This is a genomic window from Nitrospira sp. Ecomares 2.1 (assembly GCF_965152585.1).
Map to the genome: position 1 here is coordinate 3,745,571 of NZ_OZ224219.1, position 57,671 is coordinate 3,803,241.

At 50.1% G+C, this 57,671-nt stretch carries 53 protein-coding genes (2 of these 53 running past the window's edge); 43 read left to right on the plus strand and 10 right to left on the minus strand.

Annotated features, from left to right (window positions below):
- Positions 1–2,282, minus strand: the 5' portion of a protein-coding gene (locus ACWHYD_RS16590; protein WP_447963135.1) for a DUF748 domain-containing protein. 661 nt of this gene lie to the left of the window's left edge; the window shows 2,282 of its 2,943 coding nt (coding positions 1–2,282); the start codon lies at positions 2,280–2,282; the stop codon falls past the left edge of the window.
- A 387-nt stretch (positions 2,283–2,669) separates the two neighbouring features.
- On the opposite strand from ACWHYD_RS16590, the gene ffh reads away from it, so the two are divergent.
- The 11 genes from ffh (at position 2,670) to ACWHYD_RS16645 (ending at position 11,549) form a co-directional block, all read left to right on the plus strand.
- Positions 2,670–4,058 carry a signal recognition particle protein gene (gene ffh / locus ACWHYD_RS16595; RefSeq protein ID WP_447963136.1) on the plus strand — a complete coding sequence of 463 codons (1,389 nt, stop codon included), beginning with the start codon at positions 2,670–2,672 and terminating at the stop codon, positions 4,056–4,058.
- Between the two features lie 60 nt (positions 4,059–4,118).
- Positions 4,119–4,397, plus strand: a complete 279-nt coding sequence (rpsP, locus tag ACWHYD_RS16600; RefSeq protein ID WP_447963137.1) for a 30S ribosomal protein S16 — start codon at positions 4,119–4,121, stop codon at positions 4,395–4,397.
- A gap of 90 nt (positions 4,398–4,487) precedes the next feature.
- Complete coding sequence (rimM, locus tag ACWHYD_RS16605) at positions 4,488–5,030, plus strand: ribosome maturation factor RimM (RefSeq protein WP_447963138.1); 543 nt, start codon at positions 4,488–4,490, stop codon at positions 5,028–5,030.
- A complete protein-coding gene (gene trmD, locus ACWHYD_RS16610; protein WP_447963139.1) occupies positions 5,020–5,784 on the plus strand; it encodes a tRNA (guanosine(37)-N1)-methyltransferase TrmD in 765 nt (254 codons plus the stop codon). The genes rimM and trmD overlap by 11 nt, the downstream gene beginning before the upstream one ends.
- Positions 5,785–5,799: 15 nt before the next feature.
- Positions 5,800–6,258: a 50S ribosomal protein L19 gene (gene rplS / locus ACWHYD_RS16615; RefSeq protein ID WP_447963140.1), complete on the plus strand. Its 459-nt coding sequence runs from the start codon at positions 5,800–5,802 to the stop codon at positions 6,256–6,258.
- 25 nt (positions 6,259–6,283) lie between these two features.
- The gene (locus ACWHYD_RS16620) at positions 6,284–6,937 is read left to right on the plus strand and encodes a ribonuclease HII (RefSeq protein WP_447963141.1); all 654 of its coding nucleotides are present in this window, start codon (positions 6,284–6,286) and stop codon (positions 6,935–6,937) included.
- The gene (locus tag ACWHYD_RS16625) at positions 6,934–7,320 is read left to right on the plus strand and encodes a YraN family protein (RefSeq protein ID WP_447963142.1); all 387 of its coding nucleotides are present in this window, start codon (positions 6,934–6,936) and stop codon (positions 7,318–7,320) included. Before ACWHYD_RS16620 ends, ACWHYD_RS16625 begins: the two co-directional genes overlap by 4 nt.
- Positions 7,321–7,453: 133 nt before the next feature.
- Positions 7,454–8,122 carry a cell division ATP-binding protein FtsE gene (gene ftsE / locus ACWHYD_RS16630; protein WP_447963143.1) on the plus strand — a complete coding sequence of 223 codons (669 nt, stop codon included), beginning with the start codon at positions 7,454–7,456 and terminating at the stop codon, positions 8,120–8,122.
- Positions 8,119–9,018, plus strand: a complete 900-nt coding sequence (locus ACWHYD_RS16635; RefSeq protein WP_447963144.1) for a cell division protein FtsX — start codon at positions 8,119–8,121, stop codon at positions 9,016–9,018. Before ftsE ends, ACWHYD_RS16635 begins: the two co-directional genes overlap by 4 nt.
- Positions 9,015–10,208, plus strand: coding sequence for a murein hydrolase activator EnvC family protein (locus tag ACWHYD_RS16640; protein WP_447963145.1), 1,194 nt, complete (start codon positions 9,015–9,017; stop codon positions 10,206–10,208). The genes ACWHYD_RS16635 and ACWHYD_RS16640 overlap by 4 nt, the downstream gene beginning before the upstream one ends.
- Positions 10,209–10,235: 27 nt before the next feature.
- Positions 10,236–11,549 carry a S41 family peptidase gene (locus ACWHYD_RS16645; RefSeq protein ID WP_447963146.1) on the plus strand — a complete coding sequence of 438 codons (1,314 nt, stop codon included), beginning with the start codon at positions 10,236–10,238 and terminating at the stop codon, positions 11,547–11,549.
- A 27-nt stretch (positions 11,550–11,576) separates the two neighbouring features.
- On the opposite strand, the gene ACWHYD_RS16650 is transcribed toward ACWHYD_RS16645, so the two are convergent.
- Positions 11,577–11,813 carry an Lrp/AsnC family transcriptional regulator gene (locus ACWHYD_RS16650; protein WP_312643985.1) on the minus strand — a complete coding sequence of 79 codons (237 nt, stop codon included), beginning with the start codon at positions 11,811–11,813 and terminating at the stop codon, positions 11,577–11,579.
- A gap of 122 nt (positions 11,814–11,935) precedes the next feature.
- On the minus strand, positions 11,936–12,412 hold the full coding sequence (locus ACWHYD_RS16655) for a histidinol-phosphatase (protein WP_447963147.1): 477 nt from the start codon (positions 12,410–12,412) through the stop codon (positions 11,936–11,938).
- Positions 12,413–12,655: 243 nt separating this feature from the next.
- On the opposite strand from ACWHYD_RS16655, the gene thiS reads away from it, so the two are divergent.
- From thiS to ACWHYD_RS16705, 10 genes are all read left to right on the plus strand, one after another.
- Positions 12,656–12,865, plus strand: a complete 210-nt coding sequence (thiS, locus tag ACWHYD_RS16660) for a sulfur carrier protein ThiS (protein ID WP_447963148.1) — start codon at positions 12,656–12,658, stop codon at positions 12,863–12,865.
- Between the two features lie 19 nt (positions 12,866–12,884).
- Complete coding sequence (locus ACWHYD_RS16665; protein ID WP_447963149.1) at positions 12,885–13,658, plus strand: thiazole synthase; 774 nt, start codon at positions 12,885–12,887, stop codon at positions 13,656–13,658.
- A gap of 12 nt (positions 13,659–13,670) precedes the next feature.
- Positions 13,671–14,297, plus strand: coding sequence for a thiamine phosphate synthase (gene thiE / locus ACWHYD_RS16670; RefSeq protein ID WP_447963150.1), 627 nt, complete (start codon positions 13,671–13,673; stop codon positions 14,295–14,297).
- A gap of 192 nt (positions 14,298–14,489) precedes the next feature.
- Complete coding sequence (gene arc, locus ACWHYD_RS16675) at positions 14,490–16,172, plus strand: proteasome ATPase (RefSeq protein ID WP_447963151.1); 1,683 nt, start codon at positions 14,490–14,492, stop codon at positions 16,170–16,172.
- A gap of 30 nt (positions 16,173–16,202) precedes the next feature.
- Positions 16,203–17,681, plus strand: coding sequence for a depupylase/deamidase Dop (gene dop, locus ACWHYD_RS16680; RefSeq protein WP_447963152.1), 1,479 nt, complete (start codon positions 16,203–16,205; stop codon positions 17,679–17,681).
- A 41-nt stretch (positions 17,682–17,722) separates the two neighbouring features.
- Positions 17,723–18,565: a proteasome subunit beta gene (prcB, locus tag ACWHYD_RS16685; protein WP_447963153.1), complete on the plus strand. Its 843-nt coding sequence runs from the start codon at positions 17,723–17,725 to the stop codon at positions 18,563–18,565.
- Between the two features lie 3 nt (positions 18,566–18,568).
- A complete protein-coding gene (gene prcA, locus ACWHYD_RS16690; RefSeq protein WP_447963154.1) occupies positions 18,569–19,252 on the plus strand; it encodes a proteasome subunit alpha in 684 nt (227 codons plus the stop codon).
- Between the two features lie 283 nt (positions 19,253–19,535).
- Entirely contained in the window at positions 19,536–20,912 is a 1,377-nt protein-coding gene (gene pafA, locus ACWHYD_RS16695; RefSeq protein WP_447963155.1) for a Pup--protein ligase, read from the plus strand.
- A complete protein-coding gene (locus ACWHYD_RS16700; RefSeq protein WP_447963156.1) occupies positions 20,912–21,823 on the plus strand; it encodes a M23 family metallopeptidase in 912 nt (303 codons plus the stop codon). The genes pafA and ACWHYD_RS16700 overlap by 1 nt, the downstream gene beginning before the upstream one ends.
- A 114-nt stretch (positions 21,824–21,937) precedes the next feature.
- Entirely contained in the window at positions 21,938–22,495 is a 558-nt protein-coding gene (locus ACWHYD_RS16705; RefSeq protein WP_447963157.1) for an LOG family protein, read from the plus strand.
- Positions 22,496–22,506: 11 nt separating this feature from the next.
- On the opposite strand, the gene ACWHYD_RS16710 is transcribed toward ACWHYD_RS16705, so the two are convergent.
- Positions 22,507–23,316 (minus strand): hypothetical protein, encoded by an 810-nt coding sequence (locus tag ACWHYD_RS16710; RefSeq protein WP_447963158.1) that lies wholly within the window; start codon positions 23,314–23,316, stop codon positions 22,507–22,509.
- 1,145 nt (positions 23,317–24,461) lie between these two features.
- Between ACWHYD_RS16710 and ACWHYD_RS16715 the strand changes: the two genes are divergently transcribed.
- From ACWHYD_RS16715 to ACWHYD_RS16740, 6 genes are all read left to right on the plus strand, one after another.
- On the plus strand, positions 24,462–25,058 hold the full coding sequence (locus tag ACWHYD_RS16715) for a Tll0287-like domain-containing protein (RefSeq protein WP_447963159.1): 597 nt from the start codon (positions 24,462–24,464) through the stop codon (positions 25,056–25,058).
- Between the two features lie 779 nt (positions 25,059–25,837).
- Complete coding sequence (locus ACWHYD_RS16720) at positions 25,838–26,593, plus strand: hypothetical protein (protein ID WP_447963160.1); 756 nt, start codon at positions 25,838–25,840, stop codon at positions 26,591–26,593.
- Positions 26,590–27,600 carry a ribonuclease Z gene (locus ACWHYD_RS16725; protein ID WP_447963161.1) on the plus strand — a complete coding sequence of 337 codons (1,011 nt, stop codon included), beginning with the start codon at positions 26,590–26,592 and terminating at the stop codon, positions 27,598–27,600. The genes ACWHYD_RS16720 and ACWHYD_RS16725 overlap by 4 nt, the downstream gene beginning before the upstream one ends.
- A gap of 24 nt (positions 27,601–27,624) precedes the next feature.
- Positions 27,625–27,963 carry a DUF3147 domain-containing protein gene (locus ACWHYD_RS16730; RefSeq protein ID WP_447963162.1) on the plus strand — a complete coding sequence of 113 codons (339 nt, stop codon included), beginning with the start codon at positions 27,625–27,627 and terminating at the stop codon, positions 27,961–27,963.
- A gap of 79 nt (positions 27,964–28,042) precedes the next feature.
- Positions 28,043–28,462 carry a DUF6941 family protein gene (locus ACWHYD_RS16735; protein ID WP_447963163.1) on the plus strand — a complete coding sequence of 140 codons (420 nt, stop codon included), beginning with the start codon at positions 28,043–28,045 and terminating at the stop codon, positions 28,460–28,462.
- Between the two features lie 360 nt (positions 28,463–28,822).
- Complete coding sequence (locus tag ACWHYD_RS16740) at positions 28,823–29,758, plus strand: TraB/GumN family protein (RefSeq protein ID WP_447963164.1); 936 nt, start codon at positions 28,823–28,825, stop codon at positions 29,756–29,758.
- 20 nt (positions 29,759–29,778) lie between these two features.
- On the opposite strand, the gene ACWHYD_RS16745 is transcribed toward ACWHYD_RS16740, so the two are convergent.
- Positions 29,779–30,588: an SDR family oxidoreductase gene (locus ACWHYD_RS16745; protein ID WP_447963165.1), complete on the minus strand. Its 810-nt coding sequence runs from the start codon at positions 30,586–30,588 to the stop codon at positions 29,779–29,781.
- Positions 30,589–31,258: 670 nt separating this feature from the next.
- Between ACWHYD_RS16745 and ACWHYD_RS16750 the strand changes: the two genes are divergently transcribed.
- The 4 genes from ACWHYD_RS16750 (at position 31,259) to uvrA (ending at position 36,080) form a co-directional block, all read left to right on the plus strand.
- Complete coding sequence (locus ACWHYD_RS16750) at positions 31,259–31,747, plus strand: nucleoside deaminase (RefSeq protein WP_447963166.1); 489 nt, start codon at positions 31,259–31,261, stop codon at positions 31,745–31,747.
- Between the two features lie 46 nt (positions 31,748–31,793).
- Complete coding sequence (locus ACWHYD_RS16755; protein WP_447963167.1) at positions 31,794–32,624, plus strand: ROK family protein; 831 nt, start codon at positions 31,794–31,796, stop codon at positions 32,622–32,624.
- Positions 32,625–32,717: 93 nt separating this feature from the next.
- Complete coding sequence (crcB, locus tag ACWHYD_RS16760; RefSeq protein WP_447963168.1) at positions 32,718–33,107, plus strand: fluoride efflux transporter CrcB; 390 nt, start codon at positions 32,718–32,720, stop codon at positions 33,105–33,107.
- 147 nt (positions 33,108–33,254) lie between these two features.
- The gene (gene uvrA, locus ACWHYD_RS16765; protein ID WP_447963169.1) at positions 33,255–36,080 is read left to right on the plus strand and encodes an excinuclease ABC subunit UvrA; all 2,826 of its coding nucleotides are present in this window, start codon (positions 33,255–33,257) and stop codon (positions 36,078–36,080) included.
- 162 nt (positions 36,081–36,242) lie between these two features.
- Here uvrA and ACWHYD_RS16770 read toward each other — a convergent pair whose 3' ends face one another.
- Entirely contained in the window at positions 36,243–36,542 is a 300-nt protein-coding gene (locus tag ACWHYD_RS16770; RefSeq protein ID WP_447963170.1) for a type II toxin-antitoxin system RelE/ParE family toxin, read from the minus strand.
- Positions 36,539–36,757, minus strand: a complete 219-nt coding sequence (locus ACWHYD_RS16775) for an addiction module protein (protein ID WP_447963171.1) — start codon at positions 36,755–36,757, stop codon at positions 36,539–36,541. The genes ACWHYD_RS16770 and ACWHYD_RS16775 overlap by 4 nt, the downstream gene beginning before the upstream one ends.
- 392 nt (positions 36,758–37,149) lie before the next feature.
- Between ACWHYD_RS16775 and ACWHYD_RS16780 the strand changes: the two genes are divergently transcribed.
- On the plus strand, positions 37,150–37,650 hold the full coding sequence (locus ACWHYD_RS16780; protein WP_447963172.1) for a hypothetical protein: 501 nt from the start codon (positions 37,150–37,152) through the stop codon (positions 37,648–37,650).
- 48 nt (positions 37,651–37,698) lie between these two features.
- Complete coding sequence (locus ACWHYD_RS16785) at positions 37,699–38,478, plus strand: L,D-transpeptidase (protein WP_447963173.1); 780 nt, start codon at positions 37,699–37,701, stop codon at positions 38,476–38,478.
- A 155-nt stretch (positions 38,479–38,633) separates the two neighbouring features.
- Here the strand turns inward: ACWHYD_RS16785 and ACWHYD_RS16790 are convergent, their stop codons facing one another.
- A complete protein-coding gene (locus tag ACWHYD_RS16790; protein ID WP_447963174.1) occupies positions 38,634–39,188 on the minus strand; it encodes a Slp family lipoprotein in 555 nt (184 codons plus the stop codon).
- A 507-nt stretch (positions 39,189–39,695) separates the two neighbouring features.
- Between ACWHYD_RS16790 and ACWHYD_RS16795 the strand changes: the two genes are divergently transcribed.
- Complete coding sequence (locus ACWHYD_RS16795; protein WP_447963175.1) at positions 39,696–40,118, plus strand: DUF6335 family protein; 423 nt, start codon at positions 39,696–39,698, stop codon at positions 40,116–40,118.
- Positions 40,119–40,326: 208 nt separating this feature from the next.
- Here ACWHYD_RS16795 and ACWHYD_RS16800 read toward each other — a convergent pair whose 3' ends face one another.
- Both ACWHYD_RS16800 and ACWHYD_RS16805 read right to left on the minus strand, forming a co-directional pair.
- On the minus strand, positions 40,327–40,689 hold the full coding sequence (locus ACWHYD_RS16800; RefSeq protein ID WP_447963176.1) for a Spy/CpxP family protein refolding chaperone: 363 nt from the start codon (positions 40,687–40,689) through the stop codon (positions 40,327–40,329).
- Positions 40,690–41,172: 483 nt separating this feature from the next.
- Positions 41,173–41,511 carry a tRNA-binding protein gene (locus ACWHYD_RS16805; protein ID WP_447963177.1) on the minus strand — a complete coding sequence of 113 codons (339 nt, stop codon included), beginning with the start codon at positions 41,509–41,511 and terminating at the stop codon, positions 41,173–41,175.
- A 325-nt stretch (positions 41,512–41,836) separates the two neighbouring features.
- Between ACWHYD_RS16805 and ACWHYD_RS16810 the strand changes: the two genes are divergently transcribed.
- The 9 genes from ACWHYD_RS16810 to ACWHYD_RS16850 form a co-directional block, all read left to right on the plus strand.
- The gene (locus ACWHYD_RS16810; protein ID WP_447963178.1) at positions 41,837–42,199 is read left to right on the plus strand and encodes a hypothetical protein; all 363 of its coding nucleotides are present in this window, start codon (positions 41,837–41,839) and stop codon (positions 42,197–42,199) included.
- A 520-nt stretch (positions 42,200–42,719) separates the two neighbouring features.
- Entirely contained in the window at positions 42,720–45,179 is a 2,460-nt protein-coding gene (locus ACWHYD_RS16815) for an ATP-binding protein (RefSeq protein ID WP_447963179.1), read from the plus strand.
- Between the two features lie 188 nt (positions 45,180–45,367).
- Positions 45,368–45,805 carry a DUF2780 domain-containing protein gene (locus ACWHYD_RS16820; RefSeq protein ID WP_447963180.1) on the plus strand — a complete coding sequence of 146 codons (438 nt, stop codon included), beginning with the start codon at positions 45,368–45,370 and terminating at the stop codon, positions 45,803–45,805.
- 44 nt (positions 45,806–45,849) lie between these two features.
- Positions 45,850–46,539, plus strand: coding sequence for a DUF2959 domain-containing protein (locus ACWHYD_RS16825; RefSeq protein WP_447965890.1), 690 nt, complete (start codon positions 45,850–45,852; stop codon positions 46,537–46,539).
- Between the two features lie 104 nt (positions 46,540–46,643).
- A complete protein-coding gene (locus ACWHYD_RS16830) occupies positions 46,644–46,895 on the plus strand; it encodes a GlsB/YeaQ/YmgE family stress response membrane protein (protein ID WP_447965891.1) in 252 nt (83 codons plus the stop codon).
- A 289-nt stretch (positions 46,896–47,184) separates the two neighbouring features.
- Complete coding sequence (locus ACWHYD_RS16835) at positions 47,185–47,394, plus strand: hypothetical protein (protein WP_447963181.1); 210 nt, start codon at positions 47,185–47,187, stop codon at positions 47,392–47,394.
- Between the two features lie 137 nt (positions 47,395–47,531).
- Positions 47,532–51,104: a hypothetical protein gene (locus ACWHYD_RS16840; protein WP_447963182.1), complete on the plus strand. Its 3,573-nt coding sequence runs from the start codon at positions 47,532–47,534 to the stop codon at positions 51,102–51,104.
- Between the two features lie 354 nt (positions 51,105–51,458).
- A complete protein-coding gene (locus ACWHYD_RS16845; RefSeq protein WP_447963183.1) occupies positions 51,459–52,070 on the plus strand; it encodes a DUF1318 domain-containing protein in 612 nt (203 codons plus the stop codon).
- Positions 52,043–57,671, plus strand: partial view of a CHAT domain-containing protein gene (locus ACWHYD_RS16850; protein WP_447963184.1) — the 5' portion only. 2,279 nt of this gene lie beyond the right edge of the window; the window shows 5,629 of its 7,908 coding nt (coding positions 1–5,629); it begins with the start codon at positions 52,043–52,045; its stop codon lies off the right edge, out of view. The genes ACWHYD_RS16845 and ACWHYD_RS16850 overlap by 28 nt, the downstream gene beginning before the upstream one ends.

Consider the following 57,671-nt stretch of genomic DNA (forward strand, 5'->3'; position numbering starts at 1 on the left):
ATGACTCCTCCGTAGCTGAAATCCGGCTCATTCAAATTACCGCGAACCGGCAAATCAATATCGATCTGTCCTTTGCGGTCTTTGAGCAAGGCTAAGGCAAGAGGAATCGGCAACGACATGGCATCCGGATTCTCGACCTTTTTACCCATCGTCAGCTGGTCAATCAACACTTTATTGGCACCAACCAGAGTCTTTTCAGAAACTTTATATCCGAGATCCAACGATAGCTTCCCCTTCGTGATGGGATACCCGACAAAATGGGCTGAATAGGGAGAGACAGTAGGAAGATCAAGATTGTTGAACGTGAGGGTCACATCCGTATAGGCCTCTTCACTCAAAGGATTAATTTGCCCGGCAATCTTGAATGGGGAATGTTTATCAATCGTCCCTTGTAAGGCGACATCGGCTTTGGCTAATTGATCCGAAGATAGCTCTTTAATGGTGCCGGTCAGCCCCTCAATGTTCGTAACGACATTGGGGGAAATCGATCGATCCGAAATACGAGCCATGAGGTTGGTGAGGGTGACGGCCTTAATTTTGACCGGAGTCGGTGGCTCCCCGGTGGTTTCTGCTTTTGGTGGCTTATCGTCTGCCGTCGTCTCTTCTTGAGACACGGGTCCTGGCGGGGAAAACAACCGCTTGAGGTTCATCCCTCCGTCCTCATCAATCAAGAGGACGAGTTCAGGGTTAGTCAACTCGATTTCCTGGAGTTTGACCGAAGTCGGTTCGATTTGAAGGTTTAACTCTTTGAGTTCCAATGCCTCCCACGTGAGAAAAGGTTTGGTCTGCATGGGATCGTCAAGAGCCAATTTTGACACTCCCATCCCTCCCTCAAACGTCACCATCGGTTGAGTCTTGTGCCCCGCCTGATAGTGCGTCTTTCCCCGCAACATGAGCGCGCCATCACCGACCTCAAATTGAACAAACGGGGCGACATAGGGTTGAAACGGCTTGAGGGCGAATTCGGTCAGCGACAAATCCAGCGCAACTTCCAAGGGGTCGATCTGGAGAGTTCCTTGCAAGTTGGCCTTTCCGGTTTCATTAAGCTGAAACGAAAGATCAATAGGAAGAGGCCGATCCATGGCCATAGATACATCCGAGGTGTGAAAATGCAACATGTCCAATAGCAGTGTGACAGGGTCTTCGGGCTGGCGATCCTCGAAATCAATCGTGAAGTTATCCAAGGCAAGATCCTCAACAACCATCTTCCAGGAATTGGCCGGGGAGGTTTCCGGTTCAGGAGCGGTCTGACTTTCAGAACCCACGGGTGAAAACAGCGTGTGATAATTCACCACCCCATCCTTCCCGACCCATCCAGTGAAACGGGCATCCCGAGACTGTATCGAAGTGATGCGCAGGTCCTGTTTGGCCAAGTCAACCGAGACGCCGTTGACCTCAAAGAGCGGAATCGTGAGTACGGGAGTAATGGTCCCTTTCTCCTGAATCTGTAAATCCTGAATCCTCAAACTTCCCCCATCGACCAGCACATTGACCCCCTGGTCTGTCGTAGACAATCGATAATGCCCTTTCACGGTCACTTGTCCTTGAGGAATCTGAAATCGAACCAGATCCTGTATGTAGGTCCAGAGCCTGGGAAGTTGATAATCTTCAAAAACCAAGCGGCCTTCGGACTGAAATGGTTCTAGAGTGATCGTCCCTTCCCAGGTAATTTTCTCCCCTGCACTGCGTTCGGCTGAGAGTGAATAAGAATTAGTCTGACCTTGTTGCGTACTAAAATCATCCAATGTGACATTGATTGGCACCAAGTGCGCCACAAATGGGGTGGGACGTGAATGATCCCGAAATTCCACCATTCCCTGTTGAATGGAGATATGCTCAATCCTGACCGGAGGCAAGGATTCCGGTTCTTGTGACGGGTTATCGTCAAGCTGGGCCTCTGAAGAGGAGCCTAATTCGGCCAAATTCAAGGACCCGTCGGGACGAACCCATGCCAATCCATAAGGAAGCTTCAAGCGAATTTCCGCAAAAATGTAGGCTCGCTTCCCTAGGGAAGCGGCCGGTTCGAAATCAATGAACAGTTCATTAAACCCCAGCAAAAATGATCCATCCTGTTCCTGAATATCAAACCCTTCCACCTGCAGCTTAAATAGAAAGGGATTAAAGCTGGCATCCTTGATCGAGACTGGCCGACCCAGTTGCTCCGATAACCTGGGAGGAACCTTCGTGGTAATCGCCCAGGGAATCACCAGAAAACCTACCAGAGTATAGAGAAGGAACAGTCCAGGAAGGATAAGCAGAAGAATCTTGCCAGTTTTTCTCATGATTTCGCTTATTTTCTCATGGAAGAAAACAGAAAGGAGAAGATTGAATCAATTAAACCCAAGTAAAATTTGACACGAGCCATTCTAGATGACTTCAATTGGCTGGACGTATCGATTCATGATAACGACCTGCCTCTTTGAGAGCTAGTATGATCCATAGAGTCTCGGGATTCCTTCGGCATTCCCTACCCACGGAGCCGACCTTGATAGGGCCTGTTTGCCCATCGGGGGAGTTCCCACAAAAGCCATAAATCCAAAAAATAACCCTTCGAAACCAACTAGATTTTGCCCCTCCAAGAGGTTGCGCTCAACTTGACATGTCTGTCGTATGTTCACTATTGTCTTGGGTTTGCTTAAAATGGTGTATTTTCCATTGGACTCTTTTCCATGTTTACCACGCTGACAGAGAAAATCGAAAAAGTTTTCAAGCAGTTACGCGGCCAGGCCGTTCTGACTGAAGAGAATATTACCGACGCCTTGAAAGAGGTCCGCCTGGCGCTGCTGGAAGCCGACGTCAATTTCAAAATTGTTAAGGACTTTATTGAGAATGTTCGGGGCAAGGCCGTCGGGCAGGAAGTCCTGAAAAGTCTCACACCCGCCCATCAAGTGGTGAAAGTTGTCTGGGAGGAACTGCGAGACCTTCTGGGTCATGAACAAAGTGCCCTTCATCTCTCTTCACAACCCCCTACCGTCATTATGATGGTCGGATTGCAAGGATCTGGGAAAACCACCACGACCGGGAAACTCGCCAATTATTTTAAAACCGAAGGCAAGCGGGTCTTATTAGTGGCCGCCGATCCCCGTCGCCCTGCCGCAGGAGATCAGCTGGCCTCGCTGGGCACTGACCTGGACATTCAAGTCCATCGGGGAACAAACGAAGGTCAACCTGGCGCCCAGGCGCTACAAACCTGCCTGGATGGCGTCGCTCGTGGACGGGAACATGGGTATGATGTGGTGCTCTTGGATACCGGCGGTCGATTGCAGATCGATCAAGAGTTGATGCAGGAATTGGTCGATATCCAAACAGGAGTCAGCCCACAGGAAGTCTTGTTCATCGCCGACTCCATGACCGGCCAGGAAGCGGTTTCTGTAGCAGAACGCTTTAATCAAACTCTCGGTCTCACTGGGGTCATCTTAACGAAAGTCGAAGGGGATGCCCGGGGTGGAGCGGTGCTCTCAATCCGCGCGGCGACAGGCAAACCCATTAAATTTCTCGGGATCGGCGAAAAGCTGGATGCGCTAGAGCCCTTTTATCCCGACCGGATGGCCTCCCGTATTCTCGGGATGGGTGATGTGCTGACCTTGATTGAGAAAGCCCAGGAGAGCTTTTCGCAAGAACAAGCGGTCGCATTGCAAAAAAAGGTATCGAGTAATACTCTTACGTTGGAAGATTTTCGTGATCAGATCAAACAGGTGAATAAACTCGGGTCGTTTGATCAAATTCTAGACATGCTACCAGGCGGGCAAAAAATTAAAACGATGATGGGTTCCGGCGGAGCCGGGAATGCACAGGTACCCGAAAAAGAAATGAAACGGGTCGTGGCCATTATTGATTCGATGACCCCCCGCGAAAGACGGGATCATACGATTTTAAATGGAAATCGAAAAAAACGTGTGGCTAAAGGCAGTGGAACATCCGTTCCAGAGGTTAATCGGCTCATTAAGCAATTTTTGGATGCCCGACGCATGATGAAGTCCCTGGTCGGAGGGCAAATGGGGATGGGAAAAGGAAAAAAGCGCGGGAAGCTGATCCGCCGGGCTATCCATGCCCGGTAAAAATTTGAAGTCTCCCTGAGTTTTTTCATTCATTCATATTCACGATAGAGGAGATTGCCAGTGGCAGTACATTTGAGACTTACACGCGTGGGCCGGCATAAACGGCCATTTTATCGAGTAGTGGCAGCCGATGCCCGCATGCCGCGGGACGGTCGATTCCTTGAGGTCATTGGGACCTATGACCCCCTGAAGGAAAGCGACAAGGCCTCGTTTAAAGAAGATCGTGTATTAAATTGGCTTCAAAATGGGGCTCAGCCCACTGATTCCGTCAGGGGGTTATTACGACAAACCGGTATCTTGAAGGCCTTTCGGGAATCCAAACAAGCCCCAGCACAATAGTCTCGGCATGTCAGGGTAATGGGAGAGAAGGTGCCCTGTTGCATCCGGCAAAGGGTCTTTTAGAGATGCGACAGGACTATTGGCTAAACTATGGATGATCCTGAGCCATCACAGTCTTCCATGGTGACCATTGGCCGAATTCTCAAACCGTTCGGAGTCCGGGGGGAAGTGCGTATCGAATCGCTCTCGGATGTTCCTGGGCGGTTTGAAGGATTGGAGACGGTGACACTGGACCTTCCAGATGGGAGGACTCTGGAAACCCTGGTGACCTCGGTTCGGCAAATCAACCAGGGGGTGATTTTGGGACTTTCAGCGTTTTCGACACCGGAAACCGCAGCCTTGTACCGAGGGGCCTGGATCAAAATTCCAGAAAATCAGAATCTTCCCAGGGACGCTGATACGTTTTATCAGTTTGAATTAATTGGTCTCAGGGTTGAGGATGCAGAAGGACAACCCTTAGGAACATTAGAAGAAGTGGTGGAATACCCCCAACATCATGTGTTTGTGATTCGAAATGAGGATCGTGAAATTCTGGTCCCGGCCAGTCGGCGAACCATTGCCATGGTAGACGTACCCCATGGGGTTTTGCGATTAACTTCACGTGAATGGTGGGACGACACCTATGCGTTGTGATGTGGTGACATTGTTTCCGGAGTTGATTCACTCTGTGGGCTCACAGAGCATCATGAAGCGCGCCCAGGAAAAAGGATTGCTCACGCTCAACGTCCACAATCTTCGAGACTATACCGACAATCCTCATCGGACAGCCGATGATACTCCCTATGGCGGCGGCGGCGGGATGGTCATGAAGGCCGAACCAATTTTTCAAGCCATTGACCGGATAACACAGGACCTGGATGGAATACGCATCATTCTTCCTTCGCCACAGGGCATCCGGTTTTCACATGGCCTCGCGCATAATCTCAGCCAGGAGACTCGCCCGTTGCTATTTATATGCGGGCATTATGAAGGAATCGACGAGAGGGTCCGGACACATTTGCAGGTTGAAGAAATTTCTCTCGGAGATTATGTGCTGACAGGTGGTGAATTGGCTGCCCTCGTGATGATCGATGCGGCCATGCGTCTCATCCCTGGCGTACTAGGTGATCCACATTCCGCTCAAAAAGAGTCCTTTGTGGAATCCTTACTGGATTTTCCCCATTACACCAAACCGGTTGAAATTCGAGGGATGTCGGTTCCCGACATTTTAATGTCCGGCAACCATGAAGCGATTCGCCGTTGGCGGAGGAAAGAATCGTTACGCCAGACGCTGCTCAAACGACCGGACTTATTAGACAATCATATCTGGAGTAGTGAAGATCGTCAGTTATTGGAAGAAATTGAACACAACTATACCTCGACGTCCAGTCGTACGACGAGACCTTGAAGGAGGGAGACTCTCATGAATTTATTGGAGCGTTTAGAGCAATCGTTAGCACAGGGAACCGTGCCGTTTTTTGAAATAGGTGACACGGTCAGAGTCAAGGTTCGCGTTGTTGAAGAACGACAATACGGGAAAAAGAAGGAAGAGGCCAAGGAACGCATTCAGGTGTTTGAAGGGCTCGTGATCGCTCGCAAAGGCCGAAAAGTATGTGAGAATTTTACCGTTCGTAAGATTTCCTTTGGGGTCGGAGTCGAGCGAATTTTCCCCCTTCACTCCCCTAATCTGGCCGGCATCGAAGTCATAAGAAAAGGTCAAGTGCGACGGGCAAAGCTGTATTACCTTCGAGACAAAAAAGGCAAGGCCGCCAAAGTTTCAGAACGGGAATTTTCGCGTACACCAAAAACCGTGAAAAATGCTGCGGTGGCAGTGGATGTACCTGAGTCCGGTGAATCAGCACCCACGGAAGTATCGGAATAGCACAGGAGAGGGGGCTCACCTTTCATTGCCAACCGCCTCTCCCTCATTCATGGATGCGGGCCCGACAGACTTTTTTGAACAAGCGGCCAGAGCCCGCGGATTCCGGCGTATTGCAGGACTGGACGAGGCTGGCCGGGGTCCTCTGGCCGGGCCGGTGGTCGCCGCGACAGTGATCCTTCCCCGTTGCTGGTCACCGGTCCTTCTCGACGATTCCAAGCTCCTGTCTGAACGTCAGCGTCAGGTATTATATGAGGCCATTACCACCAGGGCCATCGCCTGGGCCATTGGCCTGGCATCAGAGCAGGAGATTGATGAACTGAACATCCTGGGCGCCACACGATTGGCCGGATTCCGGGCTCTTACCCAATTGGCCATTACACCTGATTATCTCCTCCTTGACGCCCTCCACCTCCCTACCGTTTCTCTCCCTCAACGACCGGTCATCAAGGGCGACCAGCTTTCCAGATCGATTGCCGCCGCATCCATCCTGGCCAAAGTATCCAGAGATCGCATGATGATCACCTACCACGAACGCTTCCCTCAGTATCAATTTCACCTCCACAAAGGGTATCCCACACAGGAACATCTCAGACGATTACATCAATTCGGCCCTTGTCCTGGACATCGACGAAGCTTCCAGCCTGTCCAAGCCTGCCTGAATGCCCGCTCGCTCGCATGACCACGCCTTCTCAGGAGTTTGGACGATCGGCGGAGGAATTAGCAGAGGATTGTCTTCGAAAAAAAGGGTACCGGATTCTTGAGCGAAATCTGCGAGTAGGTGGGGGAGAATTGGATCTCATTGCACAACACCATGACACACTCGTATTTATTGAGGTGAAGGCACGACGCACCGATCAATTCGGGGGCGCCCCCTATGCCATTGATGCTCGCAAAAAACGCCAAATCATTAAATTGGCGTCCTATTACCTTTCCCAACATGGCCTCAGCAACCAAATTTGCCGGTTTGATGTTATCCTGATTACAGGAACCAGACAGGGTTCTCCGAAATTAACTCACCTGGAACAGGCTTTTGAGGTTTCCAGCTCCGACTGGCAATGGTAAATTAAAGGGATTGGCCTCCGCACGAAGTCCAATTCCTGAAGGTGAACAGCTCTTCATTGTTACTTTCACAAAGAACCAGGGTCCGGTTGTATCCAGATAATAAGCCATTTATAGGCCAGGCCAATGAGATAGCATGATTCAATTATTCCACGTCACAAAATACTACGATGGCTGCCTTGCACTCTCAGATATTTCCCTGCGAATCGAAAAAGGCGAATGTGTGTTACTCACAGGGCCAAGCGGAGCCGGGAAAACCACCTTACTCAAGCTTATTTTTGGAGCAGAACACCCTGATGAGGGACAAATCCTCGTCCAAAATCGCAACATCGCCAGGCTCGGAGGATCCGATATCCCCTATCATCGACGAACCATGGGGTATGTTCTTCAGGATTTCAAATTACTCCCACAGCGGACGGTCTCCGAAAATGTGGCGCTCCCCCTCATTATCCGTGGCTTGTCATCATTCGAATCGCGAAGAAAGGTCCTGGAAGCCCTTCGTGCGGTTGGCATGGATCATAAACTCAACTCCATCGCCTCCGTGCTCTCCGCCGGAGAGCAGCAACGTGTGTGTATCGCCCGCGCGATCGTAAACAGTCCCATCATTCTTTTGGCAGACGAACCAACGGGAAATTTAGATCCCCAACTCACCACCGAAATTGCAGCATTATTTAAAGCCATCAATACCCGGGGGACCACCGTCATGATGGCCACGCACAATCGACAAGTTGTCGAACAATTAAATGGGAGAATTCTCCGACTGGATTGCGGACACCTCGTATCCGATCAGGGAGTCTATACGTGAAACGGCTCTGGTATTTTATCCGTGAAGCCTATACCAGCCTCCGCACGCATCGGACCAGTACGCTGATTGGTGTTCTGACCACGGCGTTTACCCTGACCAGCTTTGGCATCTTTCTCCTTCTCTATCATAACGTGCATAATCTATTGGGACAGGTTCAACACACCATTCAAATCATCGTCTATCCCAAGAATGATATTGAATCCGGCAAGCTACACGATTTACAACAGGGACTCAAAACGGATCCTGCCGTTGACTCCCTCACCTATATTTCCAAGCAAGACGCGTTGACCGAATTCAAAGAACAATTTCCCGAGGAAGTCTATCTACTGGAAGGCCTTGGCGAGAGCCCGTTTCCCGCATCATTGATATTGACCATGGCCGCAAAGTCCCCTACCACAGATATGATTGGCAACCTGGTCAATCGGCTGCAACATCATCCCGATATTGATCGCGTTCGATATAATCGTGATTGGATCGAGCGCCTAACCCTCATCATCGCCTATATGGAGTTCGGCGCGTTATTGGTTGGGAGTATCCTGGGCTTAGCGTCCGTCACCATCATTGCAATTACCGTGCAATTGGCATTCCATACCAGACAGCAAGAAATTGAAATTTTACGGTTAATCGGGGCAACCAGTCTCTTTATTAGCATTCCGTATCTCATCGAAGGAGCTATATTAGGGGCCGCGGGAGGCGGTATGGCCCTTGGTTTTTTACGTGGAGGGTTCGAACTTTTCACGCAAAACACCCAAGGCTTGAATGTCTTTGGGGGATTTTCTTCTGCATTGGAGTTTTTCCCTCTTCCCCTTTCACTGATTTTGATAGCAGGAGGCATCTTATTGGGGTGCCTGGGAACACTTACCACCATCTATGGATCCTTGCGGTTTCGTTTATGAGGCGGGTTAAACTATTTCTCCACACAGGACTCACAAGCGGCCTACTCCTTCTGTTCGTCCAAGCTGGTTGGGGTGCTGACCCCTCAACCATCAAAAATGAAATCAGTCAGGAACGCCTCCGGCTGGAGAAGCTCAATCAGGAAATTACCGAAACCAAAAAAGAAACAAAACGGATCGAGAAGAAACATGGATCGGTCTTAAAAACCATTGATAAATTGGATCGCCAACTCCATGAACAAAAGAAAGAACATAATCGCATCAATGACCAAATTAAAGCGACAGACGAGGAGTTGGCGAACCTGAGCACGAAGATTACGGAAGTGGAGCAAGACGTTCGCACTCGACAATCCTCCATTGCCGCCAGACTCAGGTTATTATATGTGGAAGGACGCACCGGATATTTAAAAATGCTCTTCGCAGCTGAATCCTTTACCGAGGCCTCGAACCGGATGAATTATCTTTCCTGGGTGGCCCAACGGGAGCATCAACTTGTCCGACAATTTCAAGAAGACCTCTCTAATCTCCAACAGCTCAAGGAGAAACAGACCGCAGCCAGGGAGGATCTCCTTCGCTTTCAGGGAGAAACTCAACAGACCATCAAAAAAGTTTCAGGTCTCAAACGTGAAAAACGCTCCGTCTTGGTTAATCTCTCCAAAGAAAAGGACGCACATCAACGGATGGTTGAAGACCTTCAGCGCTCAGCTGAACAGGTGGATAGTCTCCTCAAAGAATTGGACCAACGGTTTCAACTGGCTCAATCCCAGATGCGCAAACCTTCTGGAGCTCCCCCGTCTCTTGGGTCTTTCATTTGGCCGGTTGAAGGTAAAGTGGTTTCAACTTTCGGTCGGCAAAAACATCCCACATTTGATACATTTGTGACGAAAAAAGGCATAGAAATCAGCGTGCAGGAAGGGAGTCCGATTCGCGCAGTGTCATCCGGAAACGTCGTCTATGCCGACTGGCTCAAGGGATATGGTCTGGTTATCATTGTCGACCATACCAATGGCTTTTATTCTCTCTACGCCCATGCCTCAAAACTTTTAGTGGCTGAAGGCCACTCCGTTAAAAACGGGCAGGTCATTGGTGAAACAGGCGAAACAGGCGTCACCCAGGAAGACACCCTGTATTTTGAATTACGTAAAGGCACCACCCCTATCGATCCCCTGAAATGGCTGGTAAAACAGCCTTAATTGAACAACTGGAAGAAGGAACGTCTCATGTCACATGAACGATTGTCGACGGTAGTGATCTCTGGTTTAACCTTAACCGCCATCCTTTTGGTGGGGATTGTCATCGGAAAAGGAGGAGACCGGGCGGGATATGCCAGCGAACCCTACGAGGAATTACAGGTCTTCGCTGAAGTGCTTTCGCAAGTCAAAAAGCATTATGTGGAAGAAACTCAAACCAAAGACCTTGTCCAGGGTGCCCTCCGAGGCATGCTGGCTGGACTGGACCCACATTCATCTTTTATGACTCCGGATATGTTCAAAGAGATGCAGGTTGAAACGAAAGGAGAGTTTGGAGGACTTGGCATCCAAATCGGTGTAAAAAACAATCGCCTGACCGTGATCTCCCCCATTGAAGATACGCCGGCCTTTGAAGCCGGCATCCAACCCGGCGACACCATCATCAAAGTTGATGACAAGCCAACAAAAGATCTCACACTCATGGAAGCCGTTCAACATATGCGAGGCGCACGAGGCACATCAGTGGAATTAACCATTGAACGTGAGGGACTGGAAAAACCACTGATCTTTAACCTCAAACGCGACATCATTAAAATTCAAAGCATTCGCTCCAAGCTGTTGGAAGGCAACCTTGGATATGTCCGATTGAGCCAATTTCAAGAAGCCACCGTCGAGGATCTCTCCACGGAATTGGAAAAACTCGTTGCCAAAAACATTCAGGGCTTGATTCTCGATCTCCGAAATAATCCCGGTGGGCTATTGACCGCTGCGGTGGGGGTCTCCGAACAATTCCTGGAATCCGGCCGCCTCGTCGTCTCAATACAAGGACGCAATGGCAAGAAGGATGAATACCGTGCAAGGGCAAGTAGTAAGAATTATCAATATCCCATGATTGTGTTGGTCAACCACGGTTCCGCCAGCGCATCAGAAATTGTGGCGGCAGCCATGCAGGATTGGGGAAAAGCCGTCGTGATTGGCACCACAACTTTTGGGAAGGGTTCCGTGCAAACCATTCTCCCGCTCTCCGATGGATCCGGCCTTCGGCTTACCACGGCAAAATACTTTACGCCAAATGGCAAGTCGATTCATTCTATCGGGGTACAACCCGACATTGTGATTGATCCGAAACCCGCTCAGGTGGCGAAACAAGAGTCCTCCGAAGGGAAAAAAGACGAGAGCACCGCGGATTCCCCTGCACCCTCTCCGACCAAACCTCAAGCCCCCTCGGCCCCACAGGACCAGGACCAGGCTCAGCCCATTCCTCCAGATGACCTTCAGTTACTGAAGGCTGTTGAGATGCTGAAATCATGGAAAGTTTTCAAACAGTTAAAACCGGCCGCATAATGCGGCCGTCAAAAGATGTTGAAGAAATTAGAAGTCGAGGACAATTGCCGTATTTGTTTTAATGACACCATCAATACCTCGAAGACGAACCATGATGAGGTCGTTCAACTCCTCCAACGTTTCGGCTTCCACATGGGCAATTAAATCAAACGGACCGGTCACCGGATAGACGGATTTCACACCTTGAATGCGTGTAAGTGTTTTATACGCACTCTTGGTGTGGTTCCCTGTCGTGTCAATCAAAACAAATGCAGAAATTGCCATTACCTAACCATCCTTCTGAGGTGAAAGTTTGATATGCTTCCATATCCATTTCATGTTCCTTGGCAAGCCGAATTGCGTGCGTGGGGAACCATGGGAGAAGCTTCCCCTTCTTACTTCCCGGGTCAGGACTCCTGACAGAGAGCTCGTTTCTTTCGAATCGCCGTCAAGATTTCCTCACCACGAGTCCCTAGACCTGGCAGGGTTTGCAGTAAATGCGATTGAGCCAAGGCTTCCAGATCTTCCCAGCTTGTGATGCCCAATCGAAAAACCAGATCATGGACAATCGGTTCAGAAAATCCCGGAAGATTGACCCAATCCAGGGCTGAATCAGGAAGAGGAGTTTTTAATTCTTCATACGCACGTATACGCCCCGTGGAGAGAAACTCCTGGATTTTTATTGATAATTCCTTGCCAATACCAGGAATGGTTTGAAGTTCGCCACGATTCGCCACCTCCGTCACATCCTCTTGGAGGCTCTTCAGCGAATCAGCAGCCCGGCGATAGGCTTTGACCTTGTAGGGATTTTCACCTCTCGACGCCAACAGACCTGCCATCGACAAGAACAAAGCCATGAGGTCCTGGTTGATGTTTTTCTCCATAGACGATCGACTCAGTCAAACCACGCTATCTCTTCATTAATCTATCCAATGAATATCGGTCTCATTTTATGTCAGATGTGATCGATAAAACCAGTTCACATAGATAAGCCTTCATTGGCTCACACGAACCACTTCCTACCTTCTTCACTCTCGTTCATTTCATTGACAAGAATTTCTCAAGTCCCGTAGGATGAATCCCTGCATGGCCGGAATACACTGGACATTGCGTTCTTACCTATACGCATGAACATAGTCGTGAATGGAGAACAACGCGAGGCCGAGGAACCGTTGACGGTCGCACAACTTCTCTCAACGCTTGACCTCCGTTCCGAACAAGTCGCAGTAGAAATCAACCTAAAAATATTAGACCGTGGAGATTTTCTCACCTGGAATCTTCACGATGGAGACAAGGTTGAAATTTTAAGCTTTATTGGAGGCGGCTGCCCCACATGAGGCGATTGAAGGGGAAGAGATGAATCAGGATCCGTTAATCATTGCTGGTCGAACATTCCGCTCTCGGCTCTGGGTCGGAACCGGAAAATATCAAAACTTTGAGGAAACCCGAAAAGCCATTGAAGCTTCCGGAGCTGATGTAGTGACGGTTGCGGTTCGCCGCGTCAACATCACCGATCATAAATCAGAAAATTTACTAGATTACCTTGATCCGAAAAAATATACCATTTTACCCAACACGGCAGGGTGTTATACCGTTGAGGATGCCGTTCGTTATTCACGACTGGCCCGTGCTGCAGGCGTTTCAGATTTGGTGAAATTAGAGGTGATTGGAGATGAACGTACGCTATTTCCTGATACGGCCGGACTCATTGAAGCCGCAAAAATTTTGATCGCCGAAGGCTTTGTGGTATTACCGTATACCAATGACGACCCCATTGTCGCCAAAAAGTTAGCCGATATTGGATGTCCTGCCGTGATGCCACTCGCCGCACCGATCGGTTCAGGTCTCGGTATTCGCAATCCGTATAATCTCAAAATCATCATGGAAACAGTCAATGTACCGGTCATCGTTGACGCTGGAGTTGGAACCGCTTCTGACGCAGCCCTGGCCATGGAATACGGAGCCGATGCCGTATTAATGAACACGGCTATTGCCGGAGCCAAAGATCCGTTGATGATGGCCACGGCCATGCGGTACGCCGTCGAAGCCGGGCGATTAGCTTACAGGGCTGGAAGAATTCCCAGGAAGTTATACGCGACGGCCAGCAGCCCTATCGAGGGAATGCTGTAACCCAAATTAGGAATGTCCTCACGCATTCTTCCCAAACTTTATCTCCTGACCGATCGGCATCAAACTCTCAATCGTCCCCTCTCCTCCGTGCTAACCGAAGCGGTAGACGCCGGGGTCCGGATGGTGCAAGTCCGCGAAAAAGATCTGAAGACTCGAGATCTGACTTCCCTTTGTCAGCAGCTCTTCCCTCTTATCAAACACCAACATGGAACCATCTTATTGAATGATCGTATCGACCTGGTCCTTGCCTTGGGAGCCGACGGCGTACATCTTCGGACAAATAGTCTTCCGGTTTCCGTTGCTCGTGGCCTGTTAGGAACCGGACACCTCATCGGCGTCTCGACGCATTCCGTTGAAGAAGCCCGAGTGGCGGAAGCGGAAGGGGCCGACTTCATCGTACTTGGTCCCATTTTTGATACGCCTTCAAAGCGAGCATATGGACCACCTTTAGGAATCCAGATTCTTCAGAAAACGAGCCGAACTATCCACGTGCCCATCTATGCCATTGGAGGTATCACCCCGATCAGAGTTCCTGACGTCTTATCATCCGGGGCTTACGGAGTCGCCGTCATTTCTTCCATTCTTCAATCGCCCTCAATTCCAGACATCACAGGGGAACTGCTTGCACGATTATCCTGAATTGTCAAATTATTTCAGGCAGTCATAATGCCCGTATTCGGTTGACCCTAAAAATTTTTGGGTGGTAAGATCTTCACAGTGAAGGATGGTGCGGACATCCTCTTTCCCCGGCATTCAAACAAGGCAGGGGTTCTTCTCAGCAATATGTGTCTTCCGGTTTCTTTGAAACCTCGAACCAGATAGGATCCGACAATGGGAATCCGAAAATCAGACGATCATATCCGTGAAATTGAAAAGTTACGAACCGAGATTGAGTCCATGGAACTCGAAATGCGGCAACTGCATGAATCTCGTCAAAAGCTGCACCTTTCTCAGCAGAAAAACGAGCAGTTAGTTTCTACGTTACAGGAAGCCAAAGCACAAATCGAAGCGCTTCGAAAAGAAGTCGACAAACTCACGGCGCCTCCATCAACTTTTGCCATCTTCTACAACACGAACGCAGACGGGACCGTGACTGTCTCACTTGGCGGTAGAAAGCTACGGGTCAACCTTCATCCATCTATCCCGGCAGAATCCCTTAAAAAAGGCCAAGAAGTTATTTTGAACGAAGGCCTGAACGTGATTGAATCGCGAGGGTATGATCCGCAGGGCGAAATCGCCCATCTCAAGCACCTCCTGGACGATGGACGCGCAGTGGTTAGCCTTCGCCTGGACGACGAGCGAGTGGTTGAAATCTCGGATTCACTGAAACACCAAACTTTGAGTGTCGGCGACCACCTCCTCTTTGAACCACGATCCGGATACCTCATCGAAAAACTTCCCAAAGGTGAAATGGAGGAACTCGTCATCGAGGAGGTTCCGGATATTCAGTATGACCAGATCGGTGGGTTAACCAAAGAACTGGAGCAGGTGAAGGACGCCGTGGAATTGCCCTTCCTGTATCCAGAGCTCTTTGCTGAACACCGCTTATCACCTCCAAAAGGTCTTTTGCTATATGGACCTCCTGGATGCGGGAAAACCTTGATTGCCAAAGCTGTCGCAAACTCCATCGCAAAAAAACTCGGTCACCTGAAAGGCAAGGACGTTCGCAGTTACTTCCTCCACATCAAGGGACCCGAGTTATTGAACAAATATGTCGGTGAATCCGAACGTCAAATTCGAGAAGTGTTTGCGAAAGCAAAGGAGAAGGCGTCACACGGCAATCCGGTCATTGTCTTCTTTGATGAAATGGATGCGTTATTCCGAACAAGAGGGACAGGTATTTCCTCGGATATGGAATCAACTATCGTTCCCCAATTCTTATCCGAAATTGATGGAGTAGAAAGCCTTCGAGACGTCATCGTCATCGGTGCCAGTAACCGGCAAGATCTCATTGATCCGGCGGTTTTGAGACCGGGGCGTCTGGATATCAAAATTAAGATTCCCAGACCTGACAAGCAGAGTGCAAAAGATATTCTCGGGAAATATCTGACCTCAGACTTGCCCCTTGCGGAAGCTGAATTGACCCAACATGGCTCAGATCGATCGACGTTTATCAATCATCTTATTGAAACCACCGTGGAGGCCATGTATGCCTTGACGGAAGAAAATCAATTTCTGGAAGTCACCTATGCCAATGGGGAAAAGGAAACGGTGTACTTCAAAGATTTTTCCAGTGGCGCGTTGATCGAAAGTGTGGTCTCCCGTGCCAAAAAACTGGCCATCAAACGGGCAATTTCCGGCGAAGCCAAAGGCCTGAAACCCGAGGACTTTCTGCGGGGCATTCGGGAAGAATTCAAAGAACAGGAAGATTTACCAAATACCACTCACCCCGATGACTGGGCAAAAATAGCAGGCAAAAAAGGCGAAAAAATCGTTCATGTGCGCACCTTAACCACCGACGAGGATTCAGAGCCTCGAGAAATTGAAACCATCAGCGTTGGGCATTATTTTTAACCATTTTTAGCTGCTCTCCATGAGGCCTCCTTGCTGCGAATTCTTGGAACGGAAACTGAATTCGGAATTATTTCTCGCTCCACAGGCCACCCTGATCCCGTAGCGAATTCCCTTCGGTTAATCAGTCACTGTCCCCATCTCCCAACTCCCGCCGCTCTCTGGGATTACGAGAACGAAAATCCCTTCCTGGATGCTCGAGGCTTTCCGGTCGAAGGCGAACCCGAAAGACCAAGCGCGACCTATAATCGTCAACTCAATAAAGTCTTGCCGAATGCCGGTCGTCTCTATGTCGATGGCGCTCATCCGGAATATTCCACCCCCGAATGCAGCAATCCCCGTGAGGTGGTGGCCTATGAACGTGCCGGGGACCACATTGTGGCTGAATGTCTGGCCCGCCTGAACCACAGTAGCGGGGAAGAAAACTTTCTGGTCTACCGCAACAACTCAGACGGGAAAGGCAACAGTTTCGGATACCACGAAAATTATATTTTATCCCGCCGGATCCCGTTCGAGCAGATAGCCAGCGTGCTACTCCCCTTCTTTGTTTCCCGCCCCATCTTTTGTGGAGCAGGAAAAGTCGGAGCAGAAAATGGTTCAGATCCTGTTTCCTATCAAATTTCACAACGGGCAGATTTTTTTGAATGCCTGCTTGATCTCAACACGATGGTTCACCGTCCTATTATAAATACACGTGATGAACCCCATGCCCATCAAGGCGACTACCGACGTCTTCACGTCATCGTGGGTGATGCCAATATGTCCGAGGTATCCACCTTCTTAAAAATCGGCACCACTGCCATTATCATGGAAATGCTGGAACAAGAAGGAGCCCTTCCTCATATTGAATTGACCGATCCCGTCAAGGCCATCAAGGCGGTATCACGAGATCTGACCGTGAAAACGTCGCTTCCTTTACACAATGGGCAACACACCACCGCCATCGCTATTCAGCGGGCCTTTCTGCAATCAGCCCATGACTTTTATCGAACCAGAGAGGTCTCCCCTATCACCAAAGAGGTGCTTGTACGCTGGGAATCCACCCTGGCTACCTTGGAGCGTGATCCCTTTGAGCTTCGGCGCGAAGTCGATTGGGTCGCCAAACACGCATTAATTCAATCCTACATGGATCGCAAACAATGCTCCTGGAAAGATCCCAGAGTGGCCATGATGGATTTACAGTATCACGACGTGCGACCAACCAAAGGGCTGTACTACACCTTGGAGCGAACAGGCCAAATAGAACGTCTGACTCTTGATCAGGAAGTCGAACGGGCTCGCCAGACTGCACCGGCTTTCACTCGGGCTTATTTTCGAGGTCAATGCTTAAAACACCTGCCAAAACAGGTGTACGGCATGAGTTGGACGTCCGTCCTCCTTCATTCGGGAAATTCCACTATTAAGCGTATTCCATTGATGGATCCTTATCGAGGCACTCAACAGCTCACGCAAGAATTGTTTAGGGACATTACCTCGGTGGATCAGTTAATATCCCGACTCGGAAAGTCCTAAATGAACAGAGAACCCATTCGGCAAGGTACCATTGAGGTCACATGAATTTTAAAGACATCCCCTTTCCAAACTTTTCAGCCGATCCGTGTTCCAGTTTTTACCAATATCTCACCTCACAACGACCCGAATTGCTCCCCATGGAGCGATGGAAAACCTCACTCTCCCAACAAGGCCAAACAGACCCATCCTTGATGTCCTCCAATCAGTTTCCCTGGCCCCACGGCACCACGGTTCTCGCCTTCACCTATGATAACGGCGTCCTCATCGCCGGAGACCGTCGCGCAACGGAAGGATATCAAATCGCCGCGAATCGCATGGAAAAGGTCTTTCAAACCGATGGCTATTCCGCCATGGCTATTGCAGGGGCTGCAGGGCCCTGCGTGGAAATGGCCAAGCTGTTCCGAATCGAGCTGGAACATTACGAGAAACTTGACGGACAGCCCTTAACCTGCGAAGGGAAAGCCAACAGGCTTGGGCATATGGTTAAGGCAAATTTCCCTATGGTCTTGCATGGACTCGTGGTCATTCCCCTATTTGTCGGCTATGACCACAAACGAGAGGTTGGGCGGCTCTTCAAATATGACATTACCGGAGGACGCTACGAAGACACGGATTTTCACGCAGTCGGCTCAGGCGGAAAAGATGCCCGATCCACTTTAAAGGAATATTTTCGGAAAAACTTACCAGAAGACGACGCGGTCAAAGTGGCCCTTCGTGCCTTAATCAATGCCGCAGATGAGGATGTCGGAACCGGGGGACCTGATTTGGTCCGACGAATTTTCCCGACCGTAAAATTAGTTGACTCTCAGGGAGTTCGGGATGTGGAAGACACCCAATTAGCGGCATTGTGCGAAGCAATAGTGAACCAAAAACAGGAGACTTAAACAGTGGCCCTGCCCTATTACGTTTCACCAGAACAAATGATGCAGGACCGGGCGGAGTATGCCAAGAAAGGTATTGCCAAAGGTCGATCCATCATAGCCATGGAATATTCGGATGGAGTGCTGTTTGTCGCCGATAACCCCAGTGCTTCTCTGTTTAAAATTTCTGAGATCTATGACAGCATCGCATTTTCAGGGGCGGGGAGATACAGCGAATTTGAGAATCTCCGGAAAGCCGGCATTCAACATGCCGACGTCAAAGGCATGATGTACAGTCGCGAAGATGTGACGGCACGATCCCTGGCAAATGGCTATTCACAAATTCTCGGCACCCTCTTTAGCCAGGAAATGAAACCGTACGAAGTGGAACTCCTCCTGGCCCAGGTCGGCGAGACACCCGAGCGCAATGAGTTATACCGCATCTCCTTTGATGGGAGTATTGTGGATGAACGCAGATTCACCGCCATTGGGGGACGGTCCGAAACAATCTTGACCCTCCTCAGGAAGGAAATTCCGGAAACCTGCCCGTCCCTAAAAGAAGCCTTAACGCTCTGCCAACAGGCCTTTGAACAGGGGGCTGATTCTCGAGCAAATTTAGAAGGCTTGGAAGTCGCTCTCCTGGACCGCACCAGAATAGGTAGAAGATTTCGCCGGGTCCCGATCATCGAGGCCTCTCAAATTCTGTCGTAACATCTCCTGTTTTGCTCCCCTCATTCAGTTGATCATTGATGGATCTGGGTGTATTCTGAGTATGGGAATTAGTGTAGTCATCCCCATGTTTTCAACCATGATTCATTTCCAAAACACGGAAAGTGAAAGATCGAATCTCTTGAGAAGGCCTATTCAGCAAGACCGAAGGACTCGAGGAGGATTTCTATTGATTGGCGGGTAGGTCCTTTAAACGAGAAGGAGGCCGGTGGAGGACAGGGCACGATCTGTCCTTAGAGTGTCTGCGGAGAGGGACGGGCCGGGTATGATGAAACGCATTGTTGGCCTTGAGAGTGAATATGGTCTGACATTTTCCCCGAATGGTCGGGTCTACCTTCCTATTGAAAAAATCCTCGGGTACATTTTTGAAGGACTCATCCCCAATAGCTGGCCTTCCAATGCCTTCCTGACGAATGGAGCGAGGTTTTACCAGGACACCGGCTGCCATCCGGAATACTCCACTCCCGAATGCGACGATCTGCTTGATCTGATCATCCACGATAAAGCCGGTGAGCGGATCCTGGAAAGTTGTCTGCCCATTGCCGAAGAGCGCTTGCGCGAAGAGGGACTATCCGGCGAGATCTTTATCTTTAAAAACAATACGGATTCCCTCGGCAACACCTATGGGTGCCATGAAAATTTCCTCATGCGCCGGGATGTGGATTTCTGGAAAGTCAGCGAACAACTCATCCCCTTTTTCGTCACTCGTCAAATTTTTTCTGGGGCCGGAAAAATCTTGAAAGTCTCAGGGAAGTCTCAATACTTCATCTCCCAACGCGCGCAACATATCCATGAAAAAACGTCTTCCTCCACGACGTCTTCCCGAAGCATTATCAATACCCGCGACGAGCCTCATGCTGATGCCGAAAAATACCGTCGACTGCATATCATCCTCGGCGATTCCAATATGTCTGAGTTTTCCACTTACTTAAAGGTGGGGACAGCCATGATCGTCCTCTCCATGATCGAAGACGGTTTCACCATTCCTCATATAGAGTTAGAAGAACCTGTTAAAGCGATTCGAGATATCTCTCGGGATCCCACTCTAAAAAAAACAGTCAAGCTTGAGGATGGGAGCAGCCTGACCGCATTGGAGATTCAACAGACCTTCTGGGAACGGGCAGGTGAATATTTAGCCTTGCAACCTCCCAATAAAATCATGACAGAGGTTCATTATGAATGGGGTCGAGTGTTGAAGGCGTTGAATACGTCCCCCATGTCACTCGTCCGCGAAATCGACTGGATCACCAAACAATGGCTTCTCGAAAATTACATGGCCAAAAAGTCTTGTGGATGGGACGACCCCCGATTAGGCATGATGGATTTGCAATATCATGACATTAACCGACAACGAAGCCTGTTTCATCTTTTAGCTGAACGTAATCATATTCGAAAAATGATCGATGAGGACGCGATTGAACAAGCAAAAACGATTCCTCCTCAAACCACACGCGCAAAAGTGCGAGGAGATTTCATCAGATTTGCCCGTGCTAAAAATCGGTCTTATACTGTGGATTGGACGTATCTCAAACTGAACGGGTACTGGGAAGAAACTATTCTATGCATGGATCCCTTTTGTCCTTTTAATCGGCGCGTAGAAGAATTGCTCAGCCAAGTCCCTCATAATCGGCTTTACCCCTGATGAACACGTCGCCTCCACCCATTCCTTCGGTCTCATGGAAAATCCTGTTTATCGTTTGTCTGCTGCTCGCCAGCATTTTCCCTATTCAGATCGTTCCGAGTGCGGAACGGAGCCGACCGGGTGCCAATGGACATGTCAGCGGAAAGCAGGGCCAAGTCCTCTGGATCAACGTTCCAATATCTCAATCTAAGGCCAAAGTGAATGGTCTATTTCTCAAACGGAAGATTCCCTTCTTCCCCCATGGCGATGGCAACTTTGCGGGCATTGTGGGAATCGACATGGAAGATCCACCGGGGATACAGGAATTAAGTATCACGGTCCATTCCGACACCGGAACAGACCATCTCAGCTACTCCGTCCTCATCATCAAAGAAGACTATACCGTCCAACACCTGACTCTACCCAAAAATACGGTTGATCTTGACGCTAAAACATTAAAGCGAGTCCAAAAAGAAAAGAAAGAATTGACAGAGACCTTTCACCATATTGGAGCACGTCCTTTATGGGATGGGCCTTTTCTTGAGCCTGTGAATGGGAAAGTCACCGGAGTGTTTGGCAGTCGTCGAATCATTAATGGTCAGTCCCGAAGACCTCATTCAGGAGAAGATATCGCGGCACCAAAAGGCACTCCGGTCCAAGCCATTAACAAAGGAATCGTCGTGAGAACAGTCGATCACTTTTTCTCCGGAAAGGGTGTGGTCTTGGATCATGGAGTAGGCTTGTTTTCCATGTACTTCCACCTCTCAGAGATTGACGTCACCTCCGGGCAAACAATTCAAAAAGGGGAAGCGTTAGGCAAAGTCGGATCAAGCGGAAGAGCCACGGGCCCTCATCTCCATTGGGGCATCCACTTAAATGGCTCTCGAATCAATCCCTACTCATTGACCACTCTCCCCCTATCAAACGAATGAAAAAACTCTGTTACTTTGGAGAATCCTCGGCTTCTCCTGACTCCGCATGAACCGTCTCTTTTTCTCCTAACCACCAGACTTATTACGAATATCGGAACATAATTACCCATTCCCATGCGATATATTTGCGTCTTCTGCGGCTCCAGCCTCGGCCACCAACCAGGATTTACCAACATGGCTCAGCGGTTGGGGCATGCGCTTGTCCAACAGGGAATGGGATTGGTCTACGGCGGGGGGAATATCGGACTAATGGGCGTACTGGCATCCACCGTCCTACAGAATGGTGGAACTGTCATTGGAGTCATTCCCAAGCATCTGGCGGAGAAGGAGCTCCTACATCAGGAGCTCACAGCTACGCATATCGTGAACACCATGCATGAACGAAAAACCCTTATGGCAGATCTGTCAGCCGGATTCATCACGTTACCCGGTGGATTTGGAACATTGGAAGAATGTTGCGAAATGGTGACCTGGGCACAGTTACAACTTCACCACAAACCCTGTGGACTGCTGAATTGCTTTGGTTTCTTTGATGGTCTCTTGAGATTTTTTGACCATCAAGTCCAAGAAGGGTTTCTCATCCAGGCAAACAGGGAGTTACTCCTTGAAGCCTCCACTCCTGAAGACTTGTTGACCCTTGTCTTAAGCCGACTCGAGCCTGATATCCGCTAATAGGGTGCCGCTCAATAGGCTGATGGCCTGGAAAGCGGGCGATTCGACTGGAGTTCCATCGCCCGAAGATTATCAAACGAAAAACTCCCATCCCCAATTGCCACTATTCCCAGCTGACCCTTTTTGAATGATTGATCAGCCACGCTCAGCACCAAATGGTTATCAAAAGAGATTTCGGTAATCTCCTTGCTGATAATCGTATTCCGTTGAATTCGGAGAAAGTGCCATTCAGCAGATCGAGGAATCAGGGACTCCCTGCCTAATTCTGTTGGTGCTCCATTCTTGACTACATAAACCACAACCTCGTTAGTGCTAGGTTCAACAACCGCGGCGTAGAAGTTCTTATTATCTTGGACCCCATAGGCCAATCCAGCTTTTCCTGACGGAGTTCCCAAATTAAGTTTAATCTGGACTGAGAGATCCACATATTCGGCCACCGCGCCTTCTGCGATCAATATCTCGTAGCACCAATCTTCAGCACATTGTAAGCGCTGTTCCACCAGATGGGGACGACTGGGGGCAGAGGGATCTTCTTTGACTGACCATTCCCCTTTTCCTGAAGGTTCCCCGACCGCCTTGGTAAAGCCCTCGGGTAATTCACTTAAAGCCGATTGATCAAATTTCCATTCCTGAAAAAGAGGGGGAGTCGTTTTATGAAATGGCTTAGGAAGCTCATGAGGTTGTTCTTCGGAATATCCCACGGAAGCCGTCATCACAAGACAACTCATGGCCAACACAAAGACCCTCGCTCGACCGATAGGAGTCGTTTGTTTGTCCACCACCCTTTGATCAGACAAGAGATTTGGCAGAAAAGGCTTCATAGACGGACTCAGCTCCTCATGTTTCATAACCATCCTTACCCTCAAATGATATGAATATTAAATAGACAAAAAATCCATCGCGCCTAGGATGATACGCATTCTCACCGGAAGTCCACAACCCCCGAATGGCAACCCACATCCATCCCAATCACGGCATAAAAATCCCTCCTCCCTCGATCCTCCCATAGAGCATTCTTTGCTCAGGTCTTCTGAGGAAAATTAATCATCCCATTCACTCGCAGCATTGCCATAGAAAAAAGGCTATCTCATTTGACCAGGTAGCCAAGGCGTTCTCTGTCCAACTATTCACCTGAAAAATTGCAGAAATATACGGCTTTGATAAATTCAGGATCAAGCAGATCGTGGAAACATTAAACAGGCATACGTTGGATCATTCCATCTTAAGCCCTGATCCGACTTCCTTTTCTAACCGACCTCACTCTCAAAAAACTGGCCTAGCCGAGCATCAGTGTGAGGAGTCCCCGCATTCTTTCTGAGAGTGAAAATTATGTATTTCGGGATCACTAAATAAGACTGAATTTCTTCACACCATAAGAGGAGGAAATTGATATCTGGAATTCAAATACACTATTCCCCCCACACCAACCTCCAAGTGGTCTTGGAAGCCTGCCATCATGGATTGGTATAGTCGGCGCATGCATTTGTTAATGGCGAAAACCCATTCAAGTCGGCATAGATGGCCTCGGACGGGTGTTCAATAACATCTTTTTCAAACGACTCTGGCGGAAGGGGTTGTACACAAAAGTCTATCTGAGTGTGAGTGACTTTCAGAGCGTGCAGAAAACTTATGCTGATCAAGGCCAATTTTGAATTTCATTATTACGAAAGGTTACACTAAACAGCCTATAGAACGTTGGCGCAGGTATACGCGGTCACTTAGACAAAAAGAGCCCGGCCAGACAGAGCAAGAGCCTCGGACAGGAGGCTTGGGGCAAGAATACGAACAAGTCAGTAAAGGGAGCAATAACTCCAGAAATACCCATTTTAAAAAAGCGCTGGTTTTGGTCCCGACAATGGGAGCACCATAGTTCAAAAACTGTTCGGACTTATTTGTTTGAGAGCACCGCTATCGGAGCCAATGAGCGAATCAAGCCACAAACAGAAAAAGAAATGGAGAACGCATCATGAACATGAGAGGCTTTTGGTTGGGCCTCGTGGTTGGAACCACCTTCACGTTCCTACTCGGTCAGTGGGCGTTCCCCGCCGCGAGCAAGGAGACAGATCCGCCTAACGGCCTATCGCCCGCAATCGTGGCCGATTATGTGCATAGTGTAGTCCAAGCGGATCGAACCTTTTACCAGATGGAGATTGTGGATCGGATGCAGGAGAAAGGCCTTGCCTTTGCCTCGGAGAACTGGAAAATGGATGGAGACCTCCCATTACCCGCCCAATTCCTGCAGGAATCGGGGCGACTCATGGCAGAGCAGCAAAAACTGATTCAATTCCGGTTGATCAGCAGTTGGGCGATAAATAAAGAGCATCGCCCAACCACAGTGTTCCAGCGGACCGGGCTTACGAAGATCATCGAGAATCCCGATCGTCCCTATACAGGCGTTACAACCGAGGGCAAGGCTCGAATCTTCCAAGCACTCTATGCCGATAAAGCCGTGTCTCAGCACTGCGCAGATTGTCACAATGGGCACCCCCAAAGCCTAAAGAGGGATTTCAAGGCGGGAGACGTGATGGGTGGGGTTCTTGTGACAATTGCACTCCCCCAATAGGGGAGGCCGCCTGAAGGTAAGCAGCTTTCATCGCCCTTGAGTGTGGGATAACCTGGCTGTTGTGGGCTGCTTGAGTCTGATTAGGCTGAAAAAGGACCATGAAACCGGTTTTCCAATCGCTTCGAGGGGATTGTAGAAGTGCTTGACCTACCAAGCTATCCCTCACCCCTGCATAAACACTACTGAATCTCTTTATTCCCCTACTCCACGGTTTACCTCTCTTCACCCCAATTTGTCACTTTTTCTCACACTTATTTAACACTTGGCTTTTGGCGTTAAGAATCGTGAGGAGAGGTAACCCTTATCCCACAAAATCGGGCTGAGTACCTACAGAAACGAAGCAAGCCCAACCATACTTTTTGACGTGTCCACAAAACCGGAGGAAGATCATGAAGAGTCTTTTTGGGAAAAGACAAATCATGGATGGAATGAGCGGACATATTTGATCCCGCTAAACAGGATGATGGGATCAAATAGCAAACCGTAATGCCGCTACATAGAAAACTCAGTTAACCTGCATTAGACTATTCGCTAACCTATGAAGAACCCTGAGATGGTCTAAAAGTGAATATGCCAAGCCCTAAGGCTCTCAATTCGTGTAATAAGCGGAATAAGCCGGAGTGCATTACTACGTCACTCTGGCACGGATTGAGGCCGGGATATATGACCCTCGTCTCACCATGCTCCGGAAGTTGGCCGTTGCATTAGGGGCCGCCACGAAAGGCTTAAAACTGGACCCTGCTGAAACCTTGCGCTATCTATAAGAGTATCCAGTTCAATTGATTTCTACAAATTGCTATGAAGAAACGATTGATGCCTTCCATGACCATTGCACGCCTGTGATATCCCAGAAAGAACGAGCCTCAGGATTAGCCTTTCTCCCGGTTTTCGCCACAATCGGGTTTTACCTCTTACCGGCACACTGGCAACTCCACACTGCCGCCCAGTTTGCTCCACAATTGATGGCCTATGGCGCCTTATGCACCTGGGCATATAAAAATGGGGATCAACTCCACAAACTTGGGCTAAAATTCAACAACATACAGGCAGGGATTCTCCGAGGGACTGTGATTGGCATCACACTGGGAATACTGAATACTGGGATTATCTTGACCGTCATGCCTGCTTTGGGGGTGGACATCAATTTTCTTTCCCAGACCCCTCATGCCCAGGTTCCGTTCTGGATCATGTTACCGTGGTTCATCATCCTGATTGCCATGGGGGTGGAATTGAATTTCCGCGGATTTCTCCTGGGCCGATTACTGATATGGTTTCAAGATGTGCGTCAACTCGATCACCCCTCGACCACCAATATTTGCCTACAGAATTTCCTCCCCTTATCCATATCGGCTCTGACGTTTTCATTTGATCCCTTTATGGTGTCGACATTCCGTGAATTACATTGGATTGCCATATGGGATGGCCTGGTGTGGGGATGGCTATGGATGCGATGGCACAATCTCTATATGGTCATAGCGGCTCATGCTGTGGAAGTGATTCTTCTCTATCTCATCTTACGGGGAATATTGACATGACACCCTCGTTTTCGCCTCATCTGGTGAATCATCCCTTTGGAGACCCCGGCCTCTATGTTGATATACGTTGGAGCCGGCGTGCCCTGCTCTTTGATCTAGGGGAGAATGTGTCGTTGAGCCCCACCCAGCTTCTACGGGCGCAGGATATTTTCATCTCTCACACGCACATGGATCACTTTATCGGGTTTGATCGGCTTATTCGTGTGGCCCTGGGTCGTGGCAAACACCTTCGATTGCATGGGCCACCAGGTCTTATTGAAAACATTCAAGGCAAACTTCGTGGTTATACCTGGAATCTGGTTGATGGATATCCACTCACCATCGAAGCCAGAGAATATCACCCCACCCATATCCAATCCGGGCATTTTCATGCGAAGGACGCCTTTGTCTGTAAACAGGAGAACTTAATCCCAGGCGATCATTCCCACATTTTTCCGGTTCTTCAAGAACCGGCTCTTCTTGTGAAAGCCGTCGCGCTCAACCATCGGATCCCGTCGCTGGCTTTTTCCCTGGAAGAACCGTTTCACATCAATATTAAAAAAGCCCGACTCCATGAGGCTGGTCTTCCGGTCGGCTCCTGGCTCAAGGACGCCAAACAATTAATAGTAGATGGCGCACCGGATTCGCACACCTTTTCCGCCACGTTGTATTTTGAACACCGGAAAGAAGAGCGAGTATTTGATGTGGGAATCATGAAACGGGAATTCGTGACGATCACCAAGGGACAAAAGATCGCCTATGTCGTGGATTGCCGTTATGATGCCGACAATGAGCAACGGATTATTCAGTTATCCCAAGGGGCAACGACCTTATTTTGCGAGGCACCATTTTTAGAAGCCGACCGGGACAAGGCTGCCAATCGCTACCACCTTACGGCCCGCCAGGCAGGAATCCTCGGACGAAAAGCCGGGGTACAACAATTGGTCGTCTTTCATTTTTCTCCCAGGTATACCGGGCAGGGAGACAAACTTCACCAGGAGGCCATGGAGGCCTTCTATGAACAATAATTACACATGACGCGAGGAGGGACGATGCCGGAATGGGTTAGATATGGGTTGTATTTTGTCCTGGGCGGAACGTTAGTGAGTGTCTCCACATATCTGGGAAGCCATGGGAGAGGGTTTCTGGCTGCCTTGGCCAGCACTCTGCCGGTCATCAGCGGAGTAACTTTCATCCTTATCTTCGTCAATGCCGGACCGGCTCCGACCGTTTCGTTTGCCAAACACATGATTTGGCTTTCTCCCCCATGGTTTGTCTATGTGGGAACGATGATTGCGTTTGTCCCCAATTTAGGCTTTTGGACGGCATATGGTTTGGCGATCGTACTATATTTGGTGGGAGTGGGGCTGACCCGACTGTTTCTTAGCTAACAGAAAAACCCCGGCATTGGATAATCAACATAGAAGAGTCTTCGAATAATCATGTGAAAAGATAGAGAGGACAAAGAATATGGCGGGGTTTATCAAACCGATCATTCACGCATTTTTAGTATGTGACACCATTATCATCGATAGTCTGACGGGGAAAAAGAGTCTCATTGGTGCATTTACGCATCTTTGGGCCAAAACGTTCCCCTGCCAGCACCCACAAGTCGGCGTGTATTTTTCGCTCACCGATGCAGAAGGCAGGTACGCATTTGAAATCCAACTGGTGTACCTCGATCAAGACCAAACTGTCGGCAAAGGTTCCCTCCCCCCCATTGACATATCCAACCGCTTAATGACCCAGGATTTTGGGGTGAACATTCCCTACCTCATGTTTCCTGGGCCGGGTCGGTATGAATTTCGTCTGTATGCCGATGGTCATTTCATCACCCAAAAAGACTTTCAGGTTATCCAACAAGAATCCTCTCCCTCCCCACAGTCCTGAGTCCGTATCAGCTTTCTCCTCTCACCAAGACATCTAGCCCCCCTTCGTATGAAGTGAGAGACGGGAAATCCGGCAGAGCTCATTCCACTATACGGATAACCTGATCAATATCGGTAAATAGACCTGGCAGGAACATGCCCATTCTTGTTGAATTCGACAAGAACCAGTCGCACATTCCATCAATCTCGATATCGCAACTCAATCTCTGCATTTCACCTTTTCCCTCCAACCACCGATGAATTACCCGGAAAGAAACACCCGACGAATATAAGAACCCAAAGAAGATGCCGGACACCGGGGCACATAACTCTCTCACACCCAAATCAGGACCTGATCACACCTTCAACAGGGGGATTTGAAATGGCTGCATTCCATCACCATCAAGGGAAACTACGCCTACGCTGTCTGTTCATTCTGATCCTCTTTGTTTTGGGAACTGGGACGGTCAATGGCCAGGTGGTCGGGGATGGGTACAACAACAGCCTGATTTACAAAATCCAATCTGACACGAATACCGTCTATATTTTGGGTTCGATCCATGTATTGGCCGAAGAATATTATCCTCTCACCAGATCCTTCTCCTATGCTTATTACAATTCACAAAAGGTCGTCTTTGAAATTGATCCGGAAATACTTTTTTCTCCCGATTCATTTTCTCAACACCAAAAACAGTACACCCTCCCAAAAGGGAAAACACTGGAAACGGTGCTCTCACCAAAAACCTATACGCTGGTCAAACAGAAAATTAAAGCCTTGGGAGGGAAAATCCAGGATTTCCAACAATACAAACCCTGGGTACTCTATCTCACGCTAAGCGGACGATTTGATTCTTCCATAGATTTCCGGCCTGAATTAGGAATTGAAAATCATTTCTATCGCATGGCCAAGGATGCCGGAAAACCCACGGGCGGGCTGGAAACCATTCAAGACCAATTGAATGTGTTCGATACTCTTCCGTTCAACATCCAGGATGCTCTTCTTCAGGAATCACTCGCCGCGGCGGGGTCAAGGGAACGAGAGCAGGCGTTTTTACATATGGTGAAAGACTGGCACCAGGGAAATCTCGACGGGTTGGAACAATTGGTGGAGTCATTCAAAACCTACCCGCTGTTCTACAAAAAACTTCTCGTCCAACGAAACCAGAACTGGATTCCCCAAATAGAATCGTTCTTACAAGAGGAGAAAAACGTCTTGATCATTGTGGGTGCGGCTCACCTTGCGGGAAAAGATGGATTACTCGCACTGCTGAAAGAAAAAGGCCACCAGATTGAACGAGTGTCTTATGCCATGCCCTAGAGCGGCAAAGGAATCTCCCGTTACGGCCGATCAGCATCGGCCATGCCTTTTCGGGCTATCCAATCAATCATCTGCGGGCTCATTAATTTCATCCATCGGCCCCATTGTCCTCTCCAGGATGTAAACACCAGTCGTTTCCGCAGGGTCATGCCCTTGATGATCATGTCCGCACATTTCTCGGCGGGTAAAAATCTGGAATGGCCATCAAGTATTCGCCCGAAGGGTTGACCGTGAGGCCCGATACTTCGTTCATGAATTTCGGATTGCACGAAATCGGGGGCCACAATGGTTACGGTGACTCCGGTTCCTGCCAACTCAATACGAAGCGACTCAAAAAATCCGTTCATCGCATGCTTACTGGCACAATAGGCTGAATGAGCAGGCAATCCCGTAAAACTTGCAACGCTGGAGATTGCAACAATCCTGCCTTGCGTGGCCTTTAAAAACGGCAACGCAGATTTGGTACAGTACACGCTGCCGAAAAAATTCACCGCCATCACGCGTTGATACAGTTCCACGTCGTGAGCATCCTCCACCGTCGACCACATGGACATGCCAGCATTATTCACCAACACATCAATCCGGGAATAATGAGTCACCACCTGTTGAATCATCGCGGAACAGGCATGGGGATCCGTCACGTCCGTCGGAATGACCAGTGCAGACGCTCCCAAATTTTCACAGGCGAGTGCGACCTCCTGCAAGCGTGACCGATCTCTCGCAACAAGGACCAGCTTGGGAGCCTGTGGCGCCAACGCACAAGCGAGCGCTTTTCCAATCCCCGAAGACGCCCCGGTGATGAGAATCACCTGGTTTCTAAAATGATTCATCGTCTCTTTCCCATGGATTGATAACGGGCTAGGACCCTATTGACAGATTTTTCTGACGAGCGTAGCATTACTTCTGCGCTCATAAAAGCCGATTATGAATGGAAGGAGAGAATGAGCGTGCATCTCCTTTCAAACCGTAAAGAGGAAAGGGGGTCTCAGATGGACGACCTTACTCCACCGGATTATTTTGGCCCATCGGCGGCAAAACCCGCCTCAGTCTCCTGACGGGCCTTCTCGTTTTTGCCGGATCACATCCCTGCTCCAACACAAGCATGCCAAAAGGCATTTGCCAGTGGGCACCCTACCGAGCTTGGAAGTGAGTCACAAGAGGGATCTTCAACCTTCATAACTGGAAGATTCGGCCAAACCATAAACGAGAAACGCGTCATTAGCCTACTGATGGGCCATGCTAGACATGAGGTTCACTGTTTGTGGTGTATACCACATAATCCGAGGGGCTCCCTTTCACGGGACAAGCCCCTCGGGTTGTTTTTCAGACCGGCACCACAATCCCATAACCGTTCTTCACACCTTCTGCCACTCAAACCCCTGACTCCCTGATATGAGCATCCCTTCTACACGGTTTCAACCATATTGCCTTGAGTTACCAGGCTGGATCACCGATTATCTTGCACAACAACCGGAGACATACCCGACTCCGGATGCTCGTATGAAATTGGTCGTTAAGCTGGCACAACTCAACATTCAATATGGAACAGGGGGACCATTTGGGGCAGGAGTTTTCCGCATGGATACTCAAGAATTGGTCGCGCCAGGGGTGAATCTTGTTCTTTCGTCGAAAAGTTCAATTGCCCATGCTGAAATCGTCGCGATGATGATGGCACAGCAAATCGTTCGTTCCCATAATTTAGGGGCAATCGGGCTTCCCAGCCATGAGCTGGTTACCAGTTGCGAGCCCTGCAGTATGTGCTTGGGCGCGATTTCCTGGTCCGGTGTTCGACACATCGTCTGTGGCGCCAGAGGAAGCGACGCTGAAGCGGTTGGATTTGATGAAGGCCCCAAACCTGCGAATTGGATGATGGAACTTGAACAGAGGGGAATTGCGGTCACCATGGATATCGGGCGAACTCATGCCTCCGCAGTCTTACAACAATATGTTCAGAATGGCGGAGTAGTGTATAACGGTCGACGAGGCTAGATGGGGACCATTTCAACTTCTTTTTAAACTTCGAGGAGATACTCCCATGACTCCCAAACAAGAAAATTCAAAGGGCCCCCACTCACCCATCACCCTCGCCATTGATATTGGCGGATCCGGAATCAAAGGCCTCTTGCTCGATCAGTCCGGTCAACCTCTTTCTGAACGGGTACGAATGGTCACACCGAAACCCGCAACACCACAGGCCATTGTCCCGCTTATTATGGAAATTGCCCAAACACTCGGGCAATTTGATCGCGTATCAGTCGGCTTTCCCGGTGTGATTCATCAGGGGTGGGTGAAAACAGCGCCCAACCTGGATGTATCCTGGCCCGGAACCTATCTCGTTGGCGAACTGGAACAACAGCTCAAAAGGCCGGTTCGGGCAGCAAATGATGCGGATGTGCAGGGTTATGGCGCGATCAAAGGCCAAGGGGTCGAAATGGTCATTACCCTGGGAACCGGATTTGGCACCGCGCTATTCATTAATGGGCACCTCGTGCCTAATATGGAAATTGCTCACCACCCCTTTCGAAAACAAGAGACCTACGAAGTACAACTGGGTGCCCCTGCACTCAACAATGTGGGGAAAAAGCGATGGAATCTCCGTCTGGCCAAAGCCATTGAGATATTAGATCGAGTGATTAATTTCGACCATCTCTACATAGGCGGGGGCAATGCAAAAAAGGTCACCATCCCACTGCCATCTCATGCCACAATCGTCCCAAATACAGCAGGTCTTCTTGGGGGAATCGCGCTCTGGGCCGATCCCAATGTGGTCCTTCCACCGACAACCAAGAAGCCTGGCAAAAGGACCACACGAAAACAGACTCCTCGAAAAAAGTCATCAAACACTCGACAGAAAAGAAGAAAATGACTCCCATACACGACTCACCACCCAGTTCGCCCCACGCCAAATCGCGCCGGACCTTCATCCTGAAGGAAATTGCCTAACCGGCATACGCCAACCATGATTCCTTACGGATTACCACAACTCCTCTGGATAGGTCTGGGTGGGTTCTTAGGTTCGATAGGCCGATTTGTGGTCGCCGGCTTCTTTAACCGCCTGATCCCGACTCTGGCCTTCCCCATTGGCACGTTGGCCGTAAACATACTCGGCTGTTTCCTGATCGGGTTACTCCATGGAGTGGCCGAGTCCAGGAATATCCTGGGAACGGACACCAGAATTTTTCTGTTTATTGGCGTCCTGGGTGGATTCACGACCTACTCGACCTTCGGATTCGAATCCCTGGCACTCCTGAAAGACGGGGCCATGCTCAAAGCCTCCGCCAATATCATCATCCATGTTTTCGTGGGTCTCGCCGCTGTCTGGCTGGGTGATACATTAGGACGACTCTAGGCTCAGGGGCCTTCTTCCTCATTTCAATGCACCCAATACATTTGTTCATGGATTCCTTCTCTTGAGGCTACTTGGCGAGAAGGGGGTGAACAGGGTACAACCATAGATTCGTTTTTTCCACGATCCGAATGGTCAGCATCCCTGAATATGTCCTCAAAAAAACCAGTTTCACCTTCCAGCTCCCCCCATGCCGACCTGATCATTGAAGGCGCGCGGCAAAATAACCTCAAAAACATTTCGCTCCGCATCCCGCACAACGCCGTCACCGTGGTCACCGGTGTATCAGGATCAGGGAAATCCTCTTTGGCCTTCGATACCCTGTTTGCGGAAGGCCAGTGGCGGTATGTGGAATCGCTTTCATCCTATACGCGCATGTTCCTGGACCGCGTCAAACGGCCTGATGTAGACCGACTCACCAATATCCGTCCCTCGATTGCCTTGGAACAAAAAAATCCGATTCGAACCTCACGGTCCACCGTCGGCACGACCAGCGAAATTTCAGATTATCTCCGGTTGCTGTTTTCCAAAATCGGACGACTGACCTGTCCCGACTGCAAGGTAGAAGCCATCGCCCACCACCCCACCACGGTCGCTCAAGATTTATTGAAACGGTTTCCCAAGGAACGCGCCCTCGTTTGTTTCCCCAAATCTGCGCCCCATCCTGATGCCCTGGAGTTCATGAAAACGGCACTTCTCAAGCAAGGCTTCATTCGTATCGTCCTCAACAAGCAACTGATCAACCTCAACACGGATATTCTTCCCACATCTCTGCCATCCGAACTGTTGGTCGTCGTGGATCGCCTGACGTTAGATCAGGAATCCCGCAGCCGATTGGTCGAAGCCTTGGAATCGGCGTTTCGCGAAAGTGAAGGCCGCGCAAGCGTCATCATCGGAGACTACGACCCCTTAGGCTATAGCGCCCATTTGTCATGTCCGGGGTGTGGCAGGACGTTCCCGACGCCACGCCCCGTGTCCTTTTCCTTCAATCATCCACTTGGGGCCTGTCCCGAATGCAAAGGGTTCGGCAACATCCTGCGCTACGACGAACGGTTACTGATTCCCGACCCCGAAAAATCCCTACAGGACGGCGCGATCGAACCATGGACGAAACCCTCCAATGTCTGGTGGCAGAAAGAAATGCTCAAAGCCTTCAAGAAAAAAAACCTCGACCCAACCACACCCTACAGCCAGCTCAGCCAAGCGGAACGGGACCTGATTTGGAAAGGAGAAGGAAAGCTCGAGGGCATCGATGATTTTTTCAAATATCTAGAAGGCAAACGCTACAAGATGCATGTCCGGGTCTTCCTCAGCCGGTATCGCAGTCCCTCGCCTTGCACAACCTGCCAGGGAACCCGCTTACGGCCGGAATCCCTCATGGTCAAAATCAATGAATGCCACATTCATGGGGTCTGCGGATGGCCACTCTCGGATCTTCAACGATGGCTTCAGACCCTGCCGCTGAGAACATTTGAGGAGGCGATCGCCAAGGATCTGTTGACTGCCTTGCAATCGAAACTATCATTTCTCCTGCGCGTGGGTTTGGACTATCTCACACTCAACCGCGAAATGAGGACGTTATCCGGAGGCGAAGCTCAGCGTATTCATCTGGCGACACAATTGGGCAGTCAGCTCATGGGCACACAATATGTCCTGGATGAACCGACGATCGGCCTCCATGCACGCGATACCGAAGCCATGGGCATGATTTTGCGAGAGTTGGCGGCGCGGGGCAACACCGTCATTGTGGTGGAACATGATCCGCAGATCATTCAACAGGCCGATTACATCGTCGAACTGGGACCACAATCAGGCAATCAAGGCGGAGAGGTCATCTGCGCGGCCCCCTATCACACCTTTCTCAAGCATCCCCAATCACTCACCGCACAATATTTACGTGGGGAACGAACCATTCCCTTACCTTCCAAACGTCGATCGGGAAATGGAAAAGCTCTTCAGTTCACAGGAGTGAGGGAACAAAACCTCAAAAGCCTCACCCTCAACATTCCCCTCGGCACGCTGGTCTGTGTCACCGGTCCCTCCGGATCAGGGAAAAGTACCCTGGTGGAAGCCACCATCTATGCAGCCCTTGCGCGTTTTTTTAAGGTGGACACTCCTCCGCAACCTGAGCTAGCAAGCATGACGGGACAGGAACATCTCCGAACCGTCTGCCTTATTGACCAGGAACCCATCGGCAAAACCCCGCGCTCGAATCCCATCACATACATTAAAGCCTATGATGAAATTCGGGCCTTATTTGCGCAGTCCCCGGAAGCGCGGGCGCACAGGCTCACCCCCGCGCATTTTTCCTTTAACACCGGGAAAGGCCGATGCGCTCGTTGCCAAGGCAATGGATATGAAAAACTGGAAATGTATTTCCTGGCAGATCTCTACGTGCCCTGTGCAGACTGTGAAGGAAAACGATTCAAGGAAAAAATCCTACAAGTTCAAGTCAAAGAACACTCCATTCATGACGTGCTCAATCTCACCGTCGATCAAGCGATGGTATTCTTCGCCACTTCCTGTCCCAAGGTCCTCAAAGGATTGCGCGTGCTTCAACAGCTCGGTCTTGGCTATCTCACATTGGGACAGCCCGCCACAACTCTTTCAGGTGGCGAAACCCAACGGCTTAAAATCGCCCGGGAATTGACCAACGCCCCAAAAAGATCAGCCGCCAACTCAGACCACAAAGGGGCCCTCTACATCCTGGACGAACCCACCAGGGGACTGCATTTGGAAGATATCACGCGCCTGTTAACCGTGTTGAAGCAACTGGTGGAAGAAGGGAATACGATCCTGGTAGTCGAACATCATCTGGACGTCATCAAATGCGCGGATTGGGTCATCGACCTCGGCCCCGGCGGAGGCGATTCCGGTGGCCACATCGTCGTCCAAGGAACCCCGGAAGACATCGCCAATAGCCCGGACTCCATCACCGGACAATATCTGAAAACTCTTCTTGCTCTCGGACGATAAAAACCTCTTGTCTATCGTCTTTTGCCATCACTTCCAGACAGAAAATTTTTCTAGTTTCCAATTGCGGAAAATCCAACAATTTCCGAAATGCATATGCCTCATGAAATCATTGATTGTGAAGGACAAATGGATATTCTCTTCACACCACTCTGCCGATTCCGGTTAATTCTCTTTTCTTAACCGGCTTCTGACCCATAAGGGATCCTTGCGGCAATCTAACACGGCATGTATACGCACTAAATCTTCATCGACGTGATAGTAAATGGCAAAGGGAAAACGTTTGGACAAACACCGAAAATAACCATACGTGACCTGGTGAATTCCGGCATACAACAGAAGGGAATCAACATTGGAAAACAGGCTGTCTAAGAAATTAGACCCAAGCCCAGGTTCCCGATTTTCATAAAAACGAAAGCCCTGGATTAAATCCTGCTGGGCTTCATCCAGGATCTGGATTTTCACGAGAGTTTATTGCGAATCTCGAGCTTGGCCTTCTCCCAATCTGTAAATTGAGATTTTCCCTCGGCGATTCGCTGGCCACGTTCTTCGAGAACATCACGGTGCCAGGGAGGAGATTCAATCGAATCGGGAGTACGGACAAGGTCCTCCCAAAGCAACTCCATGACCGCAAGCTTTTCCTGGAGGGTCATTTCTTTCAGAGGTAGGTTAAATGGCATAGGAAGAGTATACCTCAGTGCATAAGGTAAGGAAATCCTCTATATGGCAAAGCGCGGATTGGGTCATAGACCCAGGCCCCGGCGGAGGCGATTCCAGCGGCCACATCGTCGCCCAAGGCCAGCCGGAGGAAATCGCCAAGAGCCCAACTTCCATCACGGGAAAATATCTGAAGACTCTGCTTTAAAATTTAGTACCTAATGAAGATAGTATTCCAAAAGGCAGCTTCACGTCCTTGTTTCAATCATCCCGGGTTTTTTTGGATAAGAAAGGCCAGGGTTTTTACCAGCTTTCTCAAATCCGGTATTTCCTTTATAGTAACAGAACAGATCGTTTCTTAATTCAGAGTGCGCGTACTCTTATGCTCTTCCCTTCCTTTCAAAAACCATCCTTAGTGAGACAGGAAGTTCTCACTCTCTGCTTCTTCGTTATCTTGGCCCTCGGCATCCAGGGATGTTCTGATTCCGACGACGACAAAGCCTCACCGACTACCCAGACAAAGCCGGCTCCTGCGACGTCAGCAATTGCGCCAAAAGAGGCACAGGCCCCACCATCAAGCACTGGTGAGCAAGGAAATGATTCTCTCCCGGTCACAACACCGGAACCCTCCCGCCAACCAGCCCAGGAAGAATTGGAACGCGCGAACTTTGCCATAGGAAAAGCTGAACAACTCCTTCGTCGAGCTCCCATGGGCAAGGAATCGGACCTGGCATTATTGGCTTTGGAGCGGGACCTGGATTCAGCTCGAGGCCTTCTTCGAATCGGTCAGACTCATTTTGATGAACAGAAATATGAAATGGCCCAAGCTCAAGCCCACCAAGCCACGGAAAAAGCTTCAGCCGTGTATGAGCACATTGAGCAGGCCATCAGTACAGTTAACGAGGATTCTCGATAGCTTGACGGCTTTTAGGGTCGATCTGGTCTCTGGTGGTGATATCCCATCATGGCTCCCGACAACCGAGATTTTCAGTTTCCCCGGAAGACTTTTGAAACGATCAGAACCACCGGTTCCATAGTTTTCTGGGCGGCGGTAGCCTGGGGAGTCTTGATGCTTCCCTTTCTCGTTGTCCTCGCCTCACCTTTCCTGAATTCTGCCCAATCCATCCCGTTAACCACACCCTTCCTCCAGACTTCTCAGAGTTCATCCCAGGAAAGTCTTCCCTACTATAAGCCGACACACATGCCCCAGACCCTTTCTCAAGAAATTGAATCCCCGTTCTCCCAAACACACCAAACGGACTCCAACCGCTCACCGAATCAAAAGCCCGCATCCACACAAGCAAAAATCTCCATCCTTGTGGATATTTCCCGACATCGGCTTTTCGTCAAGGAGGGCGATCACATTCTGCATGAGGCCATTGCTTCAACCGGCAGGGGAAATATCTTAGCGGATCCCAGAAATCCAGAAAAAACCTGGACGTTCGAAACTCCCAAGGGGACGTTTGCCATTGAAAGCAAGTTAGAAAAACCGGTATGGATTCGTCCCGATTGGGCCTTCATCGAACAAGGCGATCCGGTTCCTGACAAGATGGCCGATCGATTAAAACCGGGAGTGCTCGGGCGCTATGCGTTGGGTTTTGGCAATGGATATTTCATTCATGGTGCCTTGTATTCAAACTTATTAGGACAGGATGTCACCCACGGATGCATTCAACTGCATCCTAAAGATCTTCAATTTGTGTTTGAAACAGTCCCATTGGGCACCCCAATCATCATTATTTAAATAATTCCAGTGTTCGATTCTCTTCCGCTCGGTGTCGTTTACAACCCGGGTTTGATCAAAAAAATGAAGACGTGTTTCAGGAGTGAAATGAAAAGGGGCAGATCTCCATTACCCTTTCCTTTTATGGTAGTTTTCAGCCTCCTTCGATGAAACAATCAGTAATAGGAATATGCGAGCGGACGATATCCGCTATAAAAATCAGTTGGATAACCCCGGCCCCAACGAAATCCGGAATATCCGCGACCCCCATAAAGTGCCTCGTCCCATATGGTCAAATCCTTAATGCCAAAAATGGGAACCTCTTGTGAATCTTCACCAACTTGGATGGTTTCATGGCCTATAATCTCACCGACAATGGATATGGCTCGTCCTTCTTCAAGCACAGCAGGATCTAATGGATCCTTTCCCTTCGATAATGCGATGAATCGACCCTGAGTTTTGGTGCGTTGATTCGCTGGAGTATAATCCTCGTTCAGTGGGAGCTGAAGAACTTCAATTCTGGTCGCATCCTGCTTCCGATTGACCGAAAGCACTTCTCCTCCGACAACCATTAACTCCCCTTGATGATTATCAGGGTTCTCTCGTATCTGCTTAAAGTCCAAGGTATGGTTGACTTGGTTTTCCAAGCTCTCGGGGATTACCTGGTACTGAGAGCATCCAGTAAATATAAGCGAAAGAAACAGTATGGATGAGAAGGGTGACTTTTTCATGGCAGCAATTTCTCCTTAGCGGATTTAATACGAGAAAAAGGTCGACAATAATGAGAGCCAAACTTTCGTGTGATTAATAAAACCACTTGTATATTTCTTAATGTTACCGCAATCGCTCGGGTTTGAATCCTGCCAAAAACCCTTGGGGAAAGTGATCAAATACGGACCTGAAAATTTCAGGAAGTCATGAGTTTCAAAACTTTTAGGCATTCTCCCAAAATTTATGGTCCATACACTGGATAGGATAATCGCCAAATAATCGGCCCGATGAAGAAATCGAACAAAGGCATTTCGAGAATGAACTCCCGCCCTTGACCCCCTTTTAAACAATTCCCCAGGCCAGGCTTCATCCCCTATTTTTAATGGAACTATTAACAGTCTTCTCCCCTTGAACATTTCCCAGGGTTTTCTCCAGTTCAGTACTCAATGGCCATGGGATACAGTGAAGATTAAAACCTATTACAAAGTTCAAGTCTGTTTGCTGCTTATCCAAGATAAGGAGGACCCATGGCCAAGAAAAAAAATACGGATCTATCACGGCGGGATGCGGATACCATAAGTCGACGATATATTGTAGATCAGGATTTTGCTGAAGAGGCTATGCAAGAGGAATTTATCGAGACAGGGGCTCAGCATGTATCGGAGGTAGTCCTTACTCGTGGAAACAGCCGACAAAAACAGGCCAGACGTTTCGCTGGAAATCTTGACGCAACCCTAGATGCGGGTAGTTCCGGCGATGAAACCGTAGGGGGTTCCAATCCTACTCCGGATCAAGATACCGTGGATGAGTTGGGCGAGGCGGTGGGTCTTACCTTTGAAAATTCTGAGGAACTTGCAGGAGAGAAAGTGTATGAACGGGATACCCACCGATGGGAATTGGACCCTGCATCCTCTGAAGATTATACGGAACGCATCAAAAGATATCGCTAAGCTTCTTCAGCACAGCCAGAGAAAGGATAAATTGAACAGAGTTTCAAACAACCGTTCTATGAGCGGAACTGTAGGGGTGGGTAAGGTTGATTATCCTCACCCGTTCTTATTAAAGCCACAGGCTAAAGGGCTTCAGGTTAACCAATCACGGCGCGGCTTTCATCTCATTTCACGCCTTCAAAACACTGGCTATCTTCAACTGTGCGAGCTACAAACCACCATGGGGGGAATGTCCCTCTACCTGACTCATGCGTTGATGCAAGATCTCTCTAAATTTTTCGTATTGATCCTTAGTCAATACACCTCTCAATTTCAGCAGGGAGTCGATGCGCGCCATCATCATATCTTCTTTAATAGCTCCAATGGTTTTAACCTGCTCTTCAATCGCCTGCCGGTCTGGCTCATCCTTCCCCAGCAGGGTCGCAAGGTCGACTTCCGCCGTTCGGACATCAGCGGTTTTTTTGACGACCATTTTATCGTAATCAAGTCGAAGCCGATGAAAGTCCTCTTTTTGTCCTTCGCTCAACATTAAATCTTCTTCAATTGAGCCGGAAAAATGATGATGATCCATATAATTTTGAGTTACATGCGGAGATTCGGATTCGTGCCTATAGGATTCATGAGAACGTTTGCCCTCGGTAGAACTTTTTCCATCATGCGCACAGCCGCTTAATACAAAAATGATAGAGAGGAGAAAAAGGAAACCCTTTTTCCCAGGATCAGGCCGAAATAGGTTTTTTCTTGTAGGTATGAACGCCATAGTCGTCTCCTCTGGTTTAAGCGGTGGACCATTTCTTTTCCAATAGTTGTTTGTGTCTATTATCAAAGAGCAGCATACCTCTCACACCTGGAAAGAACCCTGGATTCCTGAAATCTTAGGAACTAAATGGTGTATTTAACATTCTGAATAACTCTGGTGTCAGCATGTATTTCATCATCTCCAGCCATTCCCACCCATCCCACAGAGACCTCACGATATTTCAACTATTCCGAAGTAGGTGAAACGTGTTGTAAGGCATGGTTCTATCAGCAAATAATTTAAGCAACATAGAAACTACAACAACTTTGTGCCTAGGGGAACAGGCTTGTCCGGAACACATAACGCTACCTCCCCGTTCTCAGTATGAAATCCTGTGACCAGGCATTCCGACATCAACGGACCGATTTGTTTGCTTGGAAAATTCACCACGCCGACAACCAGCTTACCCACTAATTCTTCCGGCTTGTAAAGGCCCGTGACCTGAGCGCTCGATTTCTTCATGCCGATGTCCTTCCCAAAATCAACTTGGAGAATGTAGGCAGGCTTTTTGGCTTCCGGGAACCGCACCGCACTCACAATGCGCCCGACACGGAGTTCGACTTTTGCAAATTCATCCCAGGATATGGTCTCCACCACGGCCTCCTTCAATAACTAACAGCGATTTTTTTCGCTAAAAGAATACTATTCTTCCCCAGAAGCCCTGTCTTACTTTTGGGCTATATCTTTGCCCTACCGGCTCTATTTCAAATAAAATAGTTACTCCTTTAATCCCCTCACCCCTAGGTGGTCCCCAGCTATGATTTCCAGGCTTGAGGCTACACCATCTCCTCAAAAACAGAGCTTTGCAGCACCTGTCCATTCCCTCATGGAAATCCCAAACTTTTTGCTTAAGATTGCAAGAGGTTATGCCGACTCACACCAATGTGATTTAACCTGACCGTATCTTAAGGAGAATAACATGTCCAAAATCTGGCGTTTGGTTCTGTTACTAACATGCATGTTGGTGGGATGCAGTACCACGGGGAATTTGGGAATTGTGACCAAAAGCTCAGCCGACCCAGCCTCGCTTTTGAAAAACAGCCAGGGCTATGAGGAGTTAGGACCAACTGAAGGACAAGCTTGCCGTCATTTCATTCTGGCCATTATCCCGTTTGGCCAATCGGACATGGCTAAAGCGGTGGATAAGGCCTTAGAAGCCACAGGCGGAGATGCCTTGCTCAATGTCTCAGCAGAAAGCAGCCTGTACGGTTTCATTCCCATATACAACGTCTATACTTTTACCTGTACCACGGTCAGAGGAACCGCGATCAAATTTAAATAGAGTACTGAGTTGGCCTTGAATTTTTCGTGACCAAAAGCCAGTCGGCCAGTCAATTTGGAAATCTTCAATGGTTACCCTTCAGGAAACCTCAGTATCATCAATTAGTATTTTTGAGGTGGAAGCATCCAATATCCGTTTTAAATTTTCCTAATCCGGGCTTTGGGGTTGGGACCTGCTAACGGCGACTGATCACAGGGTCAATCGCCGTTTTTTTTAACGATCCATCCCTATTCCCTCCAGTAGCTTTTTCCTGAAAATCATCCGAGGATTAGTCAGACTTTCTCCCTTCGTCCTTCCTTCTTTGCCAGAAACGAATCATACCCCTTCTTATACAACCCGAACCGCCTCTGCTCCCACCCCTTACTGGAAAAAGAGATTCTTTATTCTTTTATTTCTTGGATGCGGTTTCCCATGACACTTTGTTATCGTTTCAGGTGTTCATGAGGGGAAAACCCAGCAGCCGAAATTGAACTTCTAAAGAAAACCCTCTTTCTGCGCTAAACTAAAGGAGCGTCCAGGGATGTCTGATTTTGAAAAGCTCGGGGTGTTTTATTTAGGGAGGCCATACGACCTCGCCACCAAATCAGCCAAACCCGGCTTACTCCTTTATGACTCGAAGGATCTGGTCACCCATGCCGTCTGCGTGGGCATGACAGGCAGCGGCAAGACCGGCTTGTGTATCGGGCTGTTGGAAGAAGCCGCGATCGACAATATCCCTGCCATCATCATTGATCCCAAAGGGGATATCGCCAACCTCTTACTAACATTTCCGGATCTGCGCGGCAGTGATTTTCTTCCCTGGATTAATCCTGATGACGCCAAGAAAAAAGAACTCACGCCGGAAGCCTTCGCGGACAAGGAAGCGGACAAATGGAAAGCGGGCTTGGAGTCCTGGGGCCAGGAAGGAGCCAGAATCGCGAAACTCCGGGAAGCCGCGGACTTTTTGGTCTATACCCCTGGCAGCACCGCCGGGCTTCCTGTTTCCATTCTGCAATCGTTTTCAGTGCCTTCTCCCAAAATCCTTGAAGACGCAGAACTCTTAGGTGACCGGGTGGGCACCACCGCGACCAGCTTGCTCAACCTCGTTGGTCTGGACGCCGACCCCCTGCAAAGCCCCGAACATATTCTGCTGGCCAATATCTTAAAAACCTCCTGGGAAGCCGGCCGGGACCTGACGATTTCCTCGCTCATCCAACAGATTCAAACTCCGCCGTTTTCCAAATTGGGGGTGATGGACTTGGAATCGGTTTTCTCTTCAAAGGATCGCTTTGCATTGGCCATGCGATTTAATAATTTATTGGGAGCGCCAGGGTTCTCCGCATGGCTGGAAGGCCAGCCGATGGATATCGATCAGATTTTGCATTCGCCAACCGGCAAACCCCGCATCGCCATTTTTTCCATCGCGCATCTGAATGACACGGAGCGCATGTTTTTTGTGAGCCTACTCCTCACTCAAATGGTCAGTTGGATGCGAAGCCAATCCGGCACCACGAGTCTGCGCGCGCTGCTCTATATGGATGAAGTCTTTGGGTTCTTCCCTCCCATCAAAAATCCGCCATCCAAAGCCCCCATGCTCACCATGCTGAAACAAGCTCGAGCTTTTGGCCTTGGGGTCGTCCTTGCGACTCAAAATCCAGTTGACCTGGATTACAAAGGATTGGGCAATACGGGCACGTGGTTTATCGGGCGTCTCCAGACCGAACGGGATATGGCGCGCGTGCTGGATGGATTGGAGGGAGCTGCTGCCAATAGTGCAGGACACTTCAATCGTCAGAAGATGGAACAGATCATCTCCGGCCTCGGAAACCGGGTGTTCCTCATGAACAACGTCCATGACGACGGACCGGAAGTTTTTGAGACCCGCTGGGCTTTGTCCTATCTTCGGGGACCGTTAACCCGAACGCAGATCAAAACCTTGATGGATCCGGTAAAAGCTGCACTTTCTTCTACAGCCTCATCCGATTCCACAAAAAGCCTAACTGCCCCTTCTCAATCTTCTGCCGGAACACCTTCCAAGGTCGGCGCCCCACATCCACCTGTTCTTCCCCCGGACATCCGCCAACATTTTGTGCCCGTTCGGGGAGCGAGCCCCGCAAACGCTTCACTCCTCTATCACCCACGGCTGTATGGCGCCGCATCGGTTCATTACCAGGATGCCAAAACACAATTGGATGAAGTCCGTGAGGTCCAGGCTCTTGCGTCCATGATTTCCGGTCCGGTCCCGGTCCAGTGGGATCAAGCGGAATCGGTCGATATTCCACCCACTGATTTAAATACCCATCCTGCTGACGGAGCACAGTTCGGGGATCTGCCGGGGGCCGCCAGCCAGGCGAAATCCTATAAGGGCTGGGAAAAGGATTTCGAGGATTGGGTCTACCGGACACAAACCTTGGACCTATTCCGGAATGCCTCGTTAGGAGTGACATCCGACCCACATGAATCGGAACGTGATTTCCGCCTTCGATTACAACAGCTCGTCCGCGAACGTCGGGATGAAGAGACCGAGACCCTCAGGAAAAAATATGCCGGGAAAATGTCGACTCTTGAAGATCGTATCCGGCGGGCGGAGCAGGCCGTCCAACGGGAATCCGAGCAAGCCAAACAACAAAAACTCCAAACAGTGATTTCCATCGGCGCGACCCTCCTGTCGGTATTCATGGGACGTAAAACCGTCAGCCGATCCTCGATGGGCCAGGCCACCTCCGCCGTTCGTGGCATGAGCCGAACCATGAAAGAAGGCAAGGATGTGGATCGTGCCGAGGAAAACGTGGACGCCCTTCAACAACAATTGGCAGCTTTGGATACGGAGTTACAACAAGAGATCCAAGCACTGACCACTCAGTGGGATGTCCAAACCATTCCCCTGGAGACTCTCACTGTGCGCCCCAAAAAGACCAATATTTCGACGCAATTGGTGTCTTTGACGTGGGTCCCGTATTGGGCGGAAACCAGCGGCCAACAGACTCCAGCGTGGCTTTGACGCCCCAGAGTTTCCAACCAAAGATTTGTCGATTCGGGTTTCTTTTAGAGCGGCACATCCCGTATCCTATTCCGTACGGCTGATGCTTCAGCATCAATAATCGACTACAGTGGAAGCGATCGGCCCACCCCTCACTCACTTTTCACCCGCATGTCCACTCATTCGATTGTTCACTAGGAGGTCTTGCCATGGAATTGATTCAACAACTAGTCAGCAGTTTGAACATCAATGAAGGCCAAGCCAAAGGCGGCGCCGGTCTTTTGTTCAACCTCGCGAAAGAAAAATTGAGCTCCGGAGAGTTTCAACAGCTCACTGACAAGGTTCCAGGGGTCAAGGACCTCTTAGGAGCAGCACCCGCTACCTCCCCAGCTGCCTCCGCGGGCGGCGGCATGATGGGAGCATTAGGAGGAATCGCCGCTTCGCTCGGTGCCGGGGGATTAGGTGACAAGATGGGGGGATTGGGAAATCTCGCCAATTTGGCAAGCGGGTTTTCGCAACTTGGGTTAAGCCCTGATATGATTGGAAAGTTTGCCCCGATCGTCCTTTCCTTCGTCCAGAATCAAGGAGGAGATTCCATGAAGGGTCTTCTGGAAAAAGTCTTGAAGCCCGGGCCTTCGACAACCTGATGATTGGCCCAATGAATATAAACCCTTTGCACAAGGATGACATGATGTACCCTCAATATTCTCCAGTAGGTTCTCGCAGATTCTTTCCTTACCTGACATGGGGAGTCATCCTCTTGAGTCTGAGCGCGTTTGGTTGCCAGAGCATCTATTATGATGCCATGGAGAAGATCGGTTATCACAAACGCGACCTGATGGTAAGTAATGTGGAAAAAGCCCGCGACGCTCAAGAGGACGCCAAAGAACAATTCAAGTCGGCGCTTGATCGGTTTACCAAAACCCTCAATATCGAGGGGGGTGAATTACAGGACAAATACGACGTGCTGAATGCGGAATACGAACAGAGCGAGGCCAAAGCCCAAGCGGTTCGAGATCGCATCGCGTCGGTGGAGGATGTCTCAGAGGCCTTATTTGAAGAATGGGAGGCGGAACTCAAGGAATATTCCAGCGCCGCCTTGCGCAAAAACAGCCAAAAGCAACTGACACAAACACGGACCCAATATGCTCAATTGATCAAAGCCATGAAACGGGCGGAGACGAAAATGGATCCGGTGTTGGCGAAATTCAAAGACCAGGTCCTCTTCCTCAAACACAACCTGAACGCCCAAGCCATCGCGTCGTTGAAAAGCGAGCTCGTTTCGGTGGAAGGCAACATCGCCTCTCTCATTAAAGAAATGGAAGCCTCTATCAAGGAAGCTGATTCCTTCATTGCCTCAATGGAAAAAGATAAGGCATAACCATTCGGGCCTTTGCCCGTCCCAGGGCGTCACTCGTCCTGTCAGCAAGAGGCAGGCGAGTGACACCTATCATCATTCATCCTGACTCACAAGGAGGGTCTTCGTTGGGCATCATTTCCTGGATCGTGTTCGGCCTCATTGCAGGAATCCTCGCCAAGCTTCTCATGCCGGGGAAAGACCCCGGTGGAATGATTATTACCATCTTGATTGGGATCTTCGGCGCCATGGTGGGCGGATTCATCAGCACCTACTTTGGCTATGGCGAGGTCACGGGTTTTAATCTGCCAAGTTTCGGCATTGCCGTTGGCGGGGCCTTTCTCCTCCTTTTTGCCTACCGCCTTATCAAAGGAAGCTAATACCCACACCACCAAACCTTCAACTTACGTTTCTCCTGTGACTCCCTCGCCTCGCCCGCTCCCTATCGTTTCAAACAGGCCCGCCTGGTGACTGCGGTCATTCCGAAAAGGATTCCCCTTTCCCTCGCATTCAAAAATTCCCTATCAGGTATCCCTAGAAAACATTCCATTCCTTTATTTAAGGCCTAAAGTTGACTAAACTCTTAGGTAATCGACGCTACGGGGAATTAGAGCGTTATGGGATCATACGAAGTATAAGGCTCCTCGCTCTTTTATGAGAGTAACCGAGATGTTCGCCTCCCAGGGTTCAACGTCTGCCGTCTGGCCTGAGGAAGGGACGCTCCTCATGAGCCCAGGCAGGGCGTCTTTGGATTTGGATCCTTTTGTCAAAAACAAAAATGCCTCGTTTGCCGTGGCGAAACCCGGCTACATAGAAAAGCACGATGACACGAAAATTGGTGACACCAGTGCGATACGTTCACCTCCCAATAATTTTTGAATGACAAACTCCAAAATGGATTCCCGATACACATAATAAAACTGTAATACCAGAATCAAATATTCTGTATGATCTGTCCAAACTCCAATAACCAAAGAGGGTATGTCGCTGCCTGACAATTAAACCATTTCTCTTCCATGACCCCCGATATCCCCCAACAAGACACGCCTCCTTCGGCAAAGCCACCACGAACAAGAAAACTCTTGAAGTGGTTTGTCTGGCTAGGCATTGGCATCCTGACCCTTCTTCTCTGTGCCGGTCTGTTGTTGACCTATTGGTTTCCTTCGGACATGGTCCGGCAGGAGCTGGAAATTCGTCTTTCCGAGCTTCTTCAAGGTACGGTCAGGATCCAATCCCTTTCGTTTAATCTGCTCACCGGCCTTGAAGGCAGTCAATTGGAATTGACCAAGCCAGGCCAAACCCCACTTACATTCGAACATCTGACATTGGATTACAGCCTGTTGGGACTGCTGAAGGGCACCTTCACCATCAACGAAATCTCCATCGATCATGCAGACATATCACTCAATCTGCCTGAACTGACGAAGGCCGCTCCGGAGCCACCTCCCCCACCCCCTTCTGAACCGGCAACCCTTCCAACCCTCCCCGTCTCAATTAGTCTTGAAACATTCCGGATCAGTGAGAGCGATATCCAGGTAACGGTGTCGCCCGACCTGGCGGTGAACCTGACCGGTTTGAATCTACAGAGTTCGGGAACAATTTCATCGGATGATGCCCTTCTCAACGGCACGCTGCAGGTTGAGCAAGTCGCCGTGGCGCTTCAAGGAAAACATATTCAACTGCCTCTGAAGATAACATTCGATACGGCAATTCATCTTCCGACTCAACACCTTGATCTGAAACAGCTCACCATTGAATCGGATCAAGCCCTTCGCCTCACACTTTCCGGAACGATCAACGAATTCCTGACCAAAAAAAGCGTGAATCTTTCCCTGGCCGATACGGATCTTGACCTCGGGAACATTCTGGCCCTCGCCAAGGATTTTGTGCCACCGGATTTTGCCACGGCTTCAATTCACGGACGCCTTTCTCCCTCATTCACCATCACCGGCTCACTTCCCGACTCCGGATTTGAGGGAACCATCCACGCGGGATTAGACGGGAAAAATGTTGAGCTGCATTATCCAGAACTCGCACTGACCGTGGGACCGACCGATCTGGCATTCACCGCCCAGGAACTTCAGATTAAGGAAAACGTCCCCCTGACGGGAAACGTTTCAGCAAAACTTGCTACTCATGATGTGACATTTCAAGCGTATGGAATACAGAAATTTAATTTTATGCTTCAGAGCGACTACCAGGCGTCCGGCCCATTTTCGGGAAATTTGAAGGTCTCCGGCACTACCGCCTTACCCGGCGAACTAACTGGTACACCATTCACTCTTCCTTTCGCCGTGACCCTCGATACCAGTGGCAATCATCACACCCGCCACATCGAGGTGAAACATTTGAACGCAGACCTCAGCCCCTATGGCACCTTACAGGTAAGCGGCGCGATACAGCCTCATGCTGCTCCGAAGGAAGGCATGAATGCCTCGCTTAAGGTTCGTCTGTCGCCAAAGATCAATGAATTACTCGCTCTCATACCCAACGACCGGCTTCAAGGACTCGTTCTCCAGAAAGGGTCCGAACCGGATACCTTTGTGCTGCATGCCACCGGAGCACTTCATCCGGATTTCCGTCCCGAATGGGCAAAAGCAACTGCCGCACTCAAACTGTCCTCCCTTCAAGCTCAATTGGAATCCTTCGGCGCAGAAGGCACCATGCACCAACTTACCTTCCTGCTTGCTTCCGGCTACCGGGAAACCAATGGTGCAATTCAGGGAACGGTGGGATTTTCCTCAAATTTCTCTGACCTCCATGCGGCTGATACGGTGACAATCGGCACCAGCCATGTGATCTTGAAATCTCACTTTCAAGGCCATCTCTCGCCGACCTTTCAACCCACCAGTCTTCGCTCGGAAGACCAGCTTCAACTCACGCTCGGCGACCTGAGGTACCAGGATCCCAGTCTGACGGCCACCCTTCCTTCAATCAGACTGTCATCAACAACGAAAGAAGATGTATTCAAAAAAGATTTTCTATTGGAAAATCTCCGACTGACCAGCGAAGAGATAGTAGATATGGGGATGAAAGCCCGGTATCAGCAGGAGAGCCAACGATTTGATTTAGATCTGCAGCTACCGCTTCTCCATGTGGGCAACCTTCTCCCGCATCTGTCGGGACCACTCATGAAGGGAATAGAGGACATCAATCCAAAAGGACGGATCAGTCTGACCCTGCGAGCGGCGGGTAAAGTCCCCAACGAAGATGACCTCAAGAAACTAACCCTTCCGTTGGGAGTCAATGGAAAGCTCACGCTGCGGGATCTCGAGGGAGCCGTCTCGGGATATCGGGTTCAGGGAGGTAATGGCACCCTGGCCATGGCCTATTCGCCACGAGCCACACCTCAAACCCAACTCACCACGGATGTCACGCTCAATAGGATTTACTTGCCGGACACCCTCCCGATCAGAGAATTAGCCAACACCTCCCTGCACGTGAACCTGTCGTCTCCGGATCTTAATGAAGTCCAGATTGACCCGATCCATGTGACATCAACGGGGGTCGACCTTTCCATAAAGAGCGCAGTAGTGGGCTTGCGTGAGCTGTTGTCCTCCAGTTCGCCTCGTGGCACTCAATTAGCAAAACTCTTTGCCCAACTGCACACCCGCCTGGCTCTGGATGTAGAGACCTTCCAAGAAGCCTTGCAACCCTTGGGGATACAGGGAAACGGCAAGGCCCTGGTCACCCTGTCCATGCTCAAAAAAGAACAAGGAAATCTGGACGCCTCTGTGGAGATCGGGTCTGAAGCACTCTCCCTGACTCGGGATGGCACGGAACTCCATGACATGAACGGTGGGATACAGCTCAGAAAATCACTGGCCTGGAAACCTGATGAACTTCGGTCTTCCCCGAAAGAGAAATTTCAGCCGTCCGACCGTATTGCGCAACTCAAATCGTTTTCCCGGAAAGGACAGACCCTCACCATTGATCGTCTCCAGATCGGGCCATTCACAATTGAAAACTTCTCGACTAATTTGGCGTTTGAGCAACAGTCCCTCAAAATGCAAAATCTCGCCATGAATTTATTGGGTGGAGGGATTGGGGGAAATGTCATCATTGCCGCTGAAGATCCTCTGCGTCTATCGGCGGAGTTTGAAGTGGCGAATCTTGATGCCAATCGACTCATCCAGACGGAATCCAAAATCAAAGGGGATAGCATCATTGCCGCAACCATTGGACTCACGACCATGTTGCAAGGAACCACGGGGGCCGTGGATTTGAGCCGATTGGAATGCAACCTGCACATTACGCACATCGGAAAAGAAGCGCTGGATCGCCTCCTCGTGTTCCTGGACCCGGAAGGCAGCAGACCGACGATATCCAATGTTCGCGCGCAATTAAAGTTCGCGAATCCCTCACGGGTGACGATGGAAGTGGCCAGAGGCCAATTCAATCTGACGATTTACTTCCAGGGAAGTCTGATCCCCACCTTTAGATTGGAGCGCATCCCGATTGCCAAGATGAAAAACATCGAAAAACTTACCGCCGCCATACCCAACTGGGAAGAAATCGCAAAGATGCTGGATTTAATCGGAGCCGAAACCTACTCGTTCACTCCCGAAGGGGAGCTCGTGCTTCAGTAAGTGACAATCCTCTTATGTATTGTCATGCTGAGCCACGCGAAGCATCTCGCTAAGCCATGGCCCGGTTGAACCGGGCCCAGATCCTTCGTCCGACTCAGGATGACAAAGCGAGGAACAGGATAATGACCGGGCTACAGTATGGTTGTCATGCTGAGCCACGCGAAGCATCTAGCCTAGCCACGACCCGGGTAACCTGGGCTCAGATTCTTCGCTTCGCTCAGAATGAATGACAAAGCGTCCGACTCAGAATGACAAGAGTCTGGCACAGGATGACCTTGTGGAAATTTTCTTCAGCGGCTTTCTGTAATTTGATAAGATAAAACAGCCTCTACTCTCATAAGGAGCCGATTCGTTATGTTCTATCTCCCAATACCCCCCTACAGGACTGATCACACGTTCTCTTTCCATCCCATTTCACTGACCCTTCTTCTTGCCCTTCTCACAGCCTGCAGCGGGCCATTGGTCGGTGTGACCGTGGTGGACGAACGCACGGCATTGGAAAACCAGGTGCTCGGCACGTATCAAGAACTCAATCAGCAGGTCATGCTGGTGGCCTCGGTTCGCTATATTGATCCGAAGGGGAAATTGAAACAGACACAGGAACTTCCTCCAGGGAAAAAAGACGTTGTGCGTGCCCTCCAACGAGTGTCGTTTAACAAAGATGACCTCAATCGCTATAAATCATTGGGAATTATCGGGGAAAATAATGAAGGTGGCGTCACTCTCCTAGAGCCGGAAAAGGTCCAACCGGACGATCGAGCGTTTGTTGAAAATCTGATCAACGAGGAGAATGAGGATCGTCTTGAGATCATGAGCCGGATCATTGAGACCAACGAGACCCTGACACCATCAGAATTACCACGTGTCCACAAAATGTTTGCCGCACTTAACCGGGATAAAGCGCTCAAGGGAGAACGAATCCAACTGGACAATGGGACATGGACTCAAAAAGACCCCACACCCTAAATCACGACTCCACATTGCGAGATAATCCTCTCTCCCACCCTTCCCACGATGCTCCAGAGACAACATCAGGAAGAAAAGGGAAAGGGCCGCTCTATGCTCAAGGAGCCATATGGTATTTGATCGCGTCCATGGGCCTGGCCGGAGTGTTCGGCTTTTCCCTGACGACTTTCGCTGCGCCCCCTGAACGCCTGACCACTCACCCTGCGCTGGATTATCAACCGTCAGTCTCCATGGATGGACAGACGCTCGCCTTTGTGTCCAATCGATCCGGCAATCTGGATATCTGGGTTCAAACACTCAAGAGTTCCGCGCTGACGCTTCCTCGACAAATGACCACGCACCCGGCCAGTGATCAGGAACCGGCCTTGAACCGGGATGGCACTCGACTCTTATATGTGTCGCATAAATCCGATCCCCGCGGTGATGTCTATCTCCTGGATCTGATTACCCGTGAAGAGCAACGACTGACGGATTTAACCAGCGGCGACGGTGCTCCACAGTGGGATCAAGAAGAACAAGGATTTTTGTATCTCAAAACCGATCCGCTGCAAAACACCTCCGCCATCTACCGGAAATCCTTTTCGAACCAAGCTGAAGAATTAATTGTGCCCCAAGCCACCAGCTTTTCCGTAAATGCTCAGGGACAACTTCTGTATTCCAATGGTGGCCATCTAACCCTCACAAATCTTCAAGACAACAGCTCCTCCTCCTTCGACCAGGACAGCAAGGTCCTGGATCTCTGGCCTGCCTTGGACCACAACCCCGCTACCATGACCACGAATGTCCCCCTGGTGTTTACCCGATATGAGCGGGACACCAACAATGACGGGCTCGTTGATACCGATGATGAATCGTCCATTTGGATGAGACTTTGGGACCCGCAGCAGCCTCAACTCCAAAGACTCTATCGGATCACTCCGGTGCACAAATTTGATATTTACCCAGCCGTGTCGGGGGATTTCCTCTATTACTCCGATCTGAAGGGCGGAGATATTTTCCGAATGGACATCCCCGCGTTTCTCAAGGATTACGTCGACCTCGATCAGGCCAAATCGCTGGCCGCCTCGTATCAGGATCACGGGCAATTGGATCTCGCCCTCCTGGTCCTCGGGAACATTTCTCACAATCTGTTGGCAGAGCAACCCCCTGAGGCACGAGCGGAATTTGATTTTTCCCTTGCCGAAACACAGACACAGGAGGGAAATTTTCTTGCGGCCCGCCAATCTCTGGAGCCCTACACCAGCCAACCGGGACGGACCGGCGCGTTGGCCAGAATCTATACCATCGTCTTGCGAGTCCGGGAGCAGGCTCAGGGCATCAGCTCCGCGGCAAGACGCCGGTTAGTCGCCACAGGCGCGGCTGAGCTCCTCACCATCGGGCAGGAACACCGGAACATGGATGAGGTATACGGTCAAGCCCTCATTGAAGCCGGACGGCTCTACCTTTTTGCGGAGGATCCTCTCACAGCCCTGGAATACCTCGTCAAAGTGGAAGATCTGCACAACAAAGAGATTCGAGCCAAGGGTCTCTTTACCAGAGGGGAAGCCTACCGGATTCTGGATGATGCTCCCAATGTGATCCGCGTGTTCGTAGATGTCATCCAGTTATTTGGCGAGCGTTCCTCCTGGGGCAAACGGGCCATCCAACAAGTGGTGATGCTCTCCCAACAGGGTGAAACGGAACGTGAGCGCATTACAGCCTTGAACAGGATTATCCCTCAGTATCCTGACCTTCCCGTCTTAATCGCCACTACCCGCCTAACCATTGCGGACCTCTATCACGAACAGGGAGAACAACTCTCGGCTCTGGAAACACTGGATTTCATTATTTCGGCTCCAGACCTTCCCAACGAACTCGTCATCCAAGCCTATCGGAACAAGGCGACGATCCTTTCAGAATCGGAACGCTACCAGGAAGCCGCGGATACCTATGCGGCCTTAAGTCAGTTTCCCGGAGAAAATCTCACCGAACTCCAGGAAGCCAAGAGTCTGCTCATTTTACAATTGGTAAAAAAAGCCCTGAAGGACCGGAAGGTGGGGGAAACCCGCATCGCCGCAAAATCCCTAAAACACCTGATCAACCAATATCCCGAATCGGTAGAAGCTCATCGGGCCTATATTGAAACTAAAGTCATGCTCCACGACACGGCGGAGGTCCAGGACTGGTACACCACCTTAGTCAAGACACATCCCGACCACGCGGTCTATCAATATGGTCAGGCCCTGGCATTGTCCTATACCGAACCGCCCGACCTCCCGTCAGTCATCCGCCTTCTCCAACGCGCCATGAAAAAAGATCCCGCCCTGGGGTATGTCCACCAAACGCTCGGATGGGCCTACGAACAAACCGAACGGACGTCCGGCAACAAAGGTTATCTTGAAAAGGCCGAGCAGGAATATCGCATCGCGCTGGAGATCAACGATGCAGGTCGCTTCCCCGACGTGGAATCCCAACTGCTCTTGAATTTAGGAAATACCTACCTGGCTCTCTCGAATGCCCGCGAAGCCTATCGACATTACCGGCAGCGTGAGGAGCAATTCGCTCCGTCCGGCGAGACTATCACCGAATTGCTCTATCGCAAAAATTATGGAGAAGCCTGTTTTAAAGCCGGGCGCACCGAGGAATCGTTGGTGCAATATCAGTTGGCCTTACGAAAGGTCCCTCCCGAGCAGACAAACCTGCAAGCCGAAATCCTGGAACGCATCGGATTGTCCCATCAGGACATCGGACAATATGCCAAAGCCATTGAGGCGTTCTCTCAGGCCTTGGTCCTGAACCGTGAGTTAGGACAGGAACAAAATGTCACATTGCTCCAGAGAAATATCGGGGTCAACCTGTTTAACCTGAGCCGCGCCAGCGAAACCGGTGGACGCGAGGAACTCAAACAGGCTTTGGGCAGTTACTTTACCAGTCTAGACCACCTCACCACAGGCGGCGGCAAAACTCTTTCCAAGGGACCAGGCCTGTTCAATGTGAATGTGGCCCTCAATGAAAAGGGGTCTCAAGCGGCAAGCGGATTCGATCGGATCGGCGAGCAAAAGCTCATGTTCAGTTATATCGCCAGCACCTATGAGCAATTAGACGAACCCGGTCCCGCTCGAGATTATTATCGCAAAAAACTCGCTCTCCTCAATCAGGTGACACCGGCTACCCAGGATGCGGCCGCTCTGACAGAAAAAGCCATTGTCCTCAATCGGCTGGGAGTGCTGTCCCACCAATTAGATGAACCTGAACAGGCGATGGAGTCCTTTCGTCAATCCTTGAATTATACCCGGACGTTAAATATCCCGTTCGGGACCAGCGTCAACGTCTATAATCTTTCGACATTGGCGGTCGAAAGCCTCCTGCAAGGGCACACCCCGGACCAAAGCCTTGTGGAGGCCATCACCTCGGGGATTCGGGATCTCCAGCAACGAAACTATGAAGACCGCAATCTGTTCTTCACCCTCACCAACACCGCCATGCTCCTCTCGCTTCTTCCCGACCCATCACCGGATCAGGGACTCAAGCCGGCTGAGGCCGTCCAGCGCATGCATGAGCAGTTCACCTATCAGACGCTTCCGTGGTCCTATTATCAGAAGGCGGACTCGCTCCTTCTCAAGTCTGCCCTATTCTCAGACTCTGAACGTCTGCCCGCTCAATTTCTGGTGAAATTGAACCAGGCCGAATTAGCACGAACATCGGATCAGTCTCAGGTCTATCGCCGGATTCAGGACGACTTACTCAAACTGGTGGAAGACCGGCAAGCCCCCAATAGCTGGTTGTGGTATCTGTCTCAAGCCGAAGAAGCCGCTGATCCCCCCATGCGAAAGAAGTTTCTCACCCAATCCGTTGAAGCGGTCCTTCGTTTCCCCGCGCAAACCGACCCTCCAACAGGTCAGACCAACACCTGGCCCGCATACGAACGTCTGATTCAGCTCTCTGTTGACCAATTGACTGAAGAAGGCCGGCCCGACGACGCCTTTACCGTGGCCGAGCAACTGAGCATTCGACACATGACCAGCGCCGTCTATGAAGCCGTGGGAGAAGATCTGTTTCTCAAAGGCTTGGGAGACTATGAACCGGAACTACGCTCGTTACTCGGGGAACTCCGGCAAGCCAGAAATCAGGGGAACGTTGCGGCCATTGAAGAACTGGCTCCTGCCCTTCAGGACACGCTCTATGCCCTGTTTGAAGAATATCCCTGGGCCACCGCGTCCTTCTGGGCCTATCCTCCGACCAGGGACCTGATATTTTTGGGCGTTGACGCCTCACATCCCTACCTGAAAATTCTCAAAGGAAGGCAAGGCTATCATGGCTTTGTGCATGACGGGGAGACCCTCCATTACAGCCCACTGGTGGTCACGGAAAAAGGAGTCGCCGGGGATGAAGAATTTCACAAGCGGCTCACACAATCGGCCTCGGCCTATGTGGCGATGCCGCAAGAACTGGAATCCACGCTCCCTTCACTGGGACTCGATCAGAAACCGCTCACGTGGGTCAGCAACTTTTATGACTTCCTGAATGGCTATCATCAGCGCAGCCTCTTTTTTTCGTACATCACCACCCCGAGCACGCTTGTCCCTTCCACGCCCCCGAGTGCGGGGGAAATTCCATTTGTACTCCAGCAATTCAGCGGGGTCGAGGCTCATGATCATCCGCTGGCCACCCACACCAACATTGCCGCGTTTATCAAAAATCCGGATACATTCGCCTTTGAGGTACAGGAAGATCAGGATGTTCGGGAATATGTCTCCGTGCTCGATTTTGCCGGCAGCCAACATCATTCGATCCTGCTCTTCGGCGGTATCCCCTCCTCATCCCCTTCCCCATGGGTGCTGGTTTCCTCTCTCCTGCGCGCCGGATTTCCTCATGTCATCGTGAGCCGGACAGCGCTCGATTCCCAAACCGCCACCAGGTTTTTGAATCAATATCTCACGCATCTCGATACGCTTTCTCCCGATGAAGCCGTCGTGGCCGCATCGAAAGATATCTGGGGACCGGACCAGGGGAAATATCCCTTCCGCCATTACGGATTTGCCGGCATGGGTCCGGACGAACGTCAGGAATATGCCGCCTCCATCTATGACCAGGAAGTAGCAGAAGCCATTCACGCATTTGAGACCAAAGACTTTCCCGGCTCCCTCCTGCACATCGAACATGCGCTCGCCCTCATCGAGCATGCAAAAAAACGACAGGACTTCAAAGAACTCACCACTCTGGCTGTGGAAACCGCCTTTGAAGTCAACGATTATGAAAAGGGAATCTTCTTTCAACAGAAGCTCCTGGATTCCCTCACCCCGGAAACCCCTGCCAGCGAGCGAGCCGAGGCGGAATATCGTTTGGGCATTCTGCATTCCCGACTCGAACATTTCGACATCGCCGTGCAACATCTCGAACAGGCCAACCAGATTTGGGATCAGGGCGACGAGCTAGACCGACTCGCGGAAGGCATGGCCACATTGGGCATTGTCCGTGAAAACATGGGGGCCTATCCGGAAGCCCTGGAACAATTCAACCAGTCGTTTTCCCTGTATCAGGAAATCGGGGAAATGGGTCACACGGCGTTTCAATACCGTCGAATCGGGCGTATTTATTACCTTCGATTGGGCCGGTACGAGA

What these genes read in the sequence shown, in the direction of transcription:
- ffh (WP_447963136.1), top strand. Translation starts at nt 2,670, where the DNA reads ATGTTTACCACGCTGACAGAGAAAATCGAAAAAGTTTTCAAGCAGTTA.
- rimM (WP_447963138.1), top strand. Translation starts at nt 4,488, where the DNA reads ATGGATGATCCTGAGCCATCACAGTCTTCCATGGTGACCATTGGCCGA.
- trmD (WP_447963139.1), top strand. Translation starts at nt 5,020, where the DNA reads ATGCGTTGTGATGTGGTGACATTGTTTCCGGAGTTGATTCACTCTGTG.
- rplS (WP_447963140.1), top strand. Translation starts at nt 5,800, where the DNA reads ATGAATTTATTGGAGCGTTTAGAGCAATCGTTAGCACAGGGAACCGTG.
- ACWHYD_RS16625 (WP_447963142.1), top strand. Translation starts at nt 6,934, where the DNA reads ATGACCACGCCTTCTCAGGAGTTTGGACGATCGGCGGAGGAATTAGCA.
- ftsE (WP_447963143.1), top strand. Translation starts at nt 7,454, where the DNA reads ATGATTCAATTATTCCACGTCACAAAATACTACGATGGCTGCCTTGCA.
- ACWHYD_RS16640 (WP_447963145.1), top strand. Translation starts at nt 9,015, where the DNA reads ATGAGGCGGGTTAAACTATTTCTCCACACAGGACTCACAAGCGGCCTA.
- ACWHYD_RS16645 (WP_447963146.1), top strand. Translation starts at nt 10,236, where the DNA reads ATGTCACATGAACGATTGTCGACGGTAGTGATCTCTGGTTTAACCTTA.
- ACWHYD_RS16650 (WP_312643985.1), bottom strand. Translation starts at nt 11,813, where the DNA reads ATGGCAATTTCTGCATTTGTTTTGATTGACACGACAGGGAACCACACC.
- ACWHYD_RS16655 (WP_447963147.1), bottom strand. Translation starts at nt 12,412, where the DNA reads ATGGAGAAAAACATCAACCAGGACCTCATGGCTTTGTTCTTGTCGATG.
- thiS (WP_447963148.1), top strand. Translation starts at nt 12,656, where the DNA reads ATGAACATAGTCGTGAATGGAGAACAACGCGAGGCCGAGGAACCGTTG.
- ACWHYD_RS16665 (WP_447963149.1), top strand. Translation starts at nt 12,885, where the DNA reads ATGAATCAGGATCCGTTAATCATTGCTGGTCGAACATTCCGCTCTCGG.
- thiE (WP_447963150.1), top strand. Translation starts at nt 13,671, where the DNA reads ATGTCCTCACGCATTCTTCCCAAACTTTATCTCCTGACCGATCGGCAT.
- arc (WP_447963151.1), top strand. Translation starts at nt 14,490, where the DNA reads ATGGGAATCCGAAAATCAGACGATCATATCCGTGAAATTGAAAAGTTA.
- prcB (WP_447963153.1), top strand. Translation starts at nt 17,723, where the DNA reads ATGAATTTTAAAGACATCCCCTTTCCAAACTTTTCAGCCGATCCGTGT.
- pafA (WP_447963155.1), top strand. Translation starts at nt 19,536, where the DNA reads ATGATGAAACGCATTGTTGGCCTTGAGAGTGAATATGGTCTGACATTT.
- ACWHYD_RS16700 (WP_447963156.1), top strand. Translation starts at nt 20,912, where the DNA reads ATGAACACGTCGCCTCCACCCATTCCTTCGGTCTCATGGAAAATCCTG.
- ACWHYD_RS16705 (WP_447963157.1), top strand. Translation starts at nt 21,938, where the DNA reads ATGCGATATATTTGCGTCTTCTGCGGCTCCAGCCTCGGCCACCAACCA.
- ACWHYD_RS16710 (WP_447963158.1), bottom strand. Translation starts at nt 23,316, where the DNA reads ATGAAGCCTTTTCTGCCAAATCTCTTGTCTGATCAAAGGGTGGTGGAC.
- ACWHYD_RS16715 (WP_447963159.1), top strand. Translation starts at nt 24,462, where the DNA reads ATGAACATGAGAGGCTTTTGGTTGGGCCTCGTGGTTGGAACCACCTTC.
- ACWHYD_RS16725 (WP_447963161.1), top strand. Translation starts at nt 26,590, where the DNA reads ATGACACCCTCGTTTTCGCCTCATCTGGTGAATCATCCCTTTGGAGAC.
- ACWHYD_RS16730 (WP_447963162.1), top strand. Translation starts at nt 27,625, where the DNA reads ATGCCGGAATGGGTTAGATATGGGTTGTATTTTGTCCTGGGCGGAACG.
- ACWHYD_RS16735 (WP_447963163.1), top strand. Translation starts at nt 28,043, where the DNA reads ATGGCGGGGTTTATCAAACCGATCATTCACGCATTTTTAGTATGTGAC.
- ACWHYD_RS16740 (WP_447963164.1), top strand. Translation starts at nt 28,823, where the DNA reads ATGGCTGCATTCCATCACCATCAAGGGAAACTACGCCTACGCTGTCTG.
- ACWHYD_RS16745 (WP_447963165.1), bottom strand. Translation starts at nt 30,588, where the DNA reads ATGAATCATTTTAGAAACCAGGTGATTCTCATCACCGGGGCGTCTTCG.
- ACWHYD_RS16750 (WP_447963166.1), top strand. Translation starts at nt 31,259, where the DNA reads ATGAAATTGGTCGTTAAGCTGGCACAACTCAACATTCAATATGGAACA.
- ACWHYD_RS16755 (WP_447963167.1), top strand. Translation starts at nt 31,794, where the DNA reads ATGACTCCCAAACAAGAAAATTCAAAGGGCCCCCACTCACCCATCACC.
- crcB (WP_447963168.1), top strand. Translation starts at nt 32,718, where the DNA reads ATGATTCCTTACGGATTACCACAACTCCTCTGGATAGGTCTGGGTGGG.
- uvrA (WP_447963169.1), top strand. Translation starts at nt 33,255, where the DNA reads ATGTCCTCAAAAAAACCAGTTTCACCTTCCAGCTCCCCCCATGCCGAC.
- ACWHYD_RS16775 (WP_447963171.1), bottom strand. Translation starts at nt 36,757, where the DNA reads ATGCCATTTAACCTACCTCTGAAAGAAATGACCCTCCAGGAAAAGCTT.
- ACWHYD_RS16785 (WP_447963173.1), top strand. Translation starts at nt 37,699, where the DNA reads ATGGCTCCCGACAACCGAGATTTTCAGTTTCCCCGGAAGACTTTTGAA.
- ACWHYD_RS16790 (WP_447963174.1), bottom strand. Translation starts at nt 39,188, where the DNA reads ATGAAAAAGTCACCCTTCTCATCCATACTGTTTCTTTCGCTTATATTT.
- ACWHYD_RS16795 (WP_447963175.1), top strand. Translation starts at nt 39,696, where the DNA reads ATGGCCAAGAAAAAAAATACGGATCTATCACGGCGGGATGCGGATACC.
- ACWHYD_RS16800 (WP_447963176.1), bottom strand. Translation starts at nt 40,689, where the DNA reads ATGGATCATCATCATTTTTCCGGCTCAATTGAAGAAGATTTAATGTTG.
- ACWHYD_RS16810 (WP_447963178.1), top strand. Translation starts at nt 41,837, where the DNA reads ATGTCCAAAATCTGGCGTTTGGTTCTGTTACTAACATGCATGTTGGTG.
- ACWHYD_RS16815 (WP_447963179.1), top strand. Translation starts at nt 42,720, where the DNA reads ATGTCTGATTTTGAAAAGCTCGGGGTGTTTTATTTAGGGAGGCCATAC.
- ACWHYD_RS16820 (WP_447963180.1), top strand. Translation starts at nt 45,368, where the DNA reads ATGGAATTGATTCAACAACTAGTCAGCAGTTTGAACATCAATGAAGGC.
- ACWHYD_RS16825 (WP_447965890.1), top strand. Translation starts at nt 45,850, where the DNA reads ATGTACCCTCAATATTCTCCAGTAGGTTCTCGCAGATTCTTTCCTTAC.
- ACWHYD_RS16835 (WP_447963181.1), top strand. Translation starts at nt 47,185, where the DNA reads ATGTTCGCCTCCCAGGGTTCAACGTCTGCCGTCTGGCCTGAGGAAGGG.
- ACWHYD_RS16840 (WP_447963182.1), top strand. Translation starts at nt 47,532, where the DNA reads ATGACCCCCGATATCCCCCAACAAGACACGCCTCCTTCGGCAAAGCCA.
- ACWHYD_RS16845 (WP_447963183.1), top strand. Translation starts at nt 51,459, where the DNA reads ATGTTCTATCTCCCAATACCCCCCTACAGGACTGATCACACGTTCTCT.